This is a genomic window from Streptomyces sp. yr375 (assembly GCF_900110755.1).
GTDB lineage: Bacteria > Actinomycetota > Actinomycetes > Streptomycetales > Streptomycetaceae > Streptomyces.
This window is the reverse complement of sequence record NZ_FOFF01000009.1, coordinates 115,344-173,014: the sequence shown is the minus strand read 5'-3', so window position 1 is coordinate 173,014 and position 57,671 is coordinate 115,344. Positions and strand designations below refer to the sequence as shown.

Here is a 57,671-nt window from a genome sequence, read left to right as displayed (position 1 = left end):
TCGCCATCTGCGAGGACCTCTGGCAGGACGGCGGCCGGGTACCGGCGGCGCGCTCCGCCGAGGCCGGTCTGCTGCTCTCGGTCAACGCCTCCCCCTACGAGCGGGACAAGGACGACACCCGCCTGGAGCTGGTCCGCAAGCGGGCCCAGGAGGCCGGCTGCACCACCGCCTACCTCGCGATGATCGGCGGGCAGGACGAGCTGGTCTTCGACGGCGACTCGATCGTCGTCGACAGGGACGGCGAGGTGATCGCGCGGGCGCCGCAGTTCTCGGAAGGCTGCGTGGTCCTGGACCTCGACCTGCCGGCGGCCTCGGCCGACGCGCCGACGGGCGTCGTCGACGACGGTCTGCGCATCGACCGCGTCGTGCTGTCGCAGGAGCCGCTGCCGGCGTACGAGCCGGAGCTGTCCGGCGGGTACGCGGAGCGGCTGGACGACGCCGAGGAGATCTACTCGGCGCTGGTCGTGGGCCTGCGGGCGTACGTCGCGAAGAACGGCTTCACGTCGGTGCTGATCGGTCTGTCGGGCGGCATCGACTCGGCGCTGGTGGCGGCGATCGCGTGCGACGCGGTGGGCGCGCAGCATGTGTACGGCGTGTCGATGCCGTCGAAGTACTCCTCCGAGCACTCCAAGGGCGACGCGGCGGAGCTGGCGCGCCGGACCGGCCTGAACTTCCGCACGGTCCCGATCGAGCCGATGTTCGACGCGTACATGTCGTCCCTGGGCCTGACGGGTCTCGCGGAGGAGAACCTCCAGTCCCGGCTGCGCGGCACGCTGCTGATGGCCGTCTCCAACCAGGAGGGCCACATCGTGCTGGCCCCCGGCAACAAGTCGGAGCTGGCGGTGGGGTATTCGACGCTGTACGGCGACTCGGTGGGGGCGTACGGGCCCATCAAGGACGTGTACAAGACGTGGATCTTCCGCCTGGCGGAGTGGCGCAACCGCGCCGCTGCGGAGCGCGGCCAGACCCCGCCGATCCCCGAGAACTCGATCACCAAGCCGCCGAGCGCGGAGCTGCGCCCCGGCCAGGTCGACACGGACTCCCTCCCGGACTACCCCGTCCTGGACGCGATCCTCGAGATGTACGTCGACCGGGACCAGGGCGCCGACGCGATCGTCGCGGCGGGCTACGACCGTGAGCTGGTCGCCAAGACCCTGCGCATGGTGGACACCGCCGAGTACAAGCGGCGCCAGTACCCGCCGGGCACGAAGATCTCCGCAAAGGGTTTCGGCAAGGACCGCCGCCTCCCCATCACCAACGCCTGGCGCGAGTCCCTCTAACCATCAGCCCAGCGCGCCCTCGCCCGCTTGAACGACACACGGGGCGCGCTGGCCGGTCTCCGCGTTCTCACCAACCGGCACCACACAGTCAAGAACGCCGCAGGCTTCCACAAACGGCACGACGACACCCTCACCCGGGACGATCAGTACTCCGCGGACCTGGTCGCGACGTCAGGGGACTGCGGAGTCGCGAAGCCCCCATCGCCGGGGGCGGCGTAGCAGATCGCCTCGATGCTCTGTCCCGCGCCGAAGTGGTGGGTCGTCCGCCCCGTCCTGGACCAGCCGAGGCGCTCGTAAAGACGTATGGCGGCCTGGTCCTTGACCATCACGTCGAGGACCAGGCGGCGGCCGTGACTCAAGCCGTAGCCCATGGCCGTCCGGACCAACTGCTCGCCCACGGCGCGCCTGCGGGCGTCTCGGACGACGAAGAGGCGGGCCAGTACTCCGATGTGCTGCTCGATGTGCTGCCCGTCGGCCGCGCTCTGTTCGAGCCACAGCGTCACCGCGCCCTCGCCACACGGCCGCATCACCGCCACATGGCCGACGATCCTTCCCCCGGCCTCCGCCACCCAGGAGGCCAGTACGTCGTCGGACCGCAGCCAGTCCGCCGGACGGGCCACCCCCTCGACCGGGTAGCCGTCGGTGGCGTGCACGTCGGTCAGTGCCGCTGCGGCGCCGGGGAGATCCGTGTCCCGGAAGGGGCGGACGACGATGCCGGTGCTCTGCATGCTGGGCTCCTCGGGCATAGGGCGACTACTCGACGGCCAGTTCGTAGAGCAGGCCGGTCAGGTCCGCGCGGTGCACGTAGCGGGACACCTCGAACGGCTCGCCCTCCTGGTCCAGGCTGGTGTGCAGGACTTCGATGACGGGCACGCCGGAGGGCAGCCCGAGGACCGCCGCCTCGGCCGGGGTCGGCATGCGCGCGGTGATCTCGTCCCGTACGCGGGTCATGACGTGGCCGAGGTCCTCTAGCCGGCCGTAGATCCCGTCCTTGCCGGTCCGGGGCTGCGTCAGTGGTGTGCCGTCGGCCTCGTCCCACCTGAGGTAGGTCGACACGATCTGCACGGGCTCGTCGTCGGCGAAGTAGTGGTTCTCCCGGTGCAGCACGCTCTCCTCGTCGGCCGCCACGCCCAGGCGCTCGGCGATGTCCCGGGGCGGGTGCTCACGGGTGACGGCGACGACGTCGATGCGGGCCTCCTTGCCCTGACGCCTGGCTTCGAGCCGGAACGGAGTCAGACCGGTCTCGCGGTTGGCGCGTGCGTACCGGTCGCTGCCGAACCGGAACAGCCGCTGCGACTCCCGTACGAAGACCCCGCTTCCGTGACGGGCCGTCACCAGTCCCGCTTCCGAGAGAATCCGGATCGCCTCACGGGCCGTGTTGCGCGCGGCTCCGTACTGCTGGGCGAGAGCCCGCTCCGAGGGCAGTTTGTCACCGGGCGCGAGACGCCCGGCCTCGATGGCGGCCCGCAGTTCCTCGGCGATGCGTCTGCTCGGCGGCTGGCTCGAGGAGGATGCGGAGGCTGTCATACCCCCAGCATATCAACTGGCTTAAGCCAGTCGCTTGACGCGGACGGCCGCCCGTCCCCAAACTGGCTTGAGCCAGTAGCCGACTTCCGTCGGCTGGACCATGCCGGGACGGTGTCCTACCGCCAAGCAGACACACCGCCCCGGTTCCCCCGGAAGGGAGCCTTCATAATGCCCTTGACGCGAGCGACCGCACACCTGACAAAGGTGAGCGAGTGAGCTACGACCGAGACGCCGTGGCCGCGCCTCCTGCGGGGCTGCGGCTGCTGCCCTGGGAGAGCGACACCGGCAACCCCTGTTTCGTGTCGGCAGGCGACACCCCCAGCCCGTTGTCGCGGCTCGCGGACGAGATCGAGGCGGCCCAACTCCACGACGCCGCCGACGTCCTGGCGGACGCGAGAGCCGTCCTCGACGACGGCAAGGCGGGCGAGTACGCGTTACGGGGCGCGCTGCGGGCGACCACGCAGGTCCTCGGCGCTGTACTGCGCGTCGCCGGCAGCCGGGGCGCCAGGTTGCCCCAGCCTGGCGTCCACCCGTGACGGCGGCCGACGCGCCCGTCCTGTCCGCAGAGTGCACGCTGGCACGCAAGCCCGGCTACGACGACGTACACGCCTGGTGCCGCCAACTCAAGGACATACCGCTGCCCCACTCCACACACGTACTGCTCGTCCACCGGTGCCGCTGCTCGTGCCACCGACAGCCTCCGCCGGAAATCCCCTCGTGCGCGCCCTGATGCCGGCGCGGACGCCGTACTGACGCACCCCGACGGCAGGCCTGCCTGCCCCGCTGTGGAAAACACGGTCCTCCCGACGGGCTCGCCGCCGGGAGGCCATCAGTGATGAACGCCCGTTTCCGCAGGCTGTGGTACGTGGGTGGCGATGATTCGTTCGCGGGCTGTGGGCTGTGGGGTGCGGCGGTGGTCCACCGTGTAGGCGGTGGCCGCTACCAGAAGGCCCAGGATCGCCAGCGCCGCGCCTGCGAGTGCCGGGGAGGTGGCCGTGAAGCCTGCTGCCAGGGTCAGGCCGCCGATCCAGGCTCCGCCCGCGTTGGCGAGGTTGAAGGCTGCCTGATTGGCGGAGGAGGCCAGGGAGGGGGCGGTGGACGCTTCTTCCATGACCATGAGGTTCAGGGGGGAGCCTGTGATGAAGGCCGCCACGCCCAGGAGGAACACGGCCAGTGCGCCGCCCCAGGTCGTTGTCATGAGGAGGGGGAAGAGGGCCAGGACGACGGCGAGGGACGTCAGGCCGGTGAACAGGGTGGCGCGCATCGCGTGGTCGGCGAGGCGGCCGCCCAGCAGGTTGCCGATCGTCGCGCCGACGCCGAACAGGGCCAGCAGCAGCGTCACGCTGGAGTCGGCGTACCCGGCGGAGTCCGTCAGCATCGGCGTGATGTAGCTGTACGCGGAGAAGAGCGCGCCGAAGCCGGCGACCGTCGTGCCCAGCGCCAGCCAGACCGGGAGGGACTTCAGGGCCGCCAGTTCGCCGCGCAGGCCCGTCGCGGGCGCCGCCTGCGGCAGGTGGCGAGGGATCAGCAGGGCCAGGGAGACGATCGCGGCCAGGCCGATCACGCTGACACCGAGGAAGGTCGCGCGCCAGCCGAGGCCCTGGCCGACGAGGGTGGCGACGGGCACGCCCGCCACGTTGGCCACGGTCAGGCCGAGGAACATCAGCGACACCGAGCGGGCCTTGCGCTCCGGCGCGGCCAGGTTGGTGGCCACCACCGCGCCCACGCCGAAGAACGCGCCGTGCGGCAGTCCGCTGAGGAAGCGGGCGGCCAGGAGCGAGTCGTAGCCGGGGGCGAGGGCCGAGAGGGCGTTGCCCGCGACGAACAGGACCATCAGGGAGATCAGGACGGTCCGGCGCGGCAGCCGGGCCGTCAGCGCGGCCAGCAGCGGGGCGCCGACGACGACGCCGATCGCGTACGCCGAGACCAGGTGTCCGGCCGTCGGGATCGACACACGCAGGTCGGCCGCGACGTCGGGCAGCAGGCCCATCATCACGAACTCGGTGGTGCCGATGCCGAAGGCACCCACGGCCAGGGCGAGCAGGGCCAGGGGCATGGAGAAGTCAGCCTTTCGGGGAGAGCGGATTCCGTTAGTCATACGATGCGCACGCTTCGTATGTTTACCTACGGAACAAAGCATCCCCGGCCTTGTATTCCGGCAGATGACCTGCTGGTTAAGGTGTGGTGACCTTCACACGCGCCGCCACCGGAAGGTGGTCGCTGCCCGTCCGGGGCAGGGTCCAGGACGTCACCGGGTCCACGCCCTTCACCATGATCTGGTCGATCCGCGCCATCGGGAACGACGCGGGCCAACTGAAGCCGAAGCCGTTGCCCGCCGCGCCCTGCGTGGAGCGCATCTGGGACGTCACCGCGTTGAGCGAGCGGTCGTTCATGGTGCCGTTCAGGTCGCCGAGCAGGATCACCCGGGCCAGCGGCTCGTCGGCGATCGCCTCACCCAGCGCGTCCGCGCTCGTGTCGCGCTGCCGGGCGGTGAACCCGGCCTGCACCTTCACCCGCACCGAGGGCAGATGCGCGACATAGACGGCGACCTGCCCCTGCGGCGTCGTGATCGTCGCCCGCATCGCGCGCGTCCAGCCCAGCTTGATGTCGACGGGCTGCACGGAGCTCAGCGGATACTTGCTCCACAGGCCGACCGTGCCCTGCACCGAGTGGTACTTGTACGTCGCCGCCAGCGCCTTCTCGTACACCGGCACCGCCGGCTCGGTCAGCTCCTCCAGGGCCAGCACGTCCGCCTCGGACGCGGCCACGTCACGGGCGGTGCCGGCGGCGTCCGGGTTCTCGGCGTTGACGTTGTGGGTGGCGACGGTGAGGTCCCCGCCGCTGCCGGTCTTGTCGCCGAGCAGCCCGCCGAAGAGGTTCAGCCAGACCACGGCCGGCAGGATCACGGCGATCAGCGCGGTCGCCGACCTGCGCACCAGCGCGAGCACCAGCAGCACCGGCACGAACACGCCGATCCAGGGCAGGAACGTCTCCGTGAGGCTGCCGAGGTTGCCGTAGCGGTTGGGGATGCGCGAGTGCACCAGCATCACCAGGGAGAAGGCCAGCGCGAACCCGGTGAGGACCAGGCCCCTCCGCCAGACGCGCGGATCGCCGCGCCAGCCCGCGAAGGCCCGCCCGGGAGCGCGGGAAAAGGTGCGCAGGAAAGTACCGATCAGGCGCCGAAGCCGGGTTCCCCGAGGCTCGGGTCCCGAGCCTCCGTTGTCGTCCGTCTCCGTCATGTACGCCTGCTGCGCCATACCGTCGCCTCACTGCCTGCCGTGCACCGTCCGTCCCCCGGGTACGACCCTAGGGGATGTTCGGGTTCGTTCTCGCCGTCCCGTGACGGCCGTACGGGCACGAGGACGAACGGGGCGCTGTCCCGGGTTCCGGGGCCGGGGTGCGCGGCCCGCTCTGTGACGAAACGCGCACACGCGGGCTACGCGGCCGGGGAACTGACGGGGCGTAGCCCGGCCAGCAGCGTGTCGACGATGCGCTCCGGAAGGTCCTCGGGCAGCTCGGCGTCGGGCCGCAGGACGGAGCGGACGATCATCGGGCCGACGATGAGGTCGTTCACCAGTTCCACGTCCAGGTCGGCGCGGAGTTCGCCGTTCTCCTGGCCTCGGCACAGGACGTCGATGCTCATCCGGCGGCGGGGCGCTATGACCGCGGAGTGGTAGGCCGCCCAGATCTTCGGGCTGCTCTTCATCTGGGCGTGCACGTTGCGCAGGATCGCCGAGGAACGGCTGGCGAGGCCGCGCTGCCGCAGCCACTCCAGCAGCATGATCAGGTCGTCGCGCATGGAGGTGCCCGGGAGCAGTTGGGGGTCCTCGGGCTCGGTGGCGCGCAGGACGTCGACGAAGAGCTCCTCCTTGCCGCTCCAGCGGCGGTAGATGGTGGCCTTGCCGACACCGGCGGTACGGGCGATGCGCTCGATGGAGATCTCGGCGAGCGGGACGCCCTCCTCCAGCAGCTTCAACGTCCCCTCGATGATGGCCCGTTCGACGGCCTCGCTGCGGGGCCGCCCCCGGACGGGCTGCTCCACGGCGCCACTACCGGCGCCACTAGCGGCGCTGTCGTCGGTGCCGTTGTGGGTGCCGTTGTGGGTGCCGTTGTCGGTGCCGTTGTCGGTGCCGTTGTGGGTGCCGTTGTGGGTGCCGTTGTCGGTGCCGTCGTCGGCGAGGCTCACGTCCACTGGTCGCTCGGTCCTTCCGCTGATCTTCTCGTCGTACCGGGAATTGTCGCCCGGCCTACGACTTCGTCCGCACCAACTCCCCCTCTTCCGTGTCCTCTTGGGCGGCCTTCGGCCGGCCCGGCAGGAACGCGGCCACCACGACCGCGCCCACCAGCGCCACCCCGGCGCCGCACAGGGCGGTGACGTGCATGGCGTGCAGGAAGGCGTCGTTGGCGGGGGCGATCAGCGCCCGGCCCGGTGCGCCGAGCTTCGCGGCGACCCCGAGCGTCGCCTCGATGGACTCGCCCGCCGTGTCGCGCAGACCGGCCGGGAGCGCGCCGAGGTGGCCCTCGATGCCGTCGCGGTACGACGTCGACAGCACGGAGCCGAGGACGGCGATGCCGAGCGCGCCGCCGACCTGCCGGAAGGTGTTGCTCAGCGCGGAGGCGGAGCCGGCCTTCTCGCGGGGCAGCGCCTGCATGATGACGACGCTGGTCGGGGTCATGATGTGGGCCATTCCGGTGCCCATGCAGAAGAAGACGAGCTCCAGGATCCAGATCGGGGTGTCCGCGTCCAGCATGGCGAACGCCGTCAGCGTCGCCGCCAGGACGAGCATCGCCGCCGTGGTCGTGGCCCTGATCCCGATGCGGTCCACGACCAGCCGGGCGCGCGGCGCGAAGATCAGTTGGGCGGCGGCCAGCGGCAGCAGCAACAGGCCCGTCTTCAGCGGCGAGTAGCCGCGCACGCTCTGGGTGTAGAAGACCGAGAAGAAGGTCACGCCCATCAGCGCGAAGAAGACCAGCGCGATGACGGAGATCGCGGCGGAGAACACCTTGTTCCTGAAGTAGCCGACATCTATGGACGGATGGTCGCTGCGCTTCTCGAACACCACGAACGCGGCGAGGACGACGAGCCCGGACCCTATGGTCGCGAGCACGGTCGGGTCGGTGAAGTCGGCCAGTTCGCCGCCCTTGATGATGCCGTAGACGAGCAGGACCAGGCCGACGACGGACAGCGTGACGCCGACGGGGTCGAGCCGGCCCGGCTTCGGGTCGCGGGACTCGGGCACCAGCCACAGCATCAGCCCGAACGCGAGCAGCACGATCGGCACGTTGACGAGGAAGACCGAGCCCCACCAGAAGTGGTCGAGGAGGAGACCGCCGGTGATCGGGCCGATGGCGATGGCCAGGCCCACGCCGCCCGCCCACATGCCGATCGCCTTGGGCTGCTCGTCGCGCTCGAAGACGTTCATCAGGACGGCGAGGGTGGCGGGCATCACGAAGGCCGCGCCGAGCGCCATCAGCGCGCGGAAGGCGATGAGCTGGGCGGGCGAGCCGGACTCGGCGGCGAGCGCGGAGCCGATGCCGAACACGGCGAGCCCGCCGAGCAGCACCCGCTTGCGGCCGATCCGGTCGCCGAGGAGACCGGCGGAGAACAGCAGCCCCGCGAAGACGAGCGTGTAGGCGTTGATGGCCCACTCCAGCTCGCTCTGGGTGGCGCCGAGGCCGGTCGGGGCGGGCGTCGAGATCGTCTTGATCGCGACGTTCAGGATCGAGTTGTCGAGCACCACGATCAGCAGGCTCAGCATCAGGACGCCGAGGATCGCCCAGCGGCGCCGGTGCACCGATTCCGGTATCCGCGGCGCAGCGGGAACGGCAGGAGTAGTCATGACATCGAGCCTAAAACACTTCCGATACGAGACCGTCTCGTATCGATTCTCTTTCCGCGTTTCTTACCCTTTTCCTTACCGAGGCCTTACCCACGGGGGGGTGCTCTGGTCCTCCCCGACCCGAGGTGCCACCATGGGTGGTGGTCCGGGGACGCCGTGAGGGCGCCTCGAGATGACGAAGGAGTCGTTGCAATGACGCAGCTTTCGGCTGCCCACCCGAAGACCTCCGACGGCAGCAAGGCGCTGTACGGAGGGAAGGGCACCCGCCGCATCACCGTCCGCGACCTGGCCGTCGCCAAGGAGCGCGGCGAGAAGTGGCCCATGCTCACCGCGTACGACGCGACGACCGCGTCCGTCTTCGACGAGGCCGGGATCCCGGTGATCCTGGTCGGCGACTCGGCGGGCAACTGCCACCTCGGGTACGAGACGACCGTGCCCGTCACCCTCGACGAGATCACCATGCTGTCGGCGGCGGTCGTACGCGGTACGAAGCGCGCCCTGGTCGTCGGCGACCTGCCGTTCGGCTCCTACCAGGAGGGGCCGGTGCAGGCGCTGCGCTCGGCGACCCGGCTGGTGAAGGAGGCCGGGGTCGGGGCCGTGAAGCTGGAGGGCGGCGAGCGCTCGCACCGGCAGATCGAGCTGATGGTGGAGTCCGGCATCCCGGTCATGGCGCACATCGGCCTGACCCCGCAGTCCGTGCACACGACGGGTTACCGCGTGCAGGGGCGCGGCGAGGAGGCCGCGCAGCAACTGCTGCGCGACGCGAAGGCGATCCAGGACGCGGGCGCTTTCGCGGTGGTCCTGGAGCTGGTTCCGGCGGAGCTGGCGGCCGAGGTCACACGGATGCTGCACATCCCGACGATCGGCATCGGCGCCGGACCGCAGACCGACGCGCAGGTGCTGGTCTGGACCGACATGCTCGGGCTGACCGGCGGGCGGGTCCCGAAGTTCGTCAAGCAGTACGCCGACCTGCGGACGGTCATGGGCGACGCGGTGAAGGCGTTCGCCGAGGACGTCGTCGGCGGAACGTTCCCGCAGGAGGAGCACAGCGTCCACTGAGCCGACTCCGCACCAATGACGGCCCGCCGACCGTCCCCCGTCGGCGGGCTGTCGGCGTCGTGGGCGGGCTGTCGGCGTCGTGTAGGCGGGCTGTCGGTGGTCTGTCGGTGGGGGCTGGCACGGTTCTTCCCATGACGCGAATCGACAAGAACACCAGTGGCGCGGGAAGCGCTGTCACCGTTCGGGGGTTGGTCAAGCACTACGGCGAGACCAAGGCACTGGACGGCGTCGACCTGGACGTACGCGAGGGGACCGTGATGGGGGTGCTCGGGCCGAACGGCGCCGGGAAGACCACTCTCGTGCGGATCCTGTCCACCCTGCTCGCCCCCGACAGCGGGCAGGCCACCGTCGTCGGCTACGACGTCGTACGCCAGCCCCGGCAGTTGCGCCGGGTGATCGGGCTCACCGGGCAGTACGCCTCGGTGGACGAGAAGCTCCCCGGGTGGGAGAACCTGTACCTCATCGGGCGGCTGCTCGACCTGTCCCGCAAGGACGCCCGGACGCGCGCCGACGAGCTGCTGGAGCGGTTCTCGCTGACCGAGGCCGCCAAGCGGCCGGCGAGCACCTACTCCGGCGGTATGCGGCGGCGGCTCGACCTCGCCGCGTCGATGATCGGCCGGCCGCAGGTGCTGTTCCTGGACGAGCCGACCACCGGCCTAGACCCGCGCACCCGCAACGAGGTGTGGACCGAGGTCAAGTCGATGGTCGGGGAGGGCGTGACGGTCCTGCTGACCACGCAGTACATGGAGGAGGCCGAGCAGCTCGCCTCCGAGCTGACCGTGGTGGACCGGGGCAAGGTCATCGCGAACGGCGGGATAGAGGAGCTGAAGGCGAAGGTCGGCGGGCGGACGCTGCGCGTACGGCCCGTCGATCCGCTCCAGGTGCGGCCGCTGGCCCGGATGATCGACGAGCTGGGCGTCACCGGGCTCGCCGGCACCACCGTCGACACCGCGGGCGGCGCGCTGCTGGTGCCGATCCTCAGCGACGAGCAACTGACCGCGGTGGTCGGCGCGGTGATCGCGCGCGGGGTCACCGTCTCCGCCATCAGCACCGAACTCCCCAGCCTGGACGAGGTGTTCCTGTCCCTGACCGGCCACCGCGCCGGCACCTCGCAGGACACCGAGACCACCGAGACCCGCGAGGAGGTCGCCGTATGAGCGCCGCCACCCTGACCACCGCCACCGCCACTGTCGCGGACGCCCGTATCCCGCTGCGCAGCCACCTGCGGCACACCGGCGCGCTGATCCGCCGCAACCTGCTGTGGATCCGCCAGGACCCGGAGTCCATGTTCGACGCCGTACTGTTCCCGGTGATCTTCACACTGCTGTTCGTGTACGTCTTCGGCGGCTCCATCGGCCAGTCGCTGGGCGGCGGACAGGAGGCGTACGTGCAGTACGTCGTGCCGGGGCTGCTGGCCATGATGGGGATGAACATGTCCCAGGGCGTGGGCACCGGGTTCAACACCGACTTCAACTCCGGCGTCATGGACCGCTTCCGGTCCCTGCCGATCGGGCGCGGCTCGGTGCTGATCGCCAAGATCGTGGTGGAGCTGATGCGGATGCTCGTCGCGTGCGCGATCCTCCTGCTGGTGGGCGTGCTGGTGGGCTTCAACGTCACCAGTTGGCCCGGCCTGTTCGGCGCGGTGGGGCTCGCCACGGTGTTCGGCTCGGCGCTGATGTGGGTGTTCCTCACCCTCGGCGTGACGATGAAGAGCGCGCAGTCCGTGCAGGCCATGGGCTTCCTGGTGCTGATGCCGTTGCAGTTCGGCTCGTCGATCTTCGCGCCGACCAACTCGATGCCGGGCTGGCTGCAGAACTTCACCGAGTACAACCCGCTGTCCTCGCTCGCGGACGCGGCGCGCGGACTCATGGTGGGCGGTCCGGTCGCGCACGGGCTGTGGGTGACGCTGGCATGGTCGGTGGGGCTCACCGCGGTGATGGCGCCGGTCTCGATCCACAAGTTCCGCACCAAGCACTGAGCGCTGAGCACTGAGCACCAAGCCCTTGAAGGGCGCTCACACCAGGGCGGTGGCCCCCTCGTAGGAGAGGCCGCCGCCCTCGGCGTACGCGGCCTCGAACCGCTCGTCGCCGAGCGCGGCGCGGGTGCGGGTCATGGCCGCTTCGCGGGCCTCGCGCTCCGGGCGCGGGGACACGTAGCGCGACGGCAGCAGGGCGGCGGCCGCGCCCAGGCAGCGGGCGGCGTCGGCGGCGCGGCTGCCGCCGTCCACGCCGGTGAGCGCGGTCGCGGCGACGCAGAGGTAGAAGGAGCGGGTGTGCGGGGCCATGGCCACCGACAGCGGGTCCGTGGCCCGTTCCAGGGCCCCGCGGACACCGGTCAGGGCCTGCTCGTACCGGCCGTCGACGACGTCCAGCCAGGCCTCCGCGCCCAGGACGTACGCGTCGAAGAACACGAAGTGCCCGAAGGTGAAGTCCTCGCGCAGCAGCCGGAACTGCTCGCGGGCCTCGGCGGTGCGGCCGGTGAAGGAGAGCCAGCCGGCGAGGAAGAGGCGGGCGGCGGGGACGGCCTCGCTGCCGACGTGCTCGGGCCCGTCGACGACCTCGCGCAGGACGCGCTCGCCCCGCTCCTCCTCCCCCGACTCCAGCAGTACGTTGCCCAGCCGGGCCGAGAGGACCGCCGACTGGGCGCGGGCGCCGAGCCGTTCGGCGCACTCCATGGCGTCCATGAAGTCGGCGGCGGCCTGGTGGTAGGCGCCAAGCCGCTCGTGGGCCTCGCCGCGGGCGGAGAGGGCCTCGGCGACGCCCCAGTCGTCGCCCAGGCGCCGGAAGATCTCCAGCGCCTCGGCGGCGTCCCGGAAGGCGTTCTCGGCCCAGTCGGCGCGGTTGGCGAGGATGTTGGCGCGCAGTTGCAGGCAGGAGGCGAGCTCCCACTCGTAGCCGGGCGTGCGGCGGCAGGTGTCGATGTTGGCGTCGACGATCGTGCGGACGCGCTCCACGTCGCCCGACAGCAGCACGGCGTAGAACCAGAGCAGGCCGGGGGTGCGGCAGGTCTGCGGGAGGCCGGGCTCGTAGGCGGCGGCGATCAGGCGCAGCTTGGCCTGCGCGGCCGGGGTCTGCCAGGCCTCCAACTCGGTGTCCATGCAGGCGAGCTGGGCCAGATGGACACCGCGGCGTGCCTCCCGGAGGGCCTCGCCGGTCAGCGGGGGCGGGGCGTCGATGGCGGACTTCCACACCGGGGCGGCACGGTGCAGGGGTTCGGCGAAGGGGTCGGGGCCGAGGGCAATGACCTCGGCGCACCAGGTGCGGGCCTCGATGCGCAGGTCGCGCATCTGCCAGTACCAGACCAGGGACAGGGTCAGGCAGAGCGCCTCCTGCTCGTCGCGGGCGGCGACGGCGCGGCGCAGCGCGGTGCGCAGGTTCTCGTACTCCGTCTGGAAGCGGTCGACGGCGGCGCGCTGGCCGGGGCCGCGCAGCAACGGCTCGGTGGTGCGGGCGAGTTCGCGGTAGTACGTGAGATGGGCGCGCTCGGCGGCGGCCCGTCGGCCGGACTCGTCGAGCCGCTCGGCCGCGTACTCGGCGACGGTCTCCAGGAGCCGGTAGCGCATGTCGCCGCCGGGGCCGGGGGCGGCGACGACGAGCGACTTGTCGACGAGGGAGGCGAGCGGGGTCAGGGAGTCGAGCGGGCCGCGCGCGCCGGGGCCGCACACCGCCTCGACGGCGGCGAGGTCACAGCCGCGGGCGAAGACCGACAGCCGGGCCAGAACGTCGCGTTCGTCCTCGTCGAGCAGGTCCCAGGACCAGTCGACGACGGCCCGCAGGGTCTGCTGGCGGGGCAGGACGGTGCGGCTGCCGGAGGTGAGGAGCCGGAAGCGGTCGTCGAGCCGGTCGGCGATCTGACGGGGCGTCAACATCCTTAGCCGGGCGGCCGCGAGCTCGATCGCGAGGGGCAGACCGTCGAGACGCCGGCAGATCTCGGCGCAGGCCGCCGCGGTCTCGGCGTCGGCGTCGGTGCGGAAGCCGGGGCGGGCGGCTGCGCCGCGGTCGGCGAGCAGCCGCAGCGCGGCGGGCTGCGGCAGCGGGGCCAGCGGGCGCAGCACCTCGCCGGGCACGCCGAGCGGCTCCCGGCTGGTGGCCAGCACGGTCACCCCCGGGCAGCGCGCGAGCAGTTCCTCGACGAGGCGGGCGGCGGCCTCGACGACGTGCTCGCAGTTGTCGAGGACGATCAGCATGCGCCGTCGGGCGCAGTGCTCGACCAGCCGTTCCACGGGGTCGTCGTGGCGGTCTGAGGCGGCCCGCAACTCCTCGGCGCCGGCGCCGAACAACACGGTCTCGCGGGCGCCCACGGCGGTGAGGACGGCCTGCGGCACGGCGTCCGGGTCGGCGACGGGAGCGAGTTCGGCCAGCCAGACGCCGTCGCGCGCGCCGGGCCGGGCCGCGTCCCGTACGGCCTCGGCGGCCTCCTGCGACAGCCGCGTCTTCCCGGCCCCACCGGGCCCGAGCAAGGTAACAAGCCGCGCACTCGCCAGGTCCCCCCGAATGGCCACGATGTCCCCCTCCCGCCCGACGAAGGAGGTGAGCCGGGCGCGGAGATTACCTGCGGGTGGGGTTGGGTGCGGGGACTCGCCGGGGTCGGCGGGACGGCCGGGATCGCCGGAACGGGAAGCCCCCCTCGCGGCCACGCGGTCGCCCGGGGCTGTCCGGTCGCCCGGGGCCCCGTGGCCGTTCGGGTTGAGCAACTCTGCGTGGAGGGTGCGTAGTTCGGGGCCGGGGTCGGTGCCTAGGTGGGATGCCAGGAGGCGGCGGGTGGTGTCGTAGGCGGCCAGGGCCTGGGCTGTGCGGCCTGCTGCGCGTAGGGCGCGTAGGCGTAGGGCCTGGAGGGACTCGTCCAGCGGGTGGGCGTCGCACAGGGCCGTCAGTTCGGGCAGCGTCCGCTCGGCGTGGCCGAGGGCTATCGCGGCGGTGTGCCGGGCGCGCACCGCGTCGAGGCGGCGGGCCTCCCAGCGGGCCGCCTCGGCAGCCCGGTCGGGCAGGTCGGCGAGGGCCGGGCCCTGCCAGAGGGCGAGGGCGTCGTCGAGGAGCACGGCCGCCTTGGTGGGGTCGCCGTCGGCGAGGGCGCGCGTGCCGTCGGCGGTCAGCCGCTCGAACCGGTGCAGGTCGACGTCGTCGGGAGCGGCGGCCAGCCGGTAGCCGCCCTCGGCGGAGGCGATCGCGCCCGCCCCGAGGGCCCGGCGCAGCCGCCCGACCAGCGCCTGGAGCGCGCCCGGCGCGTCGGCGGGCGGGTTCCCGGCCCACACCTCCTCCGTCAGCAACCCCGCGGGCACGCTCCGCCCGGCCCGCAGCGCGAGCACGGTGAGCAGGGCGCGCAGCCGCGCCCCGCCGACGGTGACGGGGGTGCCGTCCGGACGGAGTGCCTGGGTGGTGCCGAGGATGCGATAGCGCACGGGGTCCATTCTCTCCGGTGGGAGCGCGGACGGTCACGGAGTTCGGGCGGGGTGGCGTGTGCGGCGCGGCGAGCGCGGGCGGGTCGGGCTTCCGTAAACCTCGGTCCGCCCTCGGTCCGCCCTCGGTCCGCCCTCGGTCCGCCCTCGGTCCGCCTTCGGTTCGCCCTCCTAGGAACCTATGGTCGGTCTCGGGACGTTTTCCCCGTACGTCCCGGCCAGGTACGGTCGGGCGGTTCCACGCGATCCAGATGTTCCCGATGTTCCACACGTGCTTACGAAGCAGGGGGCCCCATGACCACCGCCACCACCAGCCGCGGCGAGCGGAGGATCAGTCCCGTCTTTCTCGGGATCCTGGCCGTGACGGCGGTCACCGGCTGGGCGACCTGGACGGGGTTCGCCGAGCGGCCGGGCGTGGCGGTGTTCCTGTTCGTGACGGCCGCCTGGATCGTCTCCCTGTGTCTGCACGAGTACGCACACGCGCGTACCGCCCTGCACAGCGGTGACATCTCGGTCGGCGCGAAGGGGTATCTGACGCTCAACCCGCTGAAGTACACGCACGCCCTGCTCAGCATCGTGCTGCCGGTCATCTTCGTGATCATGGGTGGGATCGGTCTGCCGGGCGGCGCCGTCTTCATCGAGCGCGGGCGGATCCGGGGGCGGTGGCGGCACAGTCTGATCTCGGCGGCCGGCCCGCTGACGAACGTACTGTTCGCGGCGGTGTGCACGGCCCCGTTCTGGCTGCACGCGCTGGCCGGGGTGCCGGACGAGTTCCGGTACGCGCTCGCCTTCCTCGCCATGCTCCAGGTGACGGCCGCGCTCCTGAACTTCCTGCCGGTGCCTGGGCTGGACGGCTACGGGGTCGTCGAGCCCTGGCTGTCGCACGGCGTGAAGCGGCAGGTGGAGCCCTTCGCGCCGTTCGGGCTGCTGTTCGTGTTCGCGCTGCTGTGGGTGCCGGCGGTGAACCGGGAGTTCTTCGACGCGATCTACTGGGTCCTCGACGCGCTCGGGGTGCCCCCGGGCGAGATCGACTGCGGTCAGTGGCTGTACCGCTTCTGGGAGGGCACGCCCGACATGTGCGTCAGCCGGTGACGGTCTTGCCGCGCTTCACGTAGTACCAGCACATGTTGCTGGACAGCCCGGCCAGCAACACCCACACGACGCCCAGCCAACTGCCCTGCACGAAGGAGACGACGGCCGCGGCGGTGGCGAGGAGGCAGACGACGAGGGCGTAGAGGGCGAGGCGGGACATGGGGCTGCTCTCCTGTCGGGGCTCAGAGGACTCGGGGGGCTGAGGAGGCTGTAAAGGACTCGGGGGACACTGATACGGCTTCGCCCAGTGTCCCCCATGCGCTCATACGTCCGTGACGCGCAGGCCCGCGTGGGCCTTGTAGCGGCGGTTGACCGAGATCAGGTTGGCGACCAGGGACTCCACCTGGTGGGCGTTGCGCAGCCGCCCGGCGAACACGCCGCGCATGCCGGGGATCCGGCCGGCCAGCGCCTGCACGATCTCGACGTCGGCCCGCTCCTCGCCCAGCACCATCACATCGGTGTCGATCTCGTCGACCTCCGGGTCCTGGAGGAGGACCGCCGAGAGGTGGTGGAAGGCGGCGGCGACACGGGAGTCCGGCAGCAGGGCGGCGGCCTGCTCGGCGGCGCTGCCCTCCTCGGGCTTCAGCGCGTACGCGCCCTTCTTGTCGAAGCCGAGCGGGTTGACGCAGTCGACGACGAGCTTTCCGGCCAGTTCCTCGCGCAGTGACTCCAGGGTCTTGCCATGGCCGTCCCACGGTACGGCGACGATCACGATGTCGCTGCGGCGCGCGGTCTCGGCGTTGTCGGCGCCCTCGACGCCGTTGCCGATCTCGTCGGCGGCGGCCTGGGCGCGGTCGGCGGCACGCGAGCCGATGATCACCTGCTGGCCGGCCTTGGCGAGCCGGTAGGCGAGGCCCTTGCCCTGCGGACCGGTCCCGCCGAGCACGCCGACGACGAGCCCGGAGACGTCGGGAAGGTCCCACGGGTCCTTGGCGGGAGCCTTCGCCGGGGCACCCGCCGGGGCGCTCGCGGGGGCGCTCACAGGGGTGTTCTGTGCACTGTCACTGTCGGTAGAGGTCATGGACCGACTTTACGTGGGCGTGGCGGACGCCCCTTCGCCGCGCAGGGTGAACGGAACGGCGAACCGTCCGCCTCCGGTCGCCGATTGGGGCAGGATGCGGCCGCATGGACGCCGTACGGGTCGCGTTGTTGCGTGAGGTGCTCGCCGGGACCGAGTGGCTGGGGGCCACGCGGAGGTTCGGCGCGGTGCTGCGGGGGTCGGTCGTGTCGCACGGGGGCGGGCTGCTGCTGGTGGGGACGGCGGCGTACGAGCCGTGGCATCTCGCGGCGCATCTGGTGGACGAGGCGGCGTGGTCGGGTACGCCGGAGCTGGCGCCGACGCTCGTCCGGCATGCCGCGCGGCCCTCGGACCCCGCGCATCTCGCGGTGGGCCTGGGCCGGATCGAGGCGGCCCGGCGGGGCGAGACGCTGCTCGTGGCATCTCCGTCGGGGGACGCGCCGCTCCTCGAACGCGTGGCGGACGCCCGTCGCGCCGGCGTCACGATCCTCGCCCTCGGCCCCGGCGAGGGAGACCTGACGGCCCTGGCCCACGAGACGCTGCCCGTGCCGGACGGCTCCGAGCTGGACCTCGACACCGTGCAGCACCTGGTGAGCGCGGCGGCCGGCGAGACCCTCCCCCCGACCAGAGGCCGCCGCCGCCTCACCGACCGCCTCACCCACCTCGCCGAACGCCTGACAGCCCCGCCCCCTCCCCCCTGGTAACCCTCCACCCGCCCACCCGCCTCAGGGCGAAAAGCAGTTGCCCGGCCCTTCCCCGGCGGCCGAACATGGCCCCTCGTGACCCCCGACGACACCCCCGCCGCCGCCTCCCCCTCCCCCACCGGGTTCCGCGCACTGCTTCCCGACCTTGCTCCCTGGCGGGCCTCACGGGACTTCCGGCGGCTCTGGGTGTCGGGGACCGTCTCCAACTTCGGGAGTTTCCTCACCTTTGTCGCGCTGCCGGTGCAGATGAAGGAACTGACCGGATCGGCCGTGGCCGTGGGGGCGATCGGGGCCGTCGAGCTGGTGCCGCTCCTGGTGTTCGGGCTGTACGGCGGGGCGCTCGCCGACGCGTGGGACAAACGGAAGCTGATCCTGTGGACGGAGGCCGGGCAGGGACTGCTCAGCGCCGCGCTGCTGGTCAACGCGCTGATGCCCGGCCCCGCGCTCTGGCCGCTGTACCTCGTCGCCGCGCTGTCCTCCGCCCTCTCCTCCGTCCAACGGCCCGCGCTGGACTCGCTGTGGCCGCGCATCGTCGCCCACGAGCACCTGCCGGCGGCGGCCTCGCTGAACTCGCTGCGGTGGACCGTGGGCGGGGTCGCCGGACCGGCGCTGGCCGGCGTCGTCGTCGCGTACGCGGGTCTCGGCTGGGCCTACGCCGCCGACCTGCTCACCTTCGTCGCCTCCGTCGCCCTGGTCGTCCCGATCGCCGCCTCGCCCGCCGCGCACGAGGCCGCGAAGCCCTCGCTCAGGGCGATCGCCGAGGGCGCCCGGTACGCCTGGAGCCGCAAGGAGCTCCTCGGTACGTACGCCGTCGACCTGGCCGCGATGTTCCTCGCGATGCCGCTCGCCGTCCTGCCGTTCCTCGCCGACGAACTGGACGCGCGGTGGTCGCTCGGCCTGATGTACGCGGCCGTGCCGGCGGGGGCGCTGCTCGTGAGCCTGACCAGCGGCTGGACCGCGCGGGTGCACCGGCACGGGCGGCTGGTGGTGCTGTCGGCCGCGCTGTGGGGCCTGGCGATCGCGGGCGCGGGGCTCGTGGGGGACGTCTGGCTGGTGCTGCTGTTCCTGGTCCTGGCCGGCGGCTTCGACATGGTCAGCGGGATCTTCCGCGGGGTGATGTGGAACCAGACGATCCCGGACGAGCTGCGCGGACGGCTCGCCGGGATCGAGCTGCTGTCCTACTCGGTGGGGCCGACGGTCGGCCAGTTGCGCAGCGGCGGCTTCGCGGGGTGGCTGGGGGTGCGGACGTCCGTCTGGTCGGGCGGGGTGCTGTGCGTCGGGGCGGTGGGACTGCTCGCGCTCTGCCTGCCGGGGCTGATGACGTACGACGTCCGCACGAACGAGCACGCGGCGCGGCTGCGGAACCAGCGGACCGCGACCGCAGCCGGAGCCGCAGCCGCGCCCGTCGTGGACGTGTGAACGGGTGTGTGATCAGTCCTCGTCCGGTGTGCCGCCCGTCGTCGGGGCGTCGTGCCACTTGGGGTCGTTCTCCCACTGGAGGTTGCGCTCCCGGGCGCTCTCCATCGCGTGCTCGGCCTCCACGCGGGTGGGGTAAGGGCCGAAGCGGTCCTTGCCCGGGCACTCCGGCCCCTCCTCGACCTTCTTGTGCTCCAGGCAGTAGTACCACTCGCCCGGCTTGCCGACGGTCCGCTTCTTGAACAGGGGCATGACGGCTCCTCTCGCCACCGACATGTTCCCCCATGGCCGCTCGTTAGACTCACCGGCATGTCTGGCCAGTCGCTACTCGTCCCAGGGGTGCAGTCCCCCATCCGTTCCGTGCCCGGAAACATCCGCCGCCCCGAGTACGTCGGCAAGCCCGCGCCGACGCCGTACACCGGACCGGAGGTGCAGACGCCCGAGACGGTCGAGGCGATGCGCCGGGCCGGCCGGATCGCCGCGCAGGCGATGGCGGAGGCCGCGAAGCTGATCTCGCCGGGGGTCACCACCGACGAACTCGACAAGGTCGCGCACGACTACATGTGCGACCACGGCGCCTACCCGTCGACCCTGGGCTACCGCGGCTTCCCGAAGTCCCTGTGCACCAGCGTCAACGAGGTCATCTGCCACGGCATCCCGGACTCGACGGTGCTGCGCGACGGCGACATCGTCAACCTGGACGTGACGGCGTACATCGGCGGTGTGCACGGCGACAACAACGCCACGTACCTGGTGGGGGACGTCGACGAGGAGTCGCGGCTGCTGGTGGAGCGGACCCGGGAGTCCCTGGATCGGGCGATCAAGGCGGTCCGGCCCGGCCGGCAGATCAACATCATCGGGCGGGTCATCGAGTCGTACGCGAAGCGGTTCGGGTACGGCGTGGTGCGGGACTTCACGGGGCACGGGATCAACTCGTCGTTCCACTCCGGGCTGATCATCCCGCACTACGACAGCCCGCACGCGACGACCGTCATCCAGCCCGGGATGACGTTCACGATCGAGCCGATGCTGACGCTCGGCACCCACGACTACGACATGTGGGACGACGGCTGGACCGTGGTGACCAAGGACCGCAAGCGGACGGCCCAGTTCGAACACACCCTGGTGGTGACGGAGACGGGGGCGGAGATCCTCACCCTCCCGTAGCCGTCCACCGGCAGTCGTCCATCGGCAGCCCTCTACCGGCCTGCGCCGGTCAGCCCGCTCTCCTGCTCGGAGGGCGGGCTTTTCGTGTGCCGGGTAGGTTTTTGCCGACGGACTGTCGGGAAACATACCGACAGAAGGTCGGCAAGGCGTTGACTTAGGTAAGCCTAACCATAGAAAATCGAGCCCATGGACTCCTTCTCGACAGTGATCCGCACCGCGTCCCACGAGCAGCATGTGGAGGCCGAGACCTCGACGTTCATGAGCGACCTCCTCGGCGGCAGGCTGGGCGTCGAGGCGTACGCGCGCTACACCGAGCAGCTCTGGTTCGTGTACGAGGCGCTGGAGACTGGCGCCGGGCGGCTGGCCTCGGACCCGGCGGCGGGGCCCTTCATACGGCCCGAGCTGTTCCGGCTGCCGGCGCTGGAGCGCGACCTCGCGCATCTGCGGGGCGCGGGGTGGCGGGCGGGTCTTTCGGCCCTGCCGGCGACCGAGGCGTACGCGGCGCGGGTGCGGGAGTGCGCCGAGCGGTGGCCTGCCGGGTACATAGCCCACCACTACACGCGCTACCTGGGCGATCTCTCCGGCGGGCAGATCATCCGCGACAAGGCGGAGCGCACCTGGGGCTTCGAGCGCAAGGGCGACGGCGTCCGGTTCTACGTCTTCGAGGGGATCGGCAACCCGGCGGCGTTCAAGCGGGGGTACCGGGAGCTGCTGGACGGGGTGCGCGTGGACGATCTGGAGAAGCAGCGGATCGTGAGCGAGTGCAAGCGGGCGTTCGCGCTGAACACGGCGGTCTTCCGGGCCCTGGGCGAGGAGTTCCCGCTCTCGGCATGAGCCGGGCCCCCGCGCCGCACGGCGAGGAGGCCCGGGATGACGTCACGTCACATCACGTCACGTCGCATCACGTCATGTACGTCATGCTCGTCATGTCAGAAGCGGTGGCAGTGCGCGCCGCCCCAGACGATGTCGGCGGACGAGGTGTCGATCCCGCCGAAGTACGGGCTGCAGATGCCCTCGTCGCCGCCGAAGTGGTGGTGGCGGGGACCCTCGTCGGCGGTGGCGGTCGTCGCGCCGACGGCGGTGAGGGCGATGCCCAGGACGGTTGCGGCCAGGACGGATCGGATACGCATGGTGTTCCTCTCACGGGGCTGAGTGGTCACGCCCAGAGGTCCCCGTTCGCCCCCGCTCGTCCCCGCCCGCACACCCCAGACCACCCGTACGGCCGTCCAAAAGACCACGGACGCGCGCAACCGGCCGTAGGGTTCAGCGCTCCAGGAACACCCGGCCGCCGATCTCCACCCAGCCGTACGGCTGCGGCGCGGTCAGGATCTGGGAGCCCGCGCCCTGGGTGATGTTGAGTGCGCGGCCGAGCTGTTCGGTGAGCAGGAGGGCCGCGGCGCCCGTCGCCTCGTCCTCGTCGATGCCGTCGTCGCGGCCGGGGAAGCCGCGGGCGCGGACGCGGCCGGCGGACTCGTCCTCCCAGGCCCAGGCGTAGAGCCACTCGCCCTTCGGCGGTATGGCGAGGTCGTCGACCTCGGCGGCGGTGGCGTACCGGCGCAGGGTGCGCGGCGGGGCCCACTCCGCGCGCGCCTCGATCCAGGTGAACTCGCCGTCCAGGCGGGTGCCGACGACGCCGGCCGGGGTGACGAGTTCGGGTATGTCGAGCAGCCAGGCGACGCCGACGCACGGGTAGCCCGCGAAGGGCAGGCGGGCGGTGGGGGTGTAGATGTCGATGATCCCGCGCTCGGGGTCGTCGACGAACACGGTCTCGCTGAAGCCGAGTTTCGCCGCGAGGTCCTGCCGGTCCGCGCGGTCCGGCAGCAGCGAGCCTTCGCGCACCACGCCCAGTTCGTTGCCGTAGCCGCCGTTCGGCGCGCAGAAGACGCGGAGCACGTCGTAATCAGTCACCGGGGAATTGAAACACCGCCCGGGGAGGTGAACCTCCAAGTGGAATCTTTGAATCTCCTTTGACCATCCCTTGGGGTCTGTTTTGAGCCACCGTGATCGGCTCGTGTCCTTGGCGCGCCTTTGAGAGGTGAATCACGGCACGGGCGGGTATTACGCAGGTAAGCCTTGGATAAGTTAGGCGAGGCTCACCAACCCTGTGAGTCCTGTCACGTGAATATTCAGCCATCGCTGGGAGCCCGAATGCGAGCCGCCAGACTGTCCGTCGTCACCGCCGTCACCGCCGTGACCGCACTGACCGCCGTCACGGGGTGCACCTCGAAGAGTGACGCGAAAGACGGCGACCGTGTCATCAGCGTGACCGCCACCGACTCCAAGTGCGAGACCTCCAAGAAGGAGATCTCCGCCGGGCACGTCGAGCTCGCCATCGAGAACAAGGGTTCCAAGGTCACCGAGGTCTACGTCCTCTTCCCGGACGACCGCGTCGTCAGCGAGCGCGAGAACATCGGCCCCGGCACCAAGCAGCGGGTCACCGCCGAGGTGAAGGCCGGTTCGTACGAGATCGCCTGCAAGCCGGGCATGAAGGGCGACGGCATCCGCCAGGCCCTCAAGGTCACCGGCGGTTCCGTCGCCAAGCGCGACCCCCGCCTGGACAAGGCGGTGGCCGCCTACCGCGGCTACGCGCAGACCCAGGCCGACGAGACACTGCCCCGGGTCGCCACCTTCGTCGCGGCGATCAAGGCCGGAAACATCGAGGCCGCGAAGAAGGCCTACGCCCCGTCCCGTATCGGCTGGGAGCGCACCGAGCCGGTCGCCGAGTCCTTCGGCGACATCGACCCGCTGGTCGACACCCGCGCGGACGGCCTGGAGGCCGGCCAGAAGTGGACCGGCTGGCACCGCCTGGAGAAGTCGCTCTTCGCGGACAAGAAGATCACCGCCGAGGACAAGACCCTCGCCGACCAGCTCGTCACGGACCTGACGGACTGGCAGAAGCGGGTCGGCAAGGCCGAGATCACCCCGACCTCGATGGCCAACGGCGCCAAGGAGCTGCTCGACGAGGTCGCCACCGGCAAGATCACCGGCGAGGAGGACCGCTACGCGCACACCGACCTGGTCGACTTCAAGGCCAACGTCGAGGGCGCGCAGCAGTCGTACGAGCTGCTGAAGCCGGTCGCCGCGGAGAACGACGCGGCCCTGACCACCGAGCTGGACAAGCAGTTCGCCGCGCTGAACACGCTGCTGGACACCTACCGCCCCAACACGTCGTCGTACGAGTTCACGTCGTACGAGAAGGTCGGCGCCGCCGACCGCAAGAAGCTGTCGGACGCGGTCAACGCGCTCGCCGAGCCGCTGTCCAAGCTCGCCGCCGCCGTGGCGAAGTAGCCGGGGAGACCAGGGACATGTCCGAGACCCAGAGCAGCGAGCACAGCCCGAGCGCCAGCGGCGGCAGCAGCAGTCCGTCCCGTCGGTCGCTGATCGGGTGGGGCGGTGCCGGGCTCGCGCTCGGCGCGGCCGCGGCCGGCGGCGCGGTCGCGATGACCCGTACCGGGAACGACGTCGACCCCGCGGCGGCCGACACGGGCGGCGCCGTCGACTTCCACGGCGCGTACCAGGCGGGCATCGCCACGCCCGTGCAGGACCGGCTGCACTTCGCCGCGTTCGACGTGCAGACGGACGACCGCGCCGAGTTCGTCCGGTTGCTGAAGGACTGGACCGAGGCGGCGCGCCGGATGACGGCCGGGAAGGCGGTCGGGGAGGGCGCGTACGGCGGTCTCCCCGAGGCCCCGCCGGACGACACCGGCGAGGCTCTGGGGCTCAAGCCGTCCCGGCTGACCCTGACGATCGGGTTCGGGCCGTCCCTGTTCGCCAGATTCGGGCTCAAGGACCAGCGGCCGGACGCCCTCGTCGACCTGCCGCAGTTCGCCGGGGACGCGCTCGACGCGGCCCGCAGCAACGGCGACCTGTGCGTCCAGGCCTGCGCGGACGACCCGCAGGTCGCCGTGCACGCGATCCGCAACCTGGCCAGGATCGGGATGGGCAAGGTCGTCATCCGCTGGTCGCAGCTCGGTTTCGGCAAGACGTCGTCCACGACGCCCGAGGCACAGACCCCGCGCAACCTGATGGGCTTCAAGGACGGCACCCGCAACATCGCGGGCACCGAGACGGACCGGCTGAAGAAGTTCGTGTGGGCCGACGAGAAGGACGGTCCCGCCTGGATGGCGGGCGGTTCGTATCTCGTCGCCCGCCGGATCCGGATGCACATCGAGACCTGGGACCGGACCCCGCTCCAGGAGCAGGAGGACATCTTCGGGCGGGACAAGGGCGAGGGCGCGCCGGTCGGCAAGGCCAAGGAGCACGACGCGCCGTTCCTGAAGGCGATGAAGCCGGACGCGCACGTACGGCTCGCGCATCCGGACTCCAACCAGGGGGCGACGATCCTGCGCCGCGGCTACTCCTTCACCGACGGCACCGACGGTCTCGGCCGTCTGGAGGCGGGCCTGTTCTTCCTCGCCTACATGCGGGACGTGAGCGACGGTTTCATCCGCATCCAGCGCCATCTGGCGACCGACGCGCTCAACGAGTACATCCAGCACGTGGGTTCGGCCGTCTTCGCCGTCCCGCCGGGCGTCCGTGACAAGGACGACTGGTGGGGCCGGACGCTGTTCTCCAAGGAGGCGTGACCCGTGTTCTCCAACTACCTGATCGGACTGCGCGAGGGCCTGGAGGCCAGCCTCGTCGTCTGCATCCTCATCGCCTACCTGGTGAAGACCGACCGCCGGGACGCGCTGAAGCCGGTGTGGAGCGGCATCGCCATCGCGATCGTCATCGCGATGGGCTTCGGCTGCGTCCTCGAATTCGGCTCGCAGGAGCTGACGTTCGAGGCGCAGGAGGCGCTCGGCGGGTCGCTGTCGATCGTCGCCGTGTGCCTGGTGACGTGGATGGTGTTCTGGATGCGGCGCACCGCCCGGCACCTGAAGTCGGAACTGCACGGCAAGCTGGACGCGGCCCTCGCGATGGGCACGGGCGCGCTGGTCGCGACCGCGTTCCTCGCGGTCGGCCGGGAGGGCCTGGAGACGGCCCTGTTCGTGTGGGCGTCGGTGCACGCGGCCGGCGACGGCACCCCGCGCCCGCTGATCGGCGTCGCGCTGGGCCTGGCGACGGCCGTCCTGCTGGGCTGGCTGTTCTACCGCGGGGCGCTGCGGATCAACCTGGCGAAGTTCTTCACCTGGACGGGCGGCATGCTCGTCGTCGTGGCCGCGGGCGTGCTGGCGTACGGCGTCCACGACCTCCAGGAGGCCGACTGGATCCCGGGGTTGACGAACAAGGCGTTCGACATCAGCGGCACGATCCCGCCGGACAGTTGGTACGGCACGCTGCTGAAGGGCGTGTTCAACTTCCAGCCCGATCCGACGGTCCTCCAGGTCACGGTGTGGCTGCTGTACCTGGTCCCGACACTCGCGCTGTTCCTCGCCCCGGTAGGGTTCGCCTCCGGGAAGGGGAGGGTGAAGTCACCTGATGACCAGGGAACGCAGCCTGACGACCGGGGTTCGCAGGCCTCGAAAACTCCGCAGGCGTGACCGGTACGCACGGTACGCACTCATAGCGGCCTCGCTCGCCGCCGTCTCGCTCGCGGCGAGCGGCTGCACGGTGGTCCACGGGGAGCGCGAGGTGCTGCCGGCGGCCACACGGGCGGAGGCCGCGAAGGCGGTCGAGCAGTTCACGGCCGCGTACAACAAGGCGGATGCCGCGTACGACAGTTCGCTGGACGCCGCGTACACCGCCGGCGCCCTCGGGGCCATCGACGCGGCGCGGCTGAAGGCGGGGCGGGTCAACAACCCCGGCGGCAATCCGCAGCACACTCCGTTGGTGTTGTCGGACGTGAAGTACACGATCGTCGAGAAGGCGGGCTGGCCGCGGTGGTTCATCGCCGACGCGAAGGGCAGCACCGGCAACGACTCCCGGTGGCTGATGGTGTTCACCCGGGGCGGGCTGGCGGAGCCGTGGCAGGCGACGTATCTGACGCTGGTGGCGCCGGGGGCGGTGCCGGAGTTCAAGAAGGACGCGGACGGTTTCGCGGCGGCCGTTCCTGCGGACACCGCCGAACTGGCGTTGCCGCCATCGGACTTGAGCAAGGACTACGCGGCGTATCTGCAGAGCGGTAAGGGTGTCTTCGCGGACGGGGCGTACACCGATGTGCTGCGGGACACTCGGGCGAAGAACACCACCAAGCCGGGGCTTGTCACGCAGTTCATCGACCAGCCGTTGACCGGGGGCGACTTCGGGCCGTTGGCGGTGCGGACCGTGGAAGGGGGGGCGTTGGTGTTTTTTGCCACGCATCACTACACGAAGCAGACGGCTGCGCCGGGCGTGGCCGTTCCTGTTGCCAACCGGAGTGTGCAGGCTTTGACGGTTGGTGAGGTGAAGTCCTCGTTGACTATGGAGTTTGTGTCGAGTGGGGTTGCTTTGGATCCTGGGGCGACTTCGGGGAGTGGGAAGGTGTCGATGGTGAGTCGGTTGGAAGGGTTGACCGGGGCTAAGGGGGAGTAGGGGGGTCGTGTTTCGTCTGCGGGTTCGCTGTGGCTGGTCGCGCAGTTCCCCGCGCCCCTGGGGGGGTTGCAGTCGGCCCGCGTTGGCCTCGCGCCCTTGAAAAACGCTCGTGCGCCCCTGACGAATGCCCGCGGCCCTGGGGGGGTTGTAGTCGCCCTCGTTAGCCGCGCGCCCCTGAGGGTGTTGCCATTGCCGTGTCAGCCGCGTAGGGGCCAGGCTCCTGCTGCGTGGTTTTGGTCTCTGTTTGTGTGGCGGGCGCAGGCGTCTGTTAGGGGTTCCAGGAGGGTCAGGGGGTCGGGGAGGGGGTGTTCGGGGCCTCGTAGCCAGTGGACCGTGTGGTGGTCGGGGCCGGGGAGGCGGGCCGGGGGGACCAGGACGTAGGACCCTCGGCAGTGCCAGCGCAGGCCGGGGTGTTCGTCCATGGTCTCGGGGCGGCAGTCCAGCTCGCAGGGCCACCACTCGTCCTCGTCCTCGGGGGTGCCGCGGGTGAGGGTGAAGAAGAGCATGCGGCCGTCGTCGCTCACGGCGACCGGGCCGACGTCGACGCCGGCGCCGAGCAGCCGCTCCAGGGCCTGCTGTCCGGCCTCCACGGGCACGTCCAGGACGTCGTGCGTCAGGCCGGTGGCGGTGATGAAGTTGGCCTGCGGCTGGTGCCGGGCCCAGCGCTCGACCTGGGCGCGGTCGGTGGTGGACTGCGACTGCCAGGCGAAGGACACCGGGTGCCGGGCGGGCGTCGGGCAGCCGACCCGGTCGCAGGAGCAGCCGTAGCCCGGGGCCGGGTAGGCGGCGGGCGCCAGGGGGAGTCCCGCTTCGGCGGCGGCCAGCAACAGGGCCTCACGGTCACCGTCGTCCACGGCCTCGGCCGCGCCGCTGCCGCGCAGCCGGCGAGAGATTTTGCCCCACAGACCGGTCCGGCCGTCGAACTCCGCGCTCATCTGTCCCCTCGCCTCGCTGGTGCCGACAGCATGCCTCATGGTCCCACCATCCTGCGCATCGGGGGTCCGGAGCCGTGAATCGGGGCAGGGGGGGACGGGCGGGGCCAGAGGGGCCTATTGCGTCACCGGGGTGCGAGACCGTGGAGGGCGTAGTCGACGAGGGTGTCGGTGTACTCGTACGTGATCGGGCCCGTGTACTGCAGCCAGCGCTGGGCGAGCGGGGAGATGAAGAACTCGAGGGCGATGCGCGGGTCGAGGTCGGCGCGGACCTGGCCGGCCTCCTGGGCGGCGTGCAGCCGGTCGACGTAGAGCTGGATGGACGGTTCCATGAGCTTGGCGGTGAACTCGCGGCCGACCTGTTCGTTCACCACGCCCTCGGCGGCCAGGGCGCGGGAGGGCGCTTCGAACCGGGGGTCCGTCAACTGGTCGACGGTGGCCCGCAGTACGGCCTTGATGTCGGTGGCGAGGTCGCCGGTGTCGGGGATGGCGTACGGCTCCCGCTCGGCGGCTCCCGCCTCCCGGCCGGCCTGTTCGCTGAGGTCGAGGAACGCCTCCAGCAGGACGTCGGCCTTCGACCCCCACCAGCGGTAGATGGTCTGCTTGCCGACGCCCGCGCGGGCGGCGATGCCCTCGATGGTCGTCCTCGGGTAGCCGACCTCCGCGACGAGGGCGAGGGCCGCGTCGTAGATGGCGCGCCGCGACCGCTCGCTGCGGCGGGTGGTGTCGGGGGCCGGCTTTCCGGACTGGGTGACCATGGGTCGACGGTACCAAGGCGTGAGACGGGACGTCTCGCGAGTGGTTACGCGTGCGCGGTCTCGCCGGGGTAGCGCACACCGATCCGGTCCCGTACGGCGTCCAGGGTGCGCATGACGGCGAGGCTGCCGTCGAGCGGGGCGAGCGGGGACTCCGTCTCGCCGGCCCGCAGTGCGCGCATGACCTCGCGGGCCTCGTGTCGGAAGGTGTTGCGGGGGCCGTCGGCCGGGTCGGCGGCGAACTCCTGCGGATCGCGGCCGGCGCGGTGCAGGACGAGCCGGTCGGGGTGGAAGAAGCCGGACGGGATGTCGATGCGGCCCCGGGAGCCGGTCACGGAGGCGGTGGTGCCGGTGCCGCCGACGACGGAGCAGTGCAGGGCGGCGAGCGCGCCGGAGCCCCAGGACAGCGCCAGGGCGGTCTGGAGGTCGACGCCTTCGGCGGACAGGACGGCCTGGGCGGCGATGCCGGACGGCTCGCCGAGCAGGAGGTGGGCGAAGGAGACGGGGTAGACGCCGAGGTCGAGGAGCGCGCCGCCGCCCTGGGCGGGGTCGCGCAGCCGGTGTGCGGGCGGGAAGGGGCCTTCGAGGCCGAAGTCGGCCTGCACGGTGCGGACTTCACCGATCGCGCCGTCGTCGACGAGGGCCTTGAGGCGGCGGATGACGGGGTTGCAGTACATCCACATCGCTTCCATCAGGAAGCGGTCGTTGTCCCGGGCCAGCGTGACGAGTTCCTCGGCCTCGCGGACGTTCAGCGTGAACGCCTTCTCGCAGAGCACGTTGCGGCCGGCCTCCAGGCAGAGTCCGGCGGCGGCGCGGTGGGCGGCGTGCGGGGTGGCGACGTAGACGACGTCGACGTCCTCGTCGGCCGCGAGCAGGTTCCAGTCGCCGTAGGCGCGGGGGATGCCGAACCGTTCGGCGAACGCCTTCGCGGAGGCCTCGGTGCGCGAGGCGACCGCGACGACCTCCGCGTCGGGCAGGTCGATCAGGTCCGCCGTGAACGCGCCCGCGATCCCGCCGGTCGCCAGGATTCCCCATCGCACCGTGTCCGTCGTCATACCCCGCCCGCCCCTTGTGCCGTCCCAGCAGTCTGTTCGAGCTGAGAGCATAGGCGGCGAAGACGTCGGAGAGGGAGGGCGGCCTTATGCCGGAGGGTGGGCCGATACCCGGTGGGGCGACACCGGACGTCACGGCACAGCAGACCACCGAGACGTACGAGGCACGGGTACCGGCGGCCTCGCGGGAGGGGCGGCGGGCCGGCTGGTTCGTGACGCTCGTGCTGGGCGGGCTGACCGCCACTCCCCCGCTGTCGATGGACATGTACCTCCCGGCCCTGCCCGAGGTCACCCGTTCGCTGTCCGCGCCCGCCGCGACCGTGCAGCTCACGCTGACGGCGTGCCTGGCGGGGATGGCGCTGGGGCAGTTGGTGGTCGGCCCGATGAGCGACCGGTGGGGGCGGCGGCGGCCGCTGCTCGCCGGACTCGCCGTGTACGTGGTGGCGACCGCGCTGTGCGCGCTCGCGCCGACCGTCGAGACGCTGGTCGCGTTCCGGCTGCTCCAGGGCCTCGCGGGGGCGGCGGGCATCGTGATCGCGCGGGCCGTCGTACGCGATCTGTACGACGGTGTGGCGATGGCCCGGTTCTTCTCCACCCTGATGCTGATCTCGGGGGTGGCCCCGGTGGTGGCGCCGCTGATCGGCGCGCAGATCCTGCGGGCGACGGACTGGCGGGGCGTGTTCGCGGTGCTCACCGGGGTGGGGCTGGTGCTGGCCGGGGTGGTGTGGACGCGGCTGCCGGAGACCCTGGACGTCGCCGACCGGCATGCGGGCGGGGTCGGCGAGGCGCTGCGCTCGATGCGCCGGCTCCTGTCCGACCTGTCCTTCACGGGCTACCTCCTGACGGGCGGTTTCGCGTTCGCCGCGCTGTTCGCGTACATCTCGGCGTCGCCGTTCGTGGTGCAGGAGATCTACGGCGCGTCGACGCAGACGTTCGGGCTGCTGTTCGCGGTGAACTCGGTCGGGCTGGTGGTGGTCGGGCAGATCAACGGCAAGGTGCTGGTGGGCCGGGTGCGGCTGGACCGGGTGCTGGCCGCCGGGCTGACGGTGGTCGCGCTGGCCGCCGGCGCGCTGCTGCTGATGACGACGGGGGTGTTCGGCCGGGTCGGGCTGGCACCGGTCGCCGTCGCCCTGTTCGTCCTGATGTCGGCGATGGGCGTGACGCTGCCCAACGCCCAGAGCCTGGCCCTGATGCGGGTGCGGCACTCCGCCGGTTCCGCGTCCGCGCTCCTCGGTACGTCGTCCTTCGCGATCGGCGCGGTGGCCTCGCCGCTGGTCGGGATCGCCGGTGAGCGGACGGCCGTCCCGATGGCCGTCGTCCAGTTGACCGCAGCGGTGGTGGCGCTGGCCTGCTTCGTGGTTATGTGCCGTCCCTGGAGGAACCCGAGGAAGCGGGGGAACACGGGGGCGGAAGGAGCAGGGAGCTGAGCGCACCGAAACTGCGCGTCGACACACCGGAACGGGCCGGGCTCGACCCCGAGGAGACGCGGCTGCTCGTCCGCGACGTCATGGACCTCACCGCCGGGGACCGGCCCTGGGCGCCGGGCGCCGTCGTGGTCGCCGGGCGGGGGCCGGTGATCGCCGTGCGGGAGGCGTCGGGGTGGGCGGTGCGGTACGCGGCGTACGACCCGGTGACGGACACCGGCGTCGAACTGCCGGCGCGCGCACGGGTCCCGATGACCGTCGACACCCCTTTCGACCTGGCGTCCCTCACCAAGCTGTTCACGTCGGTCGCGGCGGTGCAGCAGATCGAGCGCGGCACGCTCGGCATCGACGCGCGGGTCGGCGCGTACCTGCCCGACTTCCGGGCGGCCGCCGCCCACGACATCACCGTCCGCCAGCTCCTCACCCACACCTCCGGGCTGCGCCCCGAGCTGCCCCTGTACGACTGCCCGGACGACGCGGCGCGGCTGGAGCTGCTGCGCGCGGAAGCGCCGGTCGCGCCCGTCGCGAACGGGTCCGAGACCGTGCGGGGGTACCCGTACGTGTACTCGGACCTGAACATGCTGCTGCTCCAGCAGTTTCTGGAACGGCTGACCGGCCGCCCGCTCGACGTCCTCGTGCGCGAGGGGATCACCCGCCCGCTGGGGATGACGTCGACCGACTTCGGCCCGTGCCCCGGCGCGGCGGCGACGGAGGACCAGCGGCGGCCGTGGGCCAAGGTGGACCGGGGGATGCTGCGGGGCGTGGTGCACGACGAGAACGCGTGGGCGCTGGGCGGGGTGGCCGGTCACGCGGGCCTCTTCTCGACCGGCCCGGACCTGGCCGTGTTCTGCCGCACCCTGCTGGCAGGCGGCTCCTACGGCCCCGCCCGTATCCTCGGCCCCGACTTCGTGGAACTCCTCCTGACCCCACCGGGCCTGGGCTTCGCCCTGGACCAGCCCTGGTTCATGGGCGAACTGGCAGGCGAGGGCGCGGCAGGCCACACCGGTTTCACGGGAACGTCCCTGGTCATCGACCCGGCGACAGACACTTTCGTGGTGCTTCTGGCGAACACGGTGCATCCGGTACGGAGGCCGCCGGACAGCGGCCCGCGGGCACTGGCGGGGACGCGGATGGCGATGGCGGTGCGGTGAGGGGCGGTGGTGGGGGGCGATGGTGGGGGGGCGGATAAGTGTGGGTGCCTCGGTAGCGGCGGGTGCGGGTATTTCGGCCCGTCCGGTGAAGGCGGTGCGGTGTGGGTGCCTCGGTACGGGCGGGTGCGGACATTTCGCCCGTCCGGCGGCGGCAGTACCGGAGGGTGCCTCGGCGGCGGGTGCCGGTATTTCAGCCCGTCCGGCGTTTGAGGACGAGGCCCCTTCAGGGCCGAAGCGGGGGTCTGGGGGCGGCAGCCCCCGGGGACGCCGACACCGACACCGGGTGCCGCATAATCGCCAGGTGAACGTCTCCGCCGCCGAAAGCCTCCGTACCGCCCTCGGCGAACTCCTCGACGGGCTGCCGCCCAGGCAAGCCACCCAGGCCGTCGACCGCCTCATCGCCAACTACCGGGGCGCGACCCCGACCGACGCCCCCATCCTGCGCGACCGCGCCGATGTCGCCGCCTACGCCGCGTACCGGATGCCGGCGACCTTCGAGGCGGTGCGCTCGGCGCTGGAGGCGTTCGCGGACGCCGTACCGGAGTGGACGCCGGCCAGCCATGTGGACGTCGGCGGCGGCACGGGCGCGGCGACCTGGGCGGTCAGCGCGACATGGGAGGGCCCGCGCCCGGTGACGGTCCTGGACTGGGCGGAACCGGCGCTGGCCCTGGGCCGGGAGATCGCCGCAGCGCACCCCGCGCTGGACGGCGCCCGCTGGCAGCGCGCCCGCATCGGCGCGTCCCTCACCCTGGACCCGACGGACCTGGTCACCGTCTCCTACGTCCTGAACGAACTGGCCGCCCCCGACCGCGCCGCCCTCGTGGACGCCGCCGCGGCGGCCGCGCAGGCGGTGGTGATCGTCGAGCCGGGCACGCCGGACGGCTACGCCCGGCTGATCGAGGCCCGCGACCGGCTGATCGCGGCGGGTTTCCGGGTCGCCGCGCCCTGCCCGCACAGCGCGGCCTGCCCGATCGTCCCCGGCGCGGACTGGTGCCACTTCTCGGCGCGGGTCAGCCGCTCCTCCCTGCACCGGCAGGTCAAGGGCGGCTCGCTGCCGTACGAGGACGAGAAGTTCAGCTATGTCGCGGCGGCCCGTTTCCCCGTGTCCCCCGCCCCCGCCCGGGTGGTCCGGCGGCCCCAGATCCGCAAGGGTCAGGTGCTCCTCGACCTGTGCGAGCCCGAGGAGCGGCTGACCCGTACGACGGTGACGAAGAAACACGGGGAGCTGTACAAGGCGGCCCGGGACGCGGACTGGGGCGACGTCTGGCCGCCGGTCCCGTAGGCCACGCAGGTCACGCCGGTTTGAGCCCCTGCGCGCCGACCTCGGTGACGAACGACGCGGCCGTGCTGAGCGGAGCGCCCTGCCGGGTGACGTAGGGGACGGTCTTGAAGTCGGCGCGGGCGAGGTCGCGGCCGAGGGTGACTCTCGCGTAGCCGCGCAGGCCGTTGTAGAACTTCAGATGCGGGTTGGCGGCCAGGTAGGCGGCCCAGTTGGCGGGTCTGGCCGTGCCGTTGCCGCCGCTGGAGATCGACGAGGTGACGATCTCGGTGCCGAGCGTCTTCGACGCCGGGTCGGCGAAGTCCCGTTTGACGTCGAAGCCGTAGTGCACGTGGACGTCGCCGGTGAGGACCATCAGGTTCTCGACGCCGGTCGCCTCCGCGCCGGCCAGGATCCGTGTCCGGGAGGCCGGGTAGCCGTCCCAGGAGTCCATGGAGACGCGGGCGGGCAGGGCGGTGGAGTCGTAGCGGCGGGCGAAGGTGACCTGCTGCGGGACCACGTTCCACAGGGCGGCCGAGTCCCGCCAGCCGTCGATCAGCCAGCGTTCCTGGGCGTCCCCGGTGAGGGTGCGGGCCGGGTCCTCGGACTCGGGTCCGGGGAACTGCCAGCCGTCGCCGTACGCCTGGTCGGAGCGGTACTGGCGGGTGTCGAGGACGTCGAGCTGGGCGAGCCGGCCCCAGTGCAGGCGGCGGTAGAGCCGCAGGTCGGGGCCGTCGGGGAGCTGGGGGCGGCGCAGCGGCTGGTTCTCCCAGTAGGCGCGGTAGGCGGCGGCCCGGCGGATGAGGAACTCCGCGGCGGGGTCGTCGTTCTCCGACACCGCGCCCGCATAGTTGTTCTCGGTCTCGTGGTCGTCCCAGGTGACGACGAAGGGGTGGGCGGAGTGCGCGGCCAGCAGGTCGGGGTCGGACTTGTAGAGGGCGTACTTGAGGCGGTAGTCGTCCAGCGTCACCATCTCGTGGCCGTAGACGGCGGGCACGGTTCCGGCCGGGTAGGCGCGGGCGCCGCCGACGCCGCTGACGGCGTACTCGTAGAGGTAGTCGCCGAGGTGCAGGACGACGTCCACGTCGTCCTCGGCGAGGTGCTTGTAGGCGGTGAAGTAGCCCTGGTCGTAGCGCTGGCAGGAGACCACGCCGAGGGTGAGGGCGGAGGCGTCGGCACCCGGGGCGGGGGCGGTGCGGGTGCGGCCGGTGCGGCTGATCCAGGTGCCCGCCTTGAAGCGGTAGTAGTACACGCGGTCGTCGTCGAGGCCGTCGACCTGGACGTGCACGCTGTGGCCGAACTCCGGGTGCGCGAGGGTGGTGCCGCTGCGGACGGACCGGCCGAAGGTGTCGTCGTCGGCCAACTCCCAGTGGACGGTGACGCGTTCGGCGGGCAGCCCGCCGTCCGCCTGGTAGGGGGCGGGCGCGAGGCGCGTCCAGAGGAGGACCGAGCCGGGCAGCGGGTCGCCGGAGGCTACGCCGAGGGTGAAGGGGTCGTCGGTGAGCCGCGCGGGGTCGAGTTCGGCGGCGGCCGCGGTGCCGGCGGCGGGCAGGTTCACGGTGAAGGCGAGCGCGGCGGCGGCCGCGGCGGTGCCGAGGAAGCGACGGCGGCCCAAGTGGCGTGCGGTGGCGCGGAGTTCGGGGGTGTACGCGGGGGTGTACGGGGACGGGCGTGCTGCGGGTGTCATTCCGGTCCTCCCCTGGACATGGCTGCGCCTGGCGAACGGCTGCACCAGGAACATGGCTGCACCTGGCATTGGAGTGGCCGGGGACGGCCCAGGAGGGTCATCAATCTGGCGCGTACACGACAATCGGATGACGGACGCGTGAGTTCCGCATGCCGGACGGCGCATTCCGGACTGTCGTACGCTGCGGCCCCATGATTGCCAAGCAGAATGCTGAAGTCGACGCCGGTCGGGGGAAGATCGCGGTCGTCACGGGTGCCGGGTCCGGGATCGGGCGGGCGGTGGCGGTGGAACTGCTGCGCGCGGGCTGGTCGGTGGCGCTGGCGGGGCGGCGCGCCGAGACCCTGGAGGCCACGGCCGCGCTGGTGCCCGAGGGCGCGAGTCTCGCCGTACGGACGGACGTCTCGCGCCCCGATGACGTGACGGCCCTCTTCGACGCCGTGCGGGAGCGGTTCGGGCGGCTGGACCTGCTGTTCAACAACGCGGGCACGTTCGGGCCGGGCGGGGTGCCGTTCGAGGAACTCCCCTACGACGCCTGGCGGCACGTGGTGGACACCAACCTCAACGGGGCGTTCCTGTGCGCGCAGGGGGCGTACCGGCAGATGAAGGAGCAGGACCCGCGCGGCGGACGCATCATCAACAACGGCTCGATCTCGGCGCACACGCCCCGCCCGCACTCGGCGCCCTACACGGCGACCAAGCACGCCCTCACCGGGCTGACGAAGTCCCTGTCACTGGACGGGCGGGCGTACGGCATCGCGGTCGGGCAGATCGACATCGGCAACGCGGCGACCGACATGACGGCACGGATGCAGACGGGGGCCTTGCAGGCCAACGGCGAGACCGCACCGGAACCGGTGATGGACGTCGCCGACGTCGCGCGCACGGTACGGCACATGGCGGAACTGCCACTGGAGGCGAACATGCAGTTCGTGACGGTGCTGGCGACGGCGATGCCGTATGTGGGGAGGGGCTGAGGCGGGGTCGAGGGCGGGGTCGAGGCGGCCGTCCCACGGCACGGGTGTCGTGGGACGGCCGCCGCACGCACTCTCACTTCTCGGCAGACTCCGCGGAACCCTCCACGGAACCCGCCACGGGACTCGCCGCGGGACTCGCCGCGGGACTCGCCGCAGCAGCGCGCCGCCTGCGCAGGGCGTACGCCGTGCCCGCTGCCAGCGCCACCACTCCCCCGGCCCCGCCGAGCACTCCCCAGCCGCCCGGGCCGCCCGAGCCGCCGTCCGCCGCCGAGGCCTGGGAACCGGCGTGCGCCGCGTCGCCGACGTGCCGTGACACCTTCGCCCCGCCCTCGCTCAACGGGTCGGCCAGCGTCTCGCCCGTATGCGCCGAACTCCCTTGCCCGAAGCCCCAGTCGAGCAGCGCGGCCGTCTCCTCGTAGACGGCGTTGTGGCCGCTCTCGGGATGCAGCACGGTGACGACGAGGGTGCGGCCGGCGCGGGTCGCGGCGCCGGTGAAGGTGTTTCCGGCGTTGCTGGTGTAGCCGTTCTTGACGCCGATCAGCCCCGGGTACGGCGTCACGCCGAACGTGCCCGACAGGAGCCGGTCGGTGTTCTCGATCCCGAAGGTCTTGCCGCCGTCGTCCGGGAAGCGGGCGGTGCGCGTGCCGCAGTAGGCGCGGAAGTCGGGGTTCTTCAGGCCGTGCCGGGCGATGAGGGCGAGGTCGTAGGCGGAGGACAGTTGGCCCTTGTGGTCGTAGCCGTCGGGGCTGACGACATGGGTGTCCAGCGCCTGGAGGTCGGCCGCCCGCGCCCGCATCTGGGCGACGGTCTTCGCGACGCCGCCGTTCATCCGGGCGAGCACCTGCACGGCGTCGTTTCCCGAGCGCAGGAACACGCCCTGCCACAACTGCTCGACGGTGTACGTGATCCCGGCCTTGACGCCGACGAGGCTGGAACCGGACGGTACGCCGGCCAGGTCGGCGTCGGTCACCGTGTACTGCTCGGTGCGCTCGAACCGGCCGAGCAGGGTGTCCGCGAACAGCATCTTCAGCGTGGAGGCGGGCGCGACGCGCAGATGCGGGCGGTGGGCGGCGAGCACCTTCCCGGTGTCCTGGTCCGCGAGCAGCCAGGCCTGGGCGGTGATCTTCTCCGGCGGGGCGGTGCGGGGCGGGGCTGTCATGGGTGCGGCGAGCGGTGCAGTGGCCGCGACGGCCAACAGGGATCGCCGGGACAGGTGCCGGGACGGATGCCGGGACAGGCGCGAGGATGCGTGCACTGCGGGACCGTACAAGGGGATTGTGGGAAACGGAAATCCGCTCCACTCAACCTCGGCCACCTGGCAATAACCCCTCCGCCGCCTGGGAATTGGCTGTCTCAAGGAATTCTGATCCGGCCCCTCGCATTCTCACTCCTTATACATCCTTTACTCAGTCCGGCTCAAAGGTTCCTCCCTACTTTGAGGCCGCGCCCACAGCGGGCGCCAAGAACCTCTGGGGAACGGGATGTTTGGCATCTATCTCAAGCGCGAGCTGGGCCGGCGCAAGAAGGCGGCCCTGGTCATCGCACTGGGTCTGGCGCTCGGAATCGCGCTGGTCATCACCGTGAACTCGGTGTCGGCCGGCATGGCGCAGGCGCAGGACAAGGTCCTCCAGTCGCTGTACGGCCTCGGCACCGACATGACCGTCACCAAGGCGCGCACGGCGCCGACGGGCAACAGTTCCGCGGGCGGCGGCAGATTCGAGTTCGACGCCAAGGGCGAGGACGACGACGCCACGCAGCAGAGTTCGGACCGGGTGATGACGCAGGGCGGTCAGGCCCTGAAGTCCGCTTTCGTCACGCAGGTCGCCGCCCAGAAGGGCGTGGCCTCGGCGGTCGGCGCCCTCACGCTGAACGTCACCAAGGTCGACGGTTCCTTCACCCAGGGCAAGGCGCAGAGCTCGACCAGCGGTAGCAGCGGTAACGGTGGAAGCAGCGGTCAGGGCGGGGGGCCCGGCGGTGGGGGCGGTGGGTCCACTGCCGCGCCCCAGGTGCAGGGCGGTGGCGCGTCCTTCGACGTCAACTCGTACTCCGTGGCCGGGGTCGACGTCACCGAGCAGGAGCTCGGCCCGCTGGCGGGCACGAAGATCACCTCGGGCGTGACGTTCACCTCGGCGCAGACCGACGCCAAGGTCGCCGTCGTGAGTGCGTCGTACGCCAAGGAGAAGTCGTACAAGGTCGGCTCGACGCTGACGATCTCCGGCACCAAGTACAAGGTCGTCGGCGTCGCGACGCCCGACAGCAGCGACTCCACCACGGACGTCTACCTGCCGCTGAAGCAGGCGCAGACCCTCGCCGACACGGCCGGCCAGGTCACCACGATCTACGTCAAGGCGACCGACTCCCAGCAGATCGACACCGTCAAGGCGGCGATCCAGAAGAACATCTCCGGTACGACGGTCACGACCTCCGCCGACCTCGCCGAGACCGTCTCCGGCTCCCTCTCGACCGCTTCCGACCTGGCGACCAGCGTCGGCAAGTGGCTGTCGATCGCCGTGCTCGCCGCCGCGTTCCTGGTGGCCGCGCTGCTCACGTCGTCGGCCGTGTCCCGCCGGGTGCGGGAGTTCGGCACGCTGAAGGCGCTCGGCTGGCCGAGTCGCCGGGTGACCCGGCAGGTCGTCGGCGAGTCCATGGTCAACGGTCTGCTCGGCGGCGCCCTGGGCATCGGCCTGGGCCTGGCGGCCGCGTACACGGTGACCGCGATCAGCCCGAAGCTGACGGCGGAACTCGGCAACACCGGCGGCGGTGGCGGCGGCGGTATGGGCGGCGGTCCCGGCGGGGGCGGCGGCCCGGGTGGGCAGTCGGCGTCGAACACGATGGAGATCGCTCTGTCGGCCCCCGTCTCCGTCACCACCATCGCGCTCGCGGTGCTTCTGGCGGTGGCCGGCGGGCTGATCGCCGGTGCGATGGGCGGCTGGCGCGCCTCCCGGATGCGCCCGGCGGACGCCCTGCGCAGCGTCTCCTGACCCGCCCCACTCCACCCCGTCAACGCTCACGCTCACGTCAGAAACCGGAGCACCCATGTACACCCTCACCGGCGTCACCAAGCGCTACACGCGCGGCAAGGAGACCGTCGAGGCGCTGCACGGCATCGACCTCACCATCGCGGACGGCGACCAGCTCGTCATCCAGGGCCCGACGGGCGGCGGCAAGTCGACGCTGCTCCAGATGATCGGCGGCCTGGACCGGCCGACCGAGGGCAGCGTCGAGCTGGACGGCGTCGACCTCGCGCGCATCAGCGAGGCGAAGCTGACCCGGCTGCGCGCCGAGAAGATCGGCATCATCTTCCAGTCGTTCAACCTCATCCCGACGCTGACCGCGCAGGAGAACGTCGAGACGGCGCTCGTCCCGCTCGGCGTGAAGCCGGCGGAGCGGCGGGAGCGGGCGGCGGAGGCGCTGCGCTCGGTGGGCCTGGGCGAGCGCCTCGGCCACGCGCCGGCGGAGCTGTCCGGCGGCCAGCAGCAGCGCGTGGCGATCGCCCGCGCGCTGGTCAAGAAGCCGAAGGTACTCCTCGCCGACGAGCCCACCGGCAACCTCGACGAGGGCACCCGCGACGACATCATGGCCCTGCTGGAGGGCCTGTGGCACGAGTACGGGCTGACGTTCGTCATGGTCACCCACGACTCGTCGATCGCCCGCCGCGCCCCACGCCTGGCCACCATCAGGGCGGGCCGGCTCACCTTGACGGAACAGGCGGCGGCCCGCTCCTGACGGGGGTCAACGGAGCTTCTACGGGGCTCCTGCGGGGCTTCTGCGGGGGTGCTTACGCCTGGCCGGTCTCGAACCGGGAGATCCGTCCGTCGTCCTCGACCGTGAAACTCCACTTGGTGCGCATCTCGCCCCAGGTGTCGTTGCGGTAGTCGGCGACGAGGGCCCGGCCGCCGGCCGACTCCTTGGTGACGTCCATATGGCCGTGGGAGGAGAGGATCTCCCGGTCGATCCACTGGACGAGGTCACGGTCGGAGCCGTCGTCCGCCATGGTGGCGTCGGGGGTGAGGAGGCTGCGGATGGCCTCCTCGTCGTGGGCGTTGACGGCGGTGACGAAGGCGCGGACGGCAGGGTCGCTGAGTCTGGCTGTCTGAATCGACATGCCAGCCAGACTCACATCGCCGTCCGGCGCCCGCCACCCGAACGGCGTCCAGGACGGGCCGGACGGGTGCCGGGGGTGCGACGGTGGGGGCACGGAGTCCGCTCTTGTCTGCTCAGGGAGTCACCGTGACCTGTTACGACCGACGTGATCTGGGCCTGCTGCTGCTCCGGCTGGGCACCGGCGGAGTGCTGGCGGCGCACGGCGCGCAGAAGCTCTTCGGCTGGTTCGGCGGACACGGCCTGGAGGGGACCGGCCGGTTCATGGAGTCCGTGGGCTACGCGCCGGGCCGGGCGAGCGCCACGGCGGCGGGCCTGGCGGAGGCGGGCGGCGGTGTGCTCCTCGCCCTGGGCCTGGCCACCCCGGCGGCGGGTGCGGCGGCGGCCGGCGCGATGGCGGGCGCGGCGGCGGTGCACGCCCCGAACGGCTTCTTCAACGCCGAGGGCGGCTACGAGTACGCGGCGACCCTGGGCCTGGCAGCCGCGGGCCTCGCCGTCACCGGCCCCGGCCGCCTCTCCCTCGATCACGCGCTCGGCCATGTCTTCGACCGCGGCTGGATGGTCCCGACGGCCCTCGCCGTGACGGCGGCGGCCACGGCGACGGTCGTCGGCCTGCGCAACGAGCGCCTGCGCAAGCGCGAAGAGGGCGAACAACAGGCTCTGTTCGAGGAGTAGCCACCGGGTGCGGGCGTGACCTGACAGCCTGCGCCCATGACCACTGCGAACCAGCCCGAGCGCACCCAGCCCACCGCGCCCACCACGGTTACCGCGCCCACCGCGCCCTCCCCCGACCTCTGGCCCACCATCGACGCCCTGTCGACCTGGCTGGACGCCAACCAGGCGCGCGGCGGTCACGAGGCCCTGCTGGTACGCGTGTTGAAGCTGTCGGAGGAGGTCGGCGAGGTCGCGCAGGCGGTCATCGGCGCGACCGGCCAGAACCCCCGCAAGGGCGCCAGTCACACCTGGGACGACGTCCGAAGCGAACTGTGCGACGTCGCCATCACGGCGTTGGTGGCCCTGCGCACCCTGACACCGGAGCCGGAGGCGGTGTTCGCACGGCATCTGGGGAGGGTGGCGCAGCGGTCGCTGGGAAGCACCGGCGACCAGCCGGAATGACCTCCAACGTAGTGGGCCGGTGACGTCGAGTCAGTCTCGAGGTCTGGTCAAGCGGGTCGGGTCAGGGTGTTGTCGATCAAGCAAGCGCTAACGGAGCGTGCGGAGAGCCGGTGACAGCGGCTGTGGACGGGATCGCGTGTCCACGCGCACGACGACACCAGTGACGAGAAGGCCGACTACGCCGTGACCAGCAGACTGCCCTGGCCCGAGCCCGACCCTGCCCGTGACACCGACGGTGTGCTGGTGCCGCTCGTGCTGGCCGGGCCGAGTGACGGTGCCGTGGCGGCGCTGGCTCGGGAGCTGGTGGGGCGTTTCGAGCGTGAACCCCGGTTGTCGGTGGGCGAGTTGGGGTGGTCGTTGGCTTCGTCCCCGGTGACCGGACTCGCGCGGCGGGTCGTGTTGTTCGCCGGGGGCCGGGACGAGGCCGTGCGGGGGCTGCGGGCCGTCGCCGAGGGCGGGGTCGCGCCGCTGTCGTTCCGTACGGTGACGGTGCCCGGCGCGGGCGATGGGCGCGCCGTTCATGTCTTTTCCGGGCTCGGGTCCCAGTGGGCGGGCATGGCGCTCGATCTCGTCGACGCCTCCGATGTGTTCCGGGCGCGGCTGGAGGAGTGTGCGCGGGCTCTGGAACCGCTCGTTCCGTGGTCGTTGCACGAGGTGTTGCGCGGTGGGCCGGGCGCGCCGGGGTTGGCGGACGTGGACGTCGTCCTGCCGGTGCTGTTCGCGGTGAGTGTGTCGCTGTCCGCGCTGTGGAGCGCCTGCGGTGTGGAGCCCGCCGCCGTCGTCGGCGCCAGTGTCGGTGAGATCGCCGCCGCGCACGTCGCGGGTGCGCTGACGCTGGACGAGGCCGCGCGGGTGGTCGTCCTGTGGAGCCGGATGCAGGCGGAGGCGGCGGCGCAGGGGGACGGTGAGCTGGCCGCGGCCGGGGTGTCGGCCCGGGAACTCCGTTCGGTGCTCGACGCCGAGGGTCTGCGCGGCCGGGTTCACTTCGCCGGTGCGAACGGTCCGCGTTCCGTGTTGTTCGGGGGTGAGCGGGCGGGCGTGGCCCATGTCGTCGGGCTGCTCACGGCGGCGGGCGTACCGGCCACGGAGCTGGGTCTCGGGCTTGCCGCGCACACGCCGGGGCCGGCCGTCGACGCCACCGCGTTCCTCGCCGGTACGGAGGCGATCGGCCCGGTCGCCGCCACCGTGCCTTTCTACTCCTCGCTCACCGGCGGCCCGTTCGAGACGACGGGGCTGGACGGCTCGTACTGGCTGCGCAACCTCACCTCCGAGGTGCGTTTCGAGACGGCCGTACGGGCCCTGTGGACGGCCGGCCATCACACGTTTCTCGAGGTCAGCCCGCATCCCGTGCTGGTGGGCGGGGTGGCGGAGACGTTGGCGGACTTCGGTGCGGGGGCGGCGTCCGGGGTCGTCGGGACCCTGCGGCGGGGGCAGGACGGGGTCACCGAGTGGCTGACGGCGATGGCCCGGCTGTATGTGCGCGGGGTCGCCGTCGACTGGGGTGCCCTCTTCCGGGACGCCCCCCTTTTCCGGGGCCGCGGTGCCCCCCGGCCGCCCCAAGCCATCGGCACCGGCACCGTCATCGGCATCGGCGCGCTGTCCCTCGGCGGGCTCACCTCGGGTGAACGGGCCTACGCCGTCGAGGAGTTCGTACGGGCGCAGGTGGCGGCGGTGTCGGGGCACGGCGATCCGGCTGCCGTCGCCCTGGGGCGTGGCTTCGTGGCGGCGGGCTTCGACTCGCGGCAGGCCGTGGAGTTGTGCGAACGGCTCAACGAGGCCACCGGGCTGCGGCTGCCCCCGACGCTGATCTTCGATCATCCGACGCCCGCGTCCGTCGCGGACCTCGTCGGCGAACTGCTGGCCGGCGTACGCGACCGGAAAGCGCCTCCCCCCACACGCAGCCACGCACCTGGAAAGGCCACGACACCATGACGAGCAGTGCGAACGACGGGACGGCCGGCGCTGCGAGCGGCGGCGGCCCGGTCGTCGACACGGTGAAGCAGCTCACCGCCGACCTGCGCACGACCCGGCAACGGCTTCGGCAGGTCGAGGAAGCGGCCCGTGAGCCGATCGCGATCGTGGGCATGGCCTGCCGGTTCCCCGGCGGCGTCGAGTCCCCCGAGGACCTGTGGCGGCTGGTGACGCAGGAGCGCAACGCCGTCGCGCCGCTGCCGGCCGACCGGGGCTGGGACGAGGGCCTGTACGACCCCGATCCGGCGCGGCACGGCACGGTGTACGTCCGGGAGGGCAGTTTCCTGGACGATCCGGCGGGCTTCGACCCGGCGTTCTTCGGGATGAGCACCCGGGAGGCGCTGGCGACCGACCCGCAGCAGCGGCTGCTGCTGGAGACGTCCTGGGAGGCCGTAGAGCGGGCCGGCATCGATCCGCTGTCGCTGCGCGGCAGCCGTACCGGGGTGTTCGCGGGTCTGCTGTACGAGCACTACGGGTCCCGGCTGCGCAACGCCCCGGCCGAGTTCGAGGGGTACCTCGCGGGCGGCAGCACGGGCGGGGTGGCGTCCGGGCGGGTCGCGTACACGCTCGGTCTGGAAGGGCCGGCCATCACCGTCGACACGTCCTCGTCGTCGTCGCTCGTGGCGCTGCACGAGGCCGCGCGGGCGATCCGGGCGGGCGACTGCGATCTGGCGCTGGCGGGCGGGGTGACGGTGATGGCGTCGCCTGAGTGGCTGGTGCAGTTCAGCCGGCAGCGCGGGCTGGCCCCGGACGGGCGGGCCAAGGCGTTCGCCGCGACGGCGGACGGCACGGCGCTCGGCGAGGGCATCGGGATGCTGCTGCTGGAGCGGCTGTCGGACGCGCGCCGCCACGGGCGGCGGATCCTCGCGGTCATCCGGGGGTCGGCGGTCAACCAGGACGGGGCGAGCAGCGGACTGACCGCGCCGAGCGGGCCCGCGCAGCGCCGGGTGATCCAACAGGCGCTGGCGCAGGCCGGGTTGACGGCCGCCGAGGTGGACGCGGTGGAGGCGCACGGCACCGGCACGAAGCTGGGCGATCCCATCGAGGCACAGGCGGTGATCGCCACGTACGGCCAGGACCGTCCCGCCGGGCGGCCGTTGTGGCTCGGGTCGGTCAAGTCGAACATCGGGCACGCCCAGGCCGCCGCCGGGGTGGCCGGTGTGATCAAGATGGTGAAGGCGATGGAGCACGGCGTGCTGCCGCGCACCCTGCACGTGGACGCGCCGAGTCCGCACGTGGACTGGTCGGCGGGCGCGGTCGAGTTGCTGACCGAGGCCCGGGAGTGGCCGGACACGGGCCGTCCGCGCCGGGCCGGTGTCTCGTCGTTCGGGATCAGCGGCACCAACGCGCATGTGGTGCTGGAGCAGGCGGAGCAGAGCGTGGACTCCGGGCCGAGCGCCGACTCCGGGCCGCTCTCGGAGGCGGACCAGACGCGGACGTGGCCGACCGGGGTGCCGTGGGTGCTGTCCGCGCGCGGCGCGGACGCCCTGCGGGCGCAGGCCGAGCGGCTGCTCACGCATGTGGCGGAGCATCCGGAGGTGACGCGTGCGGAGGTCGGCGCGGGGCTGGCGCGCGGCCGGTCGGTGTTCGACCACCGGGCGGTGGTCGTCGGCACCGACCGCGCCGAACTGCTCGCGGGGCTGACGGCGTTGGCGGCGGGGCGGCCGTCGCCCGGGGTGTTCCACGGCCGGGTCACCGCCGACAGCCGCACCGTGCTGGTCCTCTCCGACCAGGGTCTGTCGGAGGACCTCGGCTGGGCGGCCCGGCTGGTGCTGACCTGTCCGACGTTCTCCCGGCGACTGGCGCACTGCCAGCGGGCGCTGGCGGCGGTGGGCGACCACGCGCTGCGCGGCGGCGCGTTCCCGGGGTCCGAGCCGAGCGTGCGGTGGGCGGTGCTGGTGGCCCTCGCCGGGGTGTGGGAGGAGTACGGCGTCCAGCCCGCGGCGGTGGTCGGCGAGGGCGTCGGCGAGATCGCGGCGGCCTGCATATCCGGCGCACTGTCCCTCGAAGAGGGTGCGCGGGCCGCCATCGAAGAGGGCGCGCGGAGGGCCGGGGCAACCGGCGACCAGGCGACCGGGGCGGCTGCGGGAGCGGCCGTCGGGGGCTCTTTCGGTGAAGGGCGGATACCCGTGTTGGGGGCGTCCTCTACGCCGCTTGCCGATGCCGTTCGTACGTTGAGTGCGCGTGGTCACTCGGTGTTCGTGGAGGTCGGGGGCGACTCGGCCGTCGCGCCCCGGCTCACGGCGGCGCTGGAGGGGCACGCGGCGCAGGTCGTCCGCTCGCCGGTGGGCGGGGCGAGCGGTGCGGACGGGCTGCTGCCCGCGCTGGCCCGGCTGCATGTGAGCGGCACGACCGTGGCCTGGCACGCGGTCTTCCCCGATCTGAGCCTGGCGGGCCGGCCGCCGGCCGACCTGCCGACGTACGCCTTCCAGCGGCGCCGGTACTGGCTGGACGACGGGCCCCGCACGCTCGACGCGGCCGCCGCCGGGCTGACGCCCGCGGACCATCCGCTGCTCGGCGCGACCGTCGAACTCCCGGAGGACGGCGGCCTGTTGTTCACCGGTCGGCTGTCAACGGGCGCTCAGCCGTGGCTCGCCGACCACGTCGTCGCGGGCCGGGTGCTGCTGCCGGGCACAGCGCTGCTCGAACTGGCCCGGTGGGCCGGGGAGTTCACCGGCTGCGCCCGGGTGGCCGAACTGACCCTGCACAGCCCGCTCGAACTGGCCGCCGATCCCCGCGCGGGCCGGGCGATCCGGCTGCGGCTGACCGACGCCGACGCGTCGGGCCGCAGGCTCCTCACCGTGTCCTCACGGCCCGGCCCGGACCAGCCGTGGACGCGCCACGCGACGGGCGCCCTCGACGCGGACGGCGCGCCGCCGCCCCGGTCCGACCTCGTCACCTGGCCGCCGACGGCGGCCCGCAGCCTGGACGTCGACGACTTCCACCGGCGGGCGAAGGAGCACGGGATCGGGTACGGGCCCGCGTTCCAGGGCCTGCGGGCGGTGTGGCGGCGCGGCGACGAGGTGTTCGCCGAGGTCGCCCTGCCGGAGGAGACACAGGCCGAGGCCGGGCGGTACGGGCTCCATCCGGCGCTGCTCGCCACCGCCCTCCAGGCCTGGCCGGCGGCGCACCCCGAGGCGTCGCAGCGGCTGCTGACGCCGTATGCCTGGCATGGGGCGACCGGTGCCGGTAGCGGTACCGGTGGGCGGAGTGTGCTGCGGGTGCGGCTCGCTCCCGTGGACGGTCCGGCGGTCGACGGCGGTGCCTCCGTGTCCGTGGAGGTCGCCGACGCGGCCGGTGTGCCGGTGGCGGCGGTGGCGGCGTTGCACCTCAGGCCGCTGGGGGGCCGGGAAGCGGCCGATGCCGACGACGCCGTATCCGACGACGCCGTATCCGTTGACGCCGACGCCGACGCCGGTGTGACGGCTCCGCTCGCGGCTTCCCCCGCTGCGTCCTCGTACGCGGAGTTGGTGCGGGCGATGCCCGAGGCGGAGCGGCGGCGGGCGCTGCTCGAACTGGTGCGGACGCAGGCGGCGATGGCGCTGGGCGAGGGGACGGCCGAGGACATCGATCCCGACCGGGGCTTCGCCGATCTGGGCGTCGACTCGCTGGCCGGCGTGGACCTCCAGGAGCGGCTGATCGAAGCGACCGGCGCCGATCTGCCGAGCACCCTGACCTTCGACCACCCGACCGCCGCCGCGCTCGCCGACCACCTGTGCGCGGAGCTGGGCGGCACGGCGGACTCCGCCGCCGGCGCCGGGGCGGCCCTGGCCGAGGTGGACCGGCTGGAGGCGTTCCTGTCGCCCTTCGCCGAGACCGCCGACGCCGAGACCCGGGCGACGGTCGCGCACCGGCTGCGGGACCTGGTGTCCCGCTGGCCCGGCGGCGCGGCTCCGGACGACCGCGCCGGCATGGACGACGCCGGACCACAGCCGGAGGACCTCGCCTCCGCGTCCGACGACGAACTCTTCGAGGTTCTCCAGCAGATGCGCTCCGCCGACAGCGGAACGTCGCCGACTCATCAGCGTCTTTAGGAGCGGGTTCCCGTGTCGCAGCCAACGACGACATCAGCATCGCAGCAGTCCCCTGCACCGGGCGCGGCGTCGCCGTCGCAGGTGGAGAAGTTCCGTGAGCACCTGCGCTGGGCCACCGCCGAGCTGAGCGAGGCCCGCCGCCGGGTGGCCGAGCTGGAGGAGGCCGAGCGCGACCCCGTCGCGATCGTGGGCATGGCGTGCCGGCTGCCGGGCGGCGTGGACTCCCCCGAGTCGCTGTGGCGGCTGGTCACCGAGGGCCGGGACGCGATCGGTCCGGTGCCGGCCGAACGGGGCTGGTCCGCCGAGGAGTTGCACGACAGCGACGGAGTGCGGCCCGGCACCTCGTACGTGTGGGAGGGCGGCTTCCTGGACGGGGTGGCCGACTTCGACCCGGCGTTCTTCGGGATCAGCCCGCGCGAGGCCCTCGCCATGGACCCGCAGCAGCGGCTGCTCCTGGAGACGTCCTGGGAGGCGTTCGAACGCGCCGGCATCGACCCGGCCACGCTGCGCGGCACCCGCGTCGGCGTGTACGCGGGGCTGATGAACGACGAGCCCGCGCCCACCCTGGGCGAGGTGGACGAGGCCGTCGCCGGTTTCCTGGTCAACGGCAACCGGGCCAGCGTCGCGTCCGGCCGGATCTCCTACACGCTGGGCCTGGAGGGGCCGGCCGTCACCATCGACACCGCCTGTTCGTCGTCGCTGGTCGCCCTGCACCTGGCCGTGCAGGCGGTGCGGCGCGACGAGTGCGCGATGGCGCTCGCGGGCGGGGTGACCGTGCTGGCCACGCCGAGCGCGTTCGTGGACTTCAGCCGGCAGGGCGCGCTGGCCCGCGACGGCCGTATCAAGGCCTTCTCGGCCGCCGCCGACGGCACGGCGTGGAGCGAGGGCGTCGGCATGCTGGTCGTCGAGCGCCTGTCGCAGGCGCGGCGGGCCGGTCACCGGGTGCTCGCCGTGGTGCGGGGCTCGGCGGTCAACCAGGACGGTGCGACGAGCAGCCTGTCCGCGCCGAACGGGCCGTCCCAGCAGCGCGTCATCCGGGCCGCGCTGGCCGACGCCCGGCTCTCGCCCGACCTGGTGGACGCGGTCGAGGCGCACGGTACGGGCACGAGGCTCGGTGACCCGATCGAGGCGCAGGCGCTGATCGCCACGTACGGCCAGAGCCGTCGGACGCCGGTGTGGCTGGGCTCGTTGAAGTCCAACATCGGGCATACGCAGGCGGCCGCCGGGGTCGGCGGTGTGATCAAGATGGTCATGGCGATGCGCCACGGCGTGCTGCCCAAGACCCTCCACGTGGACGCGCCGACCCCGCACGTGGACTGGTCGGCGGGGCAGGTGGAGCTGCTGACCGAGCAGCGCGCCTGGCCCGACACGGGTCGGCCGCGCCGCGCCGCCGTGTCCTCGTTCGGGGTCAGCGGCACCAACTCGCATGTGGTGCTGGAACAGGCGCCCGCCGAGACCCCGGAAACAGAGGAGACAGAAACAAGGGCGGGCGGGCCTGCCGCGCCGGTCGTGCCGTTGGTGTTCTCCGCCCGCGACAGCGCCGCGCTGCACGCCCAGGCCGAGCGCCTCGCCGTCCATCTCCGTGGTGATGGTGACGGCGACAGCGACGGTGACGGTCCGTCAGATGTGCGGGCCACCGCCCGCGCCCTGCTGACGGAGCGCACGGCGTTCGCCCACCGGGCCGTCGTCCTCGGCCGGGACCGGGACGAACTGCTCGCCGGGTTGGGGGTGTTGGCGGCCGGGTCCGAGTCGCCCGGGGTCATCACCGGGCAGGGGGCGTCCGAGCGTCCGGTGTTCGTGTTCCCCGGCCAGGGCTCGCAGTGGGTCGGCATGGCCACCGAACTCCTCGATTCCTCCGAGGTGTTCGCGCGGTCGATCGCCGACTGCGAGGCCGCCCTCGCCCCGTACGTCGACTGGTCGCTCACCGAAGTCCTGGGCAGCGGTGAGCCGTTGGCGCGGGTGGACGTCGTACAGCCCGCGCTGTTCTCGGTGATGGTGTCCCTCGCCGCCCTGTGGCGCTCGCTGGGCATCGAGCCCGCCGCCGTCATCGGCCACTCCCAGGGCGAGATCGCCGCCGCCGTCGTCGCCGGGGCGCTGACCCTGGAGGACGGCGCGAAGGTCGCGGCGCTGCGCAGCCGGGCCATCCTCAAGCTGGCCGGACAGGGCGGCATGGTCTCGCTGCCGCTCCCGCACGACCGGGCCGGCGAGCTGATCGCCCCCTGGGGGGAGCGGATCGGCGTCGCCGCCCGCAACAGCGTCAACGCCACCGTCGTAGCGGGCGACGCGCGGGCGCTGGACGAACTCCTCGCGCACTGCGCGGAGTTGGAGATCCGCGCCCGGCGCATCGACGTCGACTACGCCTCGCACTCCCCGCACGTCGAGGTCATCGAGGACGACCTCGCCCGGCTCCTCGCGGGCATCGCGCCCCGCACCGGCAGCATCCCGTTCTACTCGACCGTCACGGGTCGACTCATCGACACCGCCGGGCTCGACGCGGGCTACTGGTACACGAACCTGCGCCGGACCGTCCGGCTCACCGACGCGCTCGACGCCGCGCGCGGCGCGGGCCACACGGCGTTCGTCGAGTGCAGCCCGCACCCGGTGCTCACCCACGGCATCGACGAGGCCCTCGCGGAGGCGGGCGCGTTCACCGTGGGCTCCCTGCGGCGCGACGAGGGCGGCTGGAGCCGCTTCCTCACCTCCGCCGCCCTCGCCCACGCGCACGGCCTGCCCGTGGACTGGAGCGCCGTCCTCGGCGCGGGCGACCGCGATCCCGGTCTGCCCACCTACCCCTTCCAGCGCAAGCGGTACCGGCTGGAGTCCGCGCCGAGCACCACCGCCGGTGTGCGCGGCGCGGGACTGGACCCCGCCGGCCATCCCTTCCTCGGCGCGACGCTCACCCTCGCGGGCGACGACGACGAGGTGGTGGTGCTGACCGGCCGGCTGTCGCTGAAGGCGCAGCCGTGGCTCGCCGACCACGCCGTGTGGGGGACGGTCCTGGTGCCCGGAACGGCGCTGGTGGAACTCGCCGTACGGGCCGCCGACCAGGTCGGCTGCCCGGTGCTGGAGGAACTGACGCTGCACGCGCCGCTCGTACCGGACGCGGACGGCGGCGCGCTGCGGCTCCAGCTCACGGTCGGCGGCGCCGACGACAGCGGGCGGCGGCCCGTGGGCATCCACTCGCGGCCGGAGCAGGCGGCAGCCGACGTGCCGTGGGCGACCCACGCGACCGGCTTCGTGTCGCCGGGCGCGGTCCGCCCGGACTGGGATCTGGCGCAGTGGCCGCCGGCCGGTGCGGAATCGGTGGATCTCACCGGGCTGTATCCACGGCTCGCCGAGAGCGGGTACGGCTACGGGCCGGTGTTCCAGGGGCTGCGGGCGCTGTGGCGGCGCGGCGAGGAACGCTTCGCCGAGGTCGCGCTCCCACCGGAGCAGCACGCCGCCGCCGGCGGTTACGGAATCCATCCGGCGCTGCTCGACGCGGTACTGCACGCCGGTTTCGCCGAAGGCGTCGACATGGTCCGGCTGCCGTTCTCCTGGACAGGCGTCTCCCTGTACGCGACCGGCGCGACCGCCCTACGCGTCCGCCTGACCCCCCGGGGCACGGACGGCCTCTCCCTGTCCGTCGCGGACCAGAGCGGGGCTCCGGTCGCCGAGGTGGACTCCCTGGTGAGCCGAGCGGTGACCGAGGGACAGCTCGACGCCGCCCGAGCGCAGGAACAGGACCCACTGCTGGCGGTGGACTGGACCGGCCTGCCCCTTCCGGACACCGAGCCGGACCGGGTGATCGTCCTTGAGGTGGCGGACACGGAGGGTGCGGGGGGCGCGGGGGGCGCGGGTGGTCTGGCTGGCCTGGGCTGTGTGGACGGCTTGGGCGGTGTGGGTGGCCTGGGCGGCGCGCACGGCGTGGGCGGCCCTGCTAACTCGGGCGGCTTGGGCGGCCCGGACGGCCTGGGCCCCGGCTTTGAGACGTGTGTCGATCTCGACGACCTCGCTGCGCTCGCGCCCTCGGCGACGGTGGTGCTGCCCTGTCTGGGCCGTACGGCCGGGGCAGGCACCGCCGTGACCGGCACCGCCGGGGTCGGCACCGCCGACGCCGTGCGCGCCGAAGTGCACCAGGTACTCCGTGTGGTGCGGGAGTGGCTCGCGGACGAGCGGTTTGCCGGTGGGACGTTGGCTGTCGTTACCCGGGGTGCGGTGGGTGCGGGTGGCGGGGAGAGTGTGCGGGATCTGGTGTGCGCGCCGTTGTGGGGGCTGTTGCGGTCGGCGCAGGCCGAGAATCCCGGGCGGTTCCTGCTGGTTGACGTGGACGGACGGGAGTCGTCCCGGGGCGCGTTGCGGCGGGCGTTGGCGGCCGGTGAGACGCAACTCGCCCTGCGTGACGGGCGGTTGTCGGTGCCCCGGCTGGTTCGGGCCGCTGCCGGGCGGGCGCTGAAGCCGCCGGTGGACGGTTCCGCGTGGCGGCTCGACACCACCGGCAAGGGCACGCTGGAGAACGTCGCGCTGGTGCCGCATCCGGAGGCTTCCGCGCCGCTCGCCCCGGGGCAGGTGCGGCTGTCGGTGCGGGCGGCCGGCGTCAACTTCCGCGATGTGCTGCTCGGTCTCGGCATGGTCGACCAGAACGTGATGGGCGGCGAGTGCGCGGGCGTGGTCCTGGAGGTCGCGCCGGACGTCACGGACCTGGTCCCCGGCGACCGGGTGATGGGTATGGTCCTGGGCTCCTTCGGCCCGGTCGCGGTCGCCGACCGCCGGCTGCTCGTACCGCTGCCCGAACAGTGGACGTACGCGGAGGGCGCTTCGGTGCCGATCGCGTTCCTCACCGCGTACTACGGCCTGGTCGACCTGGCCGACCTGCGCGCGGGCGAGTCGGTGCTGATCCACGCGGCCACCGGCGGCGTGGGACTGGCCGCGCTGCAACTGGCCCGGCACCTGGGCGCGGAGGTGTTCGCCACGGCCGGCCCCGGCAAGTGGGACACGCTGCGCGCGCTGGGCCTGCCCACCGAGCGGATCGCCTCGTCCCGGTCGCTGGACTTCGAGGAGCGGATCCGGGCGGTGACGGGTGAGCGGGGCGTGGACGTCGTACTGAACTCGCTCGCGAACGAGTTCGTGGACGCGTCGCTGCGGCTGCTCGGCGGCGGCGACGGCGGCCGGTTCCTGGAGATGGGCAAGACCGACATCCGGGAGCCCGAGCGGGTCGCGGCCGACCACCCCGGTGTGTCGTACCTCTGGTACGACCTGGTCACGACCGACCCCGAGCGCCTCGGCGGGATGTGGGCCGCGCTGGTGCCGCTGTTCGACAGCGGGGCGCTGCGCCCGCTCCCGACGGCGGCCTGGGACGTGCGGCGCGGCCTGGACGCGTTCCGGTTCATGAGCCGGGCCCAGCACATCGGCAAGCTGGTGCTGACCATGCCGCCGGCCGCCCTCGACCCGGACGGCACGGTGCTGGTCACCGGCGGTACCGGCGTGCTGGGCGGGCTGGTGGCGCGGCGGCTCGTCGCCGAGCACGGCGTACGGCGGCTGCTGCTGCTCGGCCGTCGGGGCCGCGCGGCCGAGGGCGTGGACGCCCTGTGCGGCGAACTGACCGCGGCGGGCGCGGAGGTGACCGTCGTGGCCTGCGACAGCGCCGACCGCGAGGCGCTCGCCGCCGCCTTGGCCGAGGTGCCCCGCGAGCACCCGCTGACCGGCGTCGTGCACGCGGCGGGGCTCCTCGACGACGCCCTGCTGGGCTCACTGACGGCCGAGCAGGTCGACGCGGTGCTGCGGCCCAAGGTGGACGCGGCCTGGCATCTGCACGAGCTGACCCGGCACCTGGATCTCGCCGCGTTCGTCCTGTTCTCCTCGGTGGCGAGCACGCTGGGCACCCCGGGGCAGGCCAACTACGCGGCGGCCAACGCCTTCCTCGACGCCCTCGCGGAGCGGCGGCGGGCCGAGGGCCTGGCCGGTGTCGCGGTGGCCTGGGGCCTGTGGGAGCGGGCGAGCGGCATGACCGGCCACCTGGACGCGGGCGACCGGGCACGGATGCGCAGGTCCGGGATGAGCCCGCTGACCGACGCCGAGGGCCTGGCCATGTTCGACGCGGCGCTGCGGGCGGACCGGGCGCTCGTGGTGGCGGTGCGCCCGGACGCGGGCGCGGCCCGCGCCTCGGACACCGTCCATCCGCTGCTGCGGCAGTTGGTCGGCGGACCGGCCCGGCGGGCGGTCGCGGCTGCCGCCGGACCGGCCGGTGCGGAGTCCGGCGGGCAGGGGCTGCGGGGCCGGCTGGCGGCGTTGCCGGTCGCTGAGCGCGGACGGCAACTGTTGGATCTCGTACGCGATCAGGCGGCGTTCGTCCTCGGGCACGAGACGAGCGCGGCGATCGACCCCGACCAGGCGTTCAAGCCGCTCGGTTTCGACTCCCTGACGGCGGTGGAACTGCGCAACCGGCTGAACGCGGCGACCGGTCTGCGGCTCCCGGCGACGCTGATCTTCGACCACCCGTCGCCGACCGTCCTGAGCGAGCACCTGCTGCGCGAACTCGATCTCGCCCCGGCGACGCAGGCGGGGGCGGGGACGGGGGCAGGGGCGGGGGCGGATTTCAGCGACGACGACGTACGGCGGCTGCTCGCCACCATCCCGCCGGACCGGCTGCGCGGGTCCGGCCTGCTGGCCGCCCTGCTGGAGCTGGCCGGGCCGGGGTCAGGGCGGCAGGCGTCCGGTGACGCTTCGTCCGTGGCGGGCGGTGCTCCGGACGACGACATCGACGAACTGGACGAGGACGACCTCATCGAGCTGGCGCTCGGGGCGGGCGAGCAGTGACCGCGCACGGACCGCGGACGACGACGACCATGAGCGGAGAGGGAACCCCTGTGACGCAGGACCTGCCGGGCACGCGCGCCGAGGAGGGCGCCGCGACGGACACCCCGGGCGGCGACCGGACCGAGCGGATGATGGCGGCGCTGCGCCACTCCGTGAAGGAGAACAAGCGGCTCCAGCAGCAGAACCGGGAGCTGGTGGACGCCCGTCACGAGCCGGTCGCCATCGTCGGCATGAGCTGCCGCTACCCGGGCGGCGTGGCCTCGCCGGAGGACTTCTGGCGGCTGCTCGCCGAGGGCCGGGACGCGATCACGCCGATCCCGGCCGACCGCGGCTGGGACGTCGAGTCGCTGTACGACCCGGACCCGGACCAGGCGGGCCGCAGCTATGTGCGGCACGGCGGGTTCCTGCGCGACGCCGACCGGTTCGACGCCGGTTTCTTCGGGGTCAGCCCGCGTGAGGCGCTCGCCATGGACCCGCAGCAGCGGCTGCTCCTGGAGACCTCCTGGGAGACCGTCGAGCGGGCCGGCCTCGACCCGACGTCGCTGCGCGGCAGCCGCACCGGCGTGTTCGTCGGCACGGCCTCGCACGGCTACGGCGGCCCCGGCACGGGTCCCGCGCCCGAGGGCACCGAGGGCCATGTGCTGGCCGGCACCGCGCTCAGCGTCGCCTCCGGGCGGCTGGCCTACACGTTCGGCCTGGAGGGGCCGGCGATCACCGTCGAGACGGCGTGCTCGGCGTCGCTGGTCGCGCTCCATCTGGCGGTGCGGTCGCTGCGGGACGGCGAGTGCGATCTGGCGCTGGTGGGCGGGGTCTCGGTGATGGCCCAGCCGTTCATGTTCGTGGAGTTCAGCAGGCAGCGCGGGCTCGCGCCGGACGGCCGCGTCAAGGCGTTCGCCGGCGCGGCGGACGGCACGGCCTGGGGCGAGGGCGTCGGGGTGCTGCTGGTGGAGCGGCTGTCGGACGCGCGGCGGCACGGGCACCGGGTGCTGGCCGTCGTGCGCGGCAGCGCCGTCAACCAGGACGGCGCGTCCAACGGCCTGACCGCGCCCAGCGGCCCTGCCCAACAGCGCGTGATCCGGGCGGCCCTGGCCGACGCGCGGCTCGCCCCCGCCGACGTGGACGTGGTGGAGGCGCATGGCACCGGTACGACGCTGGGCGACCCGATCGAGGCGCAGGCGCTGCTCGCGACGTACGGGAAGGACCGTGCGGACCGGGCGGGCGAGGCGGACGGGGCGGGCCGGGCGGAGCCGCTGTGGCTGGGCTCGGTGAAGTCCAACATCGGGCACACCACGCACGCGGCCGGTGTCACCGGTGTCATCAAGACGGTGCTGGCGATGCGGCACGGGGTGCTGCCCGCGACCCTGCACGTGGACGAGCCGACCCCGCACGTCGACTGGTCCGACGGGACCGTGCGGCTGCTGACCGAGGCGCGGGCGTGGCCGTCCACCGGCCGGCCCCGGCGCGCCGCGGTGTCGTCCTTCGGGATCAGCGGCACCAACGCGCACGTGGTGCTGGAACAGGCCGACGAGTACATGGACGAAGAGGAGCAGGCCGGGGAACAGGCCGGGCCGGCGCTCGTGCCCTGGCTGCTGTCCGCCGCCGGGCCCGAGGCGCTGCGGGCGCAGGCCGAGCGGCTGCACTCGGTGGTGGCCGCGCATCCGGACGTCGATCCGGCGGCGCTCGCCCTGCCGCTGGCCGTGCGGCGGGCGAGTCTCGCCCACCGGGCCGTGATCGTCGGCGGCGGCCGGGACGAACTGCTGGCCGGGCTGGACGCGTTGCGCGGGGCCGCCGAGGCCGCGCCCGGCCGGGTCGTCACCGGCACGGCCGCGCGCGGCAGCGGGCCGGCCTTCCTGTTCACCGGCCAGGGTGCCCAACGCGCCGCCATGGGGCGGGAGTTGTACGCCGCCCAGCCGGTGTTCGCCGCCTCCCTGGACCGGATCTGCGACCTGTTCGCCGAGCGGGCGGACCTGCGGCTGCGCGAGGTGCTGTTCGCCGACGAGGGGTCGCAGCAGGCGGCGCTGCTGGACCGTACGCAGTGGACGCAGGCCGCGCTGTTCGCCGTCGAGGTGAGCCTGTACCGGCTCGTCGAGTCCTGGGGCGTGCGGCCCGGCCATCTGCTGGGGCACTCCGTCGGCGAGCTGGCCGCCGCGCATGTCGCGGGCGTCTTCTCGCTGGAGGACGCGGTCGTCGCGGTGGCGGCGCGCGGGCGGCTCATGCAGGAGCTGCCGGCCGGCGGGCTGATGGCGGCCGTCGAGGCCGCCGAGGACGAGGTCGCCGAACTCCTCGCGGACCACGCCGGGTCGGCGTCGATCGCGGCGGTCAACGGCCCGACCTCGGTGGTCGTGTCGGGTGACGAGGACGTGGTGCGCGCGGTGGTCGCGGCGCTGCGCGCCCGGGGGCGGCGGACGAAGGAGCTGGCCGTCAGCCACGCCTTCCACTCGCCGCGCATGGACGGCATGCTGGACGCCTTCCGCACGGTCCTGAACTCGCTGGACCTGCGGGAACCCCTCATCCCCGTCGTCTCGAACGTCACCGGCCGCCCGGCCGGCGCGCAGGAGCTCCGCTCCGCCGACTACTGGGTGCGGCACGTCCGGCAGGCGGTGCGCTTCCACGACGGTGTGCGCACGCTGCTGGGGCTGGGGGTGCGCACGTTCCTGGAGTTGGGGCCGGACGGGGTGCTGTCCGCGATGACCCGGGTCGGCTCGGCCGCCGTGCTGCCCGAGGAGGAGCGCTCCGGCGTCCTCGCGGTGCCGCTGCTGCGCCGTGGCCGCTCCGAGGTCCGTACGGTCCTCACCGCGCTGGCCGAGGCGCATGTGCGGGGCGTCGGCGTGGACTGGCGGGCGTATCTCGCCGGTGCCAGCGCCAGCGCCGGGGCCGCGCGGCGGCTGCCGCTTGAGCTGCCGACGTACGCCTTCCAGGGCGAGCGGTACTGGTCGTCCGGCCGCCCGGACGGTACGGCCCTGCCGGTCGAGCCGGGCGATCTGGGGCTGGCCCCGGCCGGGCATCCGCTGCTGGGCGCGGTGCTCACCCCGGCGGAGGGCGGCGGGCTGGTCCTCACCGGGCGGCTGTCGTCGCGTACGCAGGGGTGGATCGCCGACCACGTGGTGCTGGGCTCGACGATCGTGCCGGGCACCGCGCACCTCGACATGGCCCTGCACGCGGGCCGTCTGACGGGCTGCCCCACGGTGGAGGAGCTGGTCCAGGAGAGCCCGCTGATCCTCGGCGCGGACGACGTCGTCCACCTCCGGGTCACCGTCGGGGAGGACGACGGCGACGGCCGCCGCCGGGTCACCGTGGCCTCCCGGCCCGCGTCCGCCGCGCTCACGGAGGGCGAGGCCGACGCGCCATCGTGGACGCGCCACGCCGCGGGTGTCCTCTCGGACACCGCCCCGGAGGCCGACAGCGGCCTGACGGGCGTATGGCCGCCCGCCGGGGCCGTACCGGTGGACGTCACCGACTTCTACGACGCG

44 protein-coding genes (2 of these 44 cut by a window edge) are annotated in these 57,671 nt (G+C 72.8%); 26 read left to right on the top strand and 18 right to left on the bottom strand.

Annotation, left to right across the window (positions count from 1 at the left end; genetic code table 11):
- A protein-coding gene (locus tag BMZ82_RS12715) for an NAD+ synthase (protein ID WP_093774931.1) crosses the window boundary here: on the top strand, positions 1-1,280 show its 3' portion. It extends 475 nt beyond the left edge of the window; only the last 1,280 of its 1,755 coding nucleotides appear in the window; its start codon lies beyond the left edge, outside the window; the stop codon is at positions 1,278-1,280.
- Positions 1,281-1,423: 143 nt separating this feature from the next.
- Here BMZ82_RS12715 and BMZ82_RS12710 read toward each other — a convergent pair whose 3' ends face one another.
- Both BMZ82_RS12710 and BMZ82_RS12705 read right to left on the bottom strand, forming a co-directional pair.
- Complete coding sequence (locus BMZ82_RS12710) at positions 1,424-2,008, bottom strand: GNAT family N-acetyltransferase (protein WP_093775053.1); 585 nt, start codon at positions 2,006-2,008, stop codon at positions 1,424-1,426.
- A gap of 25 nt (positions 2,009-2,033) precedes the next feature.
- Positions 2,034-2,807, bottom strand: a complete 774-nt coding sequence (locus tag BMZ82_RS12705) for a GntR family transcriptional regulator (protein ID WP_093774929.1) — start codon at positions 2,805-2,807, stop codon at positions 2,034-2,036.
- A gap of 212 nt (positions 2,808-3,019) precedes the next feature.
- Here BMZ82_RS12705 and BMZ82_RS12700 point away from each other — a divergent pair, with 212 nt between their 5' ends.
- On the top strand, positions 3,020-3,343 hold the full coding sequence (locus BMZ82_RS12700; RefSeq protein ID WP_093774928.1) for a hypothetical protein: 324 nt from the start codon (positions 3,020-3,022) through the stop codon (positions 3,341-3,343).
- A 293-nt stretch (positions 3,344-3,636) separates the two neighbouring features.
- Here BMZ82_RS12700 and BMZ82_RS12690 read toward each other — a convergent pair whose 3' ends face one another.
- From BMZ82_RS12690 to BMZ82_RS12675, 4 genes are all read right to left on the bottom strand, one after another.
- Positions 3,637-4,863 carry an MFS transporter gene (locus BMZ82_RS12690; protein ID WP_093774924.1) on the bottom strand — a complete coding sequence of 409 codons (1,227 nt, stop codon included), beginning with the start codon at positions 4,861-4,863 and terminating at the stop codon, positions 3,637-3,639.
- 118 nt (positions 4,864-4,981) lie between these two features.
- The gene (locus BMZ82_RS12685; RefSeq protein ID WP_093774922.1) at positions 4,982-6,064 is read right to left on the bottom strand and encodes an endonuclease/exonuclease/phosphatase family protein; all 1,083 of its coding nucleotides are present in this window, start codon (positions 6,062-6,064) and stop codon (positions 4,982-4,984) included.
- A gap of 179 nt (positions 6,065-6,243) precedes the next feature.
- Positions 6,244-6,849 (bottom strand): TetR/AcrR family transcriptional regulator, encoded by a 606-nt coding sequence (locus BMZ82_RS12680; protein WP_093774920.1) that lies wholly within the window; start codon positions 6,847-6,849, stop codon positions 6,244-6,246.
- Positions 6,850-7,054: 205 nt separating this feature from the next.
- Complete coding sequence (locus tag BMZ82_RS12675) at positions 7,055-8,647, bottom strand: MFS transporter (protein ID WP_093774918.1); 1,593 nt, start codon at positions 8,645-8,647, stop codon at positions 7,055-7,057.
- Positions 8,648-8,839: 192 nt separating this feature from the next.
- Between BMZ82_RS12675 and panB the strand changes: the two genes are divergently transcribed.
- The 3 genes from panB (at position 8,840) to BMZ82_RS12660 (ending at position 11,684) form a co-directional block, all read left to right on the top strand.
- Positions 8,840-9,706, top strand: a complete 867-nt coding sequence (gene panB / locus BMZ82_RS12670) for a 3-methyl-2-oxobutanoate hydroxymethyltransferase (protein ID WP_093774916.1) — start codon at positions 8,840-8,842, stop codon at positions 9,704-9,706.
- 131 nt (positions 9,707-9,837) lie between these two features.
- Positions 9,838-10,863 carry an ATP-binding cassette domain-containing protein gene (locus BMZ82_RS12665; RefSeq protein WP_093774914.1) on the top strand — a complete coding sequence of 342 codons (1,026 nt, stop codon included), beginning with the start codon at positions 9,838-9,840 and terminating at the stop codon, positions 10,861-10,863.
- Complete coding sequence (locus BMZ82_RS12660; protein WP_093774912.1) at positions 10,860-11,684, top strand: ABC transporter permease; 825 nt, start codon at positions 10,860-10,862, stop codon at positions 11,682-11,684. The genes BMZ82_RS12665 and BMZ82_RS12660 overlap by 4 nt, the downstream gene beginning before the upstream one ends.
- 36 nt (positions 11,685-11,720) lie before the next feature.
- Here the strand turns inward: BMZ82_RS12660 and BMZ82_RS12655 are convergent, their stop codons facing one another.
- A complete protein-coding gene (locus tag BMZ82_RS12655) occupies positions 11,721-15,113 on the bottom strand; it encodes an AfsR/SARP family transcriptional regulator (RefSeq protein WP_093774911.1) in 3,393 nt (1,130 codons plus the stop codon).
- A gap of 282 nt (positions 15,114-15,395) precedes the next feature.
- Between BMZ82_RS12655 and BMZ82_RS12650 the strand changes: the two genes are divergently transcribed.
- Complete coding sequence (locus BMZ82_RS12650; RefSeq protein WP_093774909.1) at positions 15,396-16,193, top strand: site-2 protease family protein; 798 nt, start codon at positions 15,396-15,398, stop codon at positions 16,191-16,193.
- On the opposite strand, the gene BMZ82_RS40670 is transcribed toward BMZ82_RS12650, so the two are convergent.
- Both BMZ82_RS40670 and npdG read right to left on the bottom strand, forming a co-directional pair.
- The gene (locus BMZ82_RS40670; protein ID WP_177244470.1) at positions 16,183-16,353 is read right to left on the bottom strand and encodes a hypothetical protein; all 171 of its coding nucleotides are present in this window, start codon (positions 16,351-16,353) and stop codon (positions 16,183-16,185) included. The two genes, BMZ82_RS12650 and BMZ82_RS40670, sit on opposite strands and share 11 nt — an antisense overlap.
- Before the next feature lie 102 nt (positions 16,354-16,455).
- Positions 16,456-17,214, bottom strand: coding sequence for an NADPH-dependent F420 reductase (gene npdG, locus BMZ82_RS12645; RefSeq protein ID WP_256251877.1), 759 nt, complete (start codon positions 17,212-17,214; stop codon positions 16,456-16,458).
- Positions 17,215-17,318: 104 nt separating this feature from the next.
- Here npdG and BMZ82_RS12640 point away from each other — a divergent pair, with 104 nt between their 5' ends.
- Both BMZ82_RS12640 and BMZ82_RS12635 read left to right on the top strand, forming a co-directional pair.
- Positions 17,319-17,915, top strand: a complete 597-nt coding sequence (locus BMZ82_RS12640) for a hypothetical protein (protein ID WP_093774907.1) — start codon at positions 17,319-17,321, stop codon at positions 17,913-17,915.
- Positions 17,916-17,990: 75 nt separating this feature from the next.
- On the top strand, positions 17,991-19,334 hold the full coding sequence (locus BMZ82_RS12635) for an MFS transporter (RefSeq protein WP_093774906.1): 1,344 nt from the start codon (positions 17,991-17,993) through the stop codon (positions 19,332-19,334).
- 12 nt (positions 19,335-19,346) lie between these two features.
- On the opposite strand, the gene BMZ82_RS12630 is transcribed toward BMZ82_RS12635, so the two are convergent.
- Entirely contained in the window at positions 19,347-19,583 is a 237-nt protein-coding gene (locus BMZ82_RS12630; RefSeq protein ID WP_093774905.1) for a hypothetical protein, read from the bottom strand.
- Between the two features lie 57 nt (positions 19,584-19,640).
- Here BMZ82_RS12630 and map point away from each other — a divergent pair, with 57 nt between their 5' ends.
- Together map and BMZ82_RS12620 are read left to right on the top strand one after the other, a co-directional pair.
- Positions 19,641-20,498: a type I methionyl aminopeptidase gene (map, locus tag BMZ82_RS12625; protein ID WP_093774903.1), complete on the top strand. Its 858-nt coding sequence runs from the start codon at positions 19,641-19,643 to the stop codon at positions 20,496-20,498.
- Positions 20,499-20,684: 186 nt separating this feature from the next.
- Positions 20,685-21,332, top strand: a complete 648-nt coding sequence (locus BMZ82_RS12620; RefSeq protein WP_093774901.1) for a biliverdin-producing heme oxygenase — start codon at positions 20,685-20,687, stop codon at positions 21,330-21,332.
- A 95-nt stretch (positions 21,333-21,427) separates the two neighbouring features.
- On the opposite strand, the gene BMZ82_RS12615 is transcribed toward BMZ82_RS12620, so the two are convergent.
- On the bottom strand, positions 21,428-21,628 hold the full coding sequence (locus BMZ82_RS12615; protein WP_093774899.1) for a hypothetical protein: 201 nt from the start codon (positions 21,626-21,628) through the stop codon (positions 21,428-21,430).
- 133 nt (positions 21,629-21,761) lie between these two features.
- A complete protein-coding gene (locus tag BMZ82_RS12610) occupies positions 21,762-22,406 on the bottom strand; it encodes a PhzF family phenazine biosynthesis protein (RefSeq protein ID WP_093774897.1) in 645 nt (214 codons plus the stop codon).
- Positions 22,407-22,646: 240 nt separating this feature from the next.
- On the opposite strand from BMZ82_RS12610, the gene efeO reads away from it, so the two are divergent.
- The 4 genes from efeO to BMZ82_RS12590 are packed head-to-tail and all read left to right on the top strand — an operon-like array spanning position 22,647 to position 26,951.
- Positions 22,647-23,786, top strand: coding sequence for an iron uptake system protein EfeO (gene efeO, locus BMZ82_RS12605; protein WP_093774895.1), 1,140 nt, complete (start codon positions 22,647-22,649; stop codon positions 23,784-23,786).
- 17 nt (positions 23,787-23,803) lie between these two features.
- On the top strand, positions 23,804-25,084 hold the full coding sequence (gene efeB / locus BMZ82_RS12600; RefSeq protein ID WP_093774893.1) for an iron uptake transporter deferrochelatase/peroxidase subunit: 1,281 nt from the start codon (positions 23,804-23,806) through the stop codon (positions 25,082-25,084).
- Between the two features lie 3 nt (positions 25,085-25,087).
- Entirely contained in the window at positions 25,088-25,981 is an 894-nt protein-coding gene (efeU, locus tag BMZ82_RS12595) for an iron uptake transporter permease EfeU (RefSeq protein WP_093774891.1), read from the top strand.
- Entirely contained in the window at positions 25,920-26,951 is a 1,032-nt protein-coding gene (locus tag BMZ82_RS12590) for an SCO2278 family lipoprotein (protein WP_093774889.1), read from the top strand. The genes efeU and BMZ82_RS12590 overlap by 62 nt, the downstream gene beginning before the upstream one ends.
- Before the next feature lie 197 nt (positions 26,952-27,148).
- Here BMZ82_RS12590 and BMZ82_RS12585 read toward each other — a convergent pair whose 3' ends face one another.
- From BMZ82_RS12585 to BMZ82_RS12575, 3 genes are all read right to left on the bottom strand, one after another.
- The gene (locus tag BMZ82_RS12585; RefSeq protein ID WP_093774887.1) at positions 27,149-27,886 is read right to left on the bottom strand and encodes a bifunctional DNA primase/polymerase; all 738 of its coding nucleotides are present in this window, start codon (positions 27,884-27,886) and stop codon (positions 27,149-27,151) included.
- Positions 27,887-28,008: 122 nt separating this feature from the next.
- The gene (locus tag BMZ82_RS12580) at positions 28,009-28,641 is read right to left on the bottom strand and encodes a TetR/AcrR family transcriptional regulator (protein ID WP_093774885.1); all 633 of its coding nucleotides are present in this window, start codon (positions 28,639-28,641) and stop codon (positions 28,009-28,011) included.
- A gap of 44 nt (positions 28,642-28,685) precedes the next feature.
- The gene (locus BMZ82_RS12575; RefSeq protein ID WP_093774883.1) at positions 28,686-29,693 is read right to left on the bottom strand and encodes a Gfo/Idh/MocA family protein; all 1,008 of its coding nucleotides are present in this window, start codon (positions 29,691-29,693) and stop codon (positions 28,686-28,688) included.
- Between the two features lie 86 nt (positions 29,694-29,779).
- Between BMZ82_RS12575 and BMZ82_RS12570 the strand changes: the two genes are divergently transcribed.
- From BMZ82_RS12570 to BMZ82_RS12560, 3 genes are all read left to right on the top strand, one after another.
- The gene (locus BMZ82_RS12570; RefSeq protein WP_093774881.1) at positions 29,780-31,117 is read left to right on the top strand and encodes a multidrug effflux MFS transporter; all 1,338 of its coding nucleotides are present in this window, start codon (positions 29,780-29,782) and stop codon (positions 31,115-31,117) included.
- Positions 31,054-32,265 carry a serine hydrolase domain-containing protein gene (locus BMZ82_RS12565; RefSeq protein WP_093774879.1) on the top strand — a complete coding sequence of 404 codons (1,212 nt, stop codon included), beginning with the start codon at positions 31,054-31,056 and terminating at the stop codon, positions 32,263-32,265. Before BMZ82_RS12570 ends, BMZ82_RS12565 begins: the two co-directional genes overlap by 64 nt.
- Before the next feature lie 301 nt (positions 32,266-32,566).
- Positions 32,567-33,547, top strand: a complete 981-nt coding sequence (locus tag BMZ82_RS12560) for a small ribosomal subunit Rsm22 family protein (protein WP_093774877.1) — start codon at positions 32,567-32,569, stop codon at positions 33,545-33,547.
- Between the two features lie 10 nt (positions 33,548-33,557).
- On the opposite strand, the gene BMZ82_RS12555 is transcribed toward BMZ82_RS12560, so the two are convergent.
- Positions 33,558-35,210, bottom strand: coding sequence for an alkaline phosphatase D family protein (locus BMZ82_RS12555; protein ID WP_093774875.1), 1,653 nt, complete (start codon positions 35,208-35,210; stop codon positions 33,558-33,560).
- A gap of 191 nt (positions 35,211-35,401) precedes the next feature.
- On the opposite strand from BMZ82_RS12555, the gene BMZ82_RS12550 reads away from it, so the two are divergent.
- Entirely contained in the window at positions 35,402-36,184 is a 783-nt protein-coding gene (locus tag BMZ82_RS12550) for an SDR family oxidoreductase (RefSeq protein WP_093774873.1), read from the top strand.
- Between the two features lie 73 nt (positions 36,185-36,257).
- On the opposite strand, the gene BMZ82_RS12545 is transcribed toward BMZ82_RS12550, so the two are convergent.
- Positions 36,258-37,439, bottom strand: coding sequence for a D-alanyl-D-alanine carboxypeptidase family protein (locus tag BMZ82_RS12545; RefSeq protein WP_093774871.1), 1,182 nt, complete (start codon positions 37,437-37,439; stop codon positions 36,258-36,260).
- A gap of 226 nt (positions 37,440-37,665) precedes the next feature.
- Here BMZ82_RS12545 and BMZ82_RS12540 point away from each other — a divergent pair, with 226 nt between their 5' ends.
- Both BMZ82_RS12540 and BMZ82_RS12535 read left to right on the top strand, forming a co-directional pair.
- Positions 37,666-39,165 carry an ABC transporter permease gene (locus tag BMZ82_RS12540; protein WP_093774870.1) on the top strand — a complete coding sequence of 500 codons (1,500 nt, stop codon included), beginning with the start codon at positions 37,666-37,668 and terminating at the stop codon, positions 39,163-39,165.
- Between the two features lie 55 nt (positions 39,166-39,220).
- On the top strand, positions 39,221-39,910 hold the full coding sequence (locus BMZ82_RS12535) for an ABC transporter ATP-binding protein (protein WP_093774868.1): 690 nt from the start codon (positions 39,221-39,223) through the stop codon (positions 39,908-39,910).
- A gap of 52 nt (positions 39,911-39,962) precedes the next feature.
- On the opposite strand, the gene BMZ82_RS12530 is transcribed toward BMZ82_RS12535, so the two are convergent.
- Positions 39,963-40,289: a nuclear transport factor 2 family protein gene (locus BMZ82_RS12530; protein ID WP_093774866.1), complete on the bottom strand. Its 327-nt coding sequence runs from the start codon at positions 40,287-40,289 to the stop codon at positions 39,963-39,965.
- Between the two features lie 125 nt (positions 40,290-40,414).
- Between BMZ82_RS12530 and BMZ82_RS12525 the strand changes: the two genes are divergently transcribed.
- The 6 genes from BMZ82_RS12525 to BMZ82_RS12500 form a co-directional block, all read left to right on the top strand.
- Positions 40,415-40,960, top strand: a complete 546-nt coding sequence (locus BMZ82_RS12525) for a DoxX family membrane protein (RefSeq protein WP_093774864.1) — start codon at positions 40,415-40,417, stop codon at positions 40,958-40,960.
- A gap of 36 nt (positions 40,961-40,996) precedes the next feature.
- Positions 40,997-41,401 carry a MazG-like family protein gene (locus BMZ82_RS12520; RefSeq protein WP_177244469.1) on the top strand — a complete coding sequence of 135 codons (405 nt, stop codon included), beginning with the start codon at positions 40,997-40,999 and terminating at the stop codon, positions 41,399-41,401.
- Between the two features lie 183 nt (positions 41,402-41,584).
- Positions 41,585-43,333: an acyltransferase domain-containing protein gene (locus BMZ82_RS40665; protein WP_093774862.1), complete on the top strand. Its 1,749-nt coding sequence runs from the start codon at positions 41,585-41,587 to the stop codon at positions 43,331-43,333.
- Entirely contained in the window at positions 43,330-47,406 is a 4,077-nt protein-coding gene (locus tag BMZ82_RS12510; RefSeq protein ID WP_093774860.1) for a type I polyketide synthase, read from the top strand. Before BMZ82_RS40665 ends, BMZ82_RS12510 begins: the two co-directional genes overlap by 4 nt.
- A gap of 12 nt (positions 47,407-47,418) precedes the next feature.
- Positions 47,419-54,201, top strand: coding sequence for a type I polyketide synthase (locus BMZ82_RS12505; RefSeq protein WP_256251876.1), 6,783 nt, complete (start codon positions 47,419-47,421; stop codon positions 54,199-54,201).
- A gap of 50 nt (positions 54,202-54,251) precedes the next feature.
- Positions 54,252-57,671: the 5' portion of a type I polyketide synthase gene (locus BMZ82_RS12500; RefSeq protein WP_256251875.1), read on the top strand. The gene runs 2,355 nt beyond the window's last position; 3,420 of the gene's 5,775 nt are visible here — the first part of the coding sequence; its start codon is at positions 54,252-54,254; its stop codon lies beyond the right edge, outside the window.

Bases quoted from the DNA above. Each gene is read 5' to 3' on its own strand.
- BMZ82_RS12710 (WP_093775053.1), bottom strand. From the start codon at position 2,008: ATGCAGAGCACCGGCATCGTCGTCCGCCCCTTCCGGGACACGGATCTC.
- BMZ82_RS12705 (WP_093774929.1), bottom strand. From the start codon at position 2,807: ATGACAGCCTCCGCATCCTCCTCGAGCCAGCCGCCGAGCAGACGCATC.
- BMZ82_RS12690 (WP_093774924.1), bottom strand. From the start codon at position 4,863: ATGCCCCTGGCCCTGCTCGCCCTGGCCGTGGGTGCCTTCGGCATCGGC.
- BMZ82_RS12685 (WP_093774922.1), bottom strand. From the start codon at position 6,064: ATGGCGCAGCAGGCGTACATGACGGAGACGGACGACAACGGAGGCTCG.
- BMZ82_RS12675 (WP_093774918.1), bottom strand. From the start codon at position 8,647: ATGACTACTCCTGCCGTTCCCGCTGCGCCGCGGATACCGGAATCGGTG.
- panB (WP_093774916.1), top strand. From the start codon at position 8,840: ATGACGCAGCTTTCGGCTGCCCACCCGAAGACCTCCGACGGCAGCAAG.
- BMZ82_RS12665 (WP_093774914.1), top strand. From the start codon at position 9,838: ATGACGCGAATCGACAAGAACACCAGTGGCGCGGGAAGCGCTGTCACC.
- BMZ82_RS12660 (WP_093774912.1), top strand. From the start codon at position 10,860: ATGAGCGCCGCCACCCTGACCACCGCCACCGCCACTGTCGCGGACGCC.
- BMZ82_RS12655 (WP_093774911.1), bottom strand. From the start codon at position 15,113: ATGGACCCCGTGCGCTATCGCATCCTCGGCACCACCCAGGCACTCCGT.
- BMZ82_RS12650 (WP_093774909.1), top strand. From the start codon at position 15,396: ATGACCACCGCCACCACCAGCCGCGGCGAGCGGAGGATCAGTCCCGTC.
- BMZ82_RS40670 (WP_177244470.1), bottom strand. From the start codon at position 16,353: ATGTCCCGCCTCGCCCTCTACGCCCTCGTCGTCTGCCTCCTCGCCACC.
- npdG (WP_256251877.1), bottom strand. From the start codon at position 17,214: ATGACCTCTACCGACAGTGACAGTGCACAGAACACCCCTGTGAGCGCC.
- BMZ82_RS12640 (WP_093774907.1), top strand. From the start codon at position 17,319: ATGGACGCCGTACGGGTCGCGTTGTTGCGTGAGGTGCTCGCCGGGACC.
- BMZ82_RS12630 (WP_093774905.1), bottom strand. From the start codon at position 19,583: ATGCCCCTGTTCAAGAAGCGGACCGTCGGCAAGCCGGGCGAGTGGTAC.
- map (WP_093774903.1), top strand. From the start codon at position 19,641: ATGTCTGGCCAGTCGCTACTCGTCCCAGGGGTGCAGTCCCCCATCCGT.
- BMZ82_RS12620 (WP_093774901.1), top strand. From the start codon at position 20,685: ATGGACTCCTTCTCGACAGTGATCCGCACCGCGTCCCACGAGCAGCAT.
- BMZ82_RS12615 (WP_093774899.1), bottom strand. From the start codon at position 21,628: ATGCGTATCCGATCCGTCCTGGCCGCAACCGTCCTGGGCATCGCCCTC.
- efeO (WP_093774895.1), top strand. From the start codon at position 22,647: ATGCGAGCCGCCAGACTGTCCGTCGTCACCGCCGTCACCGCCGTGACC.
- efeB (WP_093774893.1), top strand. From the start codon at position 23,804: ATGTCCGAGACCCAGAGCAGCGAGCACAGCCCGAGCGCCAGCGGCGGC.
- BMZ82_RS12590 (WP_093774889.1), top strand. From the start codon at position 25,920: ATGACCAGGGAACGCAGCCTGACGACCGGGGTTCGCAGGCCTCGAAAA.
- BMZ82_RS12585 (WP_093774887.1), bottom strand. From the start codon at position 27,886: ATGAGCGCGGAGTTCGACGGCCGGACCGGTCTGTGGGGCAAAATCTCT.
- BMZ82_RS12580 (WP_093774885.1), bottom strand. From the start codon at position 28,641: ATGGTCACCCAGTCCGGAAAGCCGGCCCCCGACACCACCCGCCGCAGC.
- BMZ82_RS12575 (WP_093774883.1), bottom strand. From the start codon at position 29,693: ATGACGACGGACACGGTGCGATGGGGAATCCTGGCGACCGGCGGGATC.
- BMZ82_RS12570 (WP_093774881.1), top strand. From the start codon at position 29,780: ATGCCGGAGGGTGGGCCGATACCCGGTGGGGCGACACCGGACGTCACG.
- BMZ82_RS12555 (WP_093774875.1), bottom strand. From the start codon at position 35,210: ATGACACCCGCAGCACGCCCGTCCCCGTACACCCCCGCGTACACCCCC.
- BMZ82_RS12550 (WP_093774873.1), top strand. From the start codon at position 35,402: ATGATTGCCAAGCAGAATGCTGAAGTCGACGCCGGTCGGGGGAAGATC.
- BMZ82_RS12540 (WP_093774870.1), top strand. From the start codon at position 37,666: ATGTTTGGCATCTATCTCAAGCGCGAGCTGGGCCGGCGCAAGAAGGCG.
- BMZ82_RS12535 (WP_093774868.1), top strand. From the start codon at position 39,221: ATGTACACCCTCACCGGCGTCACCAAGCGCTACACGCGCGGCAAGGAG.
- BMZ82_RS12530 (WP_093774866.1), bottom strand. From the start codon at position 40,289: ATGTCGATTCAGACAGCCAGACTCAGCGACCCTGCCGTCCGCGCCTTC.
- BMZ82_RS12520 (WP_177244469.1), top strand. From the start codon at position 40,997: ATGACCACTGCGAACCAGCCCGAGCGCACCCAGCCCACCGCGCCCACC.
- BMZ82_RS12510 (WP_093774860.1), top strand. From the start codon at position 43,330: ATGACGAGCAGTGCGAACGACGGGACGGCCGGCGCTGCGAGCGGCGGC.